General features: G+C 39.5%; 56 protein-coding genes and 1 pseudogene (1 of these 57 running past the window's edge). 25 read left to right on the top strand and 32 right to left on the bottom strand.

What is annotated here, in order from left to right:
• A protein-coding gene (locus I6F43_RS19165; RefSeq protein ID WP_010555140.1) for a LytR/AlgR family response regulator transcription factor crosses the window boundary here: on the top strand, positions 1–795 show its 3' portion. It extends 48 nt beyond the left edge of the window; the window shows 795 of its 843 coding nt (coding positions 49–843); its start codon lies off the left edge, out of view; its stop codon occupies positions 793–795.
• A 27-nt stretch (positions 796–822) separates the two neighbouring features.
• Here the strand turns inward: I6F43_RS19165 and glmU are convergent, their stop codons facing one another.
• From glmU to rpmH, 22 genes are all read right to left on the bottom strand, one after another.
• Positions 823–2,181: a bifunctional UDP-N-acetylglucosamine diphosphorylase/glucosamine-1-phosphate N-acetyltransferase GlmU gene (gene glmU / locus I6F43_RS19160; RefSeq protein ID WP_101163105.1), complete on the bottom strand. Its 1,359-nt coding sequence runs from the start codon at positions 2,179–2,181 to the stop codon at positions 823–825.
• Positions 2,182–2,424: 243 nt separating this feature from the next.
• Complete coding sequence (locus I6F43_RS19155) at positions 2,425–4,527, bottom strand: winged helix-turn-helix domain-containing protein (protein WP_165726814.1); 2,103 nt, start codon at positions 4,525–4,527, stop codon at positions 2,425–2,427.
• A gap of 164 nt (positions 4,528–4,691) precedes the next feature.
• Entirely contained in the window at positions 4,692–5,114 is a 423-nt protein-coding gene (locus tag I6F43_RS19150) for a F0F1 ATP synthase subunit epsilon (protein ID WP_007377666.1), read from the bottom strand.
• A 13-nt stretch (positions 5,115–5,127) separates the two neighbouring features.
• Entirely contained in the window at positions 5,128–6,513 is a 1,386-nt protein-coding gene (atpD, locus tag I6F43_RS19145) for a F0F1 ATP synthase subunit beta (RefSeq protein ID WP_007585971.1), read from the bottom strand.
• A 33-nt stretch (positions 6,514–6,546) separates the two neighbouring features.
• On the bottom strand, positions 6,547–7,407 hold the full coding sequence (gene atpG / locus I6F43_RS19140; RefSeq protein ID WP_007585974.1) for a F0F1 ATP synthase subunit gamma: 861 nt from the start codon (positions 7,405–7,407) through the stop codon (positions 6,547–6,549).
• A 60-nt stretch (positions 7,408–7,467) separates the two neighbouring features.
• The gene (atpA, locus tag I6F43_RS19135; RefSeq protein WP_007585976.1) at positions 7,468–9,009 is read right to left on the bottom strand and encodes a F0F1 ATP synthase subunit alpha; all 1,542 of its coding nucleotides are present in this window, start codon (positions 9,007–9,009) and stop codon (positions 7,468–7,470) included.
• Between the two features lie 14 nt (positions 9,010–9,023).
• The gene (gene atpH / locus I6F43_RS19130) at positions 9,024–9,557 is read right to left on the bottom strand and encodes a F0F1 ATP synthase subunit delta (RefSeq protein WP_007585978.1); all 534 of its coding nucleotides are present in this window, start codon (positions 9,555–9,557) and stop codon (positions 9,024–9,026) included.
• Positions 9,558–9,573: 16 nt separating this feature from the next.
• Positions 9,574–10,044, bottom strand: coding sequence for a F0F1 ATP synthase subunit B (atpF, locus tag I6F43_RS19125; RefSeq protein ID WP_004335264.1), 471 nt, complete (start codon positions 10,042–10,044; stop codon positions 9,574–9,576).
• Positions 10,045–10,085: 41 nt separating this feature from the next.
• A complete protein-coding gene (gene atpE, locus I6F43_RS19120) occupies positions 10,086–10,328 on the bottom strand; it encodes a F0F1 ATP synthase subunit C (RefSeq protein WP_007585980.1) in 243 nt (80 codons plus the stop codon).
• A gap of 61 nt (positions 10,329–10,389) precedes the next feature.
• Positions 10,390–11,247 (bottom strand): F0F1 ATP synthase subunit A, encoded by an 858-nt coding sequence (atpB, locus tag I6F43_RS19115; RefSeq protein WP_010555143.1) that lies wholly within the window; start codon positions 11,245–11,247, stop codon positions 10,390–10,392.
• 15 nt (positions 11,248–11,262) lie between these two features.
• The gene (locus I6F43_RS19110; RefSeq protein WP_165722848.1) at positions 11,263–11,643 is read right to left on the bottom strand and encodes an ATP synthase subunit I; all 381 of its coding nucleotides are present in this window, start codon (positions 11,641–11,643) and stop codon (positions 11,263–11,265) included.
• 142 nt (positions 11,644–11,785) lie between these two features.
• Positions 11,786–12,709 (bottom strand): ParB/RepB/Spo0J family partition protein, encoded by a 924-nt coding sequence (locus I6F43_RS19105; RefSeq protein ID WP_024607965.1) that lies wholly within the window; start codon positions 12,707–12,709, stop codon positions 11,786–11,788.
• A 20-nt stretch (positions 12,710–12,729) separates the two neighbouring features.
• Positions 12,730–13,515, bottom strand: coding sequence for a ParA family protein (locus tag I6F43_RS19100; protein ID WP_004335235.1), 786 nt, complete (start codon positions 13,513–13,515; stop codon positions 12,730–12,732).
• A 14-nt stretch (positions 13,516–13,529) separates the two neighbouring features.
• Entirely contained in the window at positions 13,530–14,150 is a 621-nt protein-coding gene (gene rsmG / locus I6F43_RS19095; protein ID WP_007585988.1) for a 16S rRNA (guanine(527)-N(7))-methyltransferase RsmG, read from the bottom strand.
• A gap of 15 nt (positions 14,151–14,165) precedes the next feature.
• Positions 14,166–16,055, bottom strand: coding sequence for a tRNA uridine-5-carboxymethylaminomethyl(34) synthesis enzyme MnmG (gene mnmG / locus I6F43_RS19090; protein ID WP_197103602.1), 1,890 nt, complete (start codon positions 16,053–16,055; stop codon positions 14,166–14,168).
• Positions 16,056–16,483: 428 nt separating this feature from the next.
• Entirely contained in the window at positions 16,484–16,933 is a 450-nt protein-coding gene (gene mioC, locus I6F43_RS19085; protein ID WP_024591277.1) for an FMN-binding protein MioC, read from the bottom strand.
• Positions 16,934–17,623: 690 nt separating this feature from the next.
• Positions 17,624–17,794: a hypothetical protein gene (locus I6F43_RS19080; RefSeq protein ID WP_197103600.1), complete on the bottom strand. Its 171-nt coding sequence runs from the start codon at positions 17,792–17,794 to the stop codon at positions 17,624–17,626.
• Between the two features lie 245 nt (positions 17,795–18,039).
• Positions 18,040–19,404 carry a tRNA uridine-5-carboxymethylaminomethyl(34) synthesis GTPase MnmE gene (gene mnmE, locus I6F43_RS19075; RefSeq protein WP_007584209.1) on the bottom strand — a complete coding sequence of 455 codons (1,365 nt, stop codon included), beginning with the start codon at positions 19,402–19,404 and terminating at the stop codon, positions 18,040–18,042.
• A 135-nt stretch (positions 19,405–19,539) separates the two neighbouring features.
• The gene (gene yidC, locus I6F43_RS19070) at positions 19,540–21,177 is read right to left on the bottom strand and encodes a membrane protein insertase YidC (RefSeq protein WP_024592270.1); all 1,638 of its coding nucleotides are present in this window, start codon (positions 21,175–21,177) and stop codon (positions 19,540–19,542) included.
• Between the two features lie 8 nt (positions 21,178–21,185).
• Positions 21,186–21,461, bottom strand: coding sequence for a membrane protein insertion efficiency factor YidD (gene yidD, locus I6F43_RS19065; protein WP_008138026.1), 276 nt, complete (start codon positions 21,459–21,461; stop codon positions 21,186–21,188).
• A gap of 129 nt (positions 21,462–21,590) precedes the next feature.
• A complete protein-coding gene (rnpA, locus tag I6F43_RS19060; protein ID WP_007584204.1) occupies positions 21,591–22,013 on the bottom strand; it encodes a ribonuclease P protein component in 423 nt (140 codons plus the stop codon).
• A gap of 7 nt (positions 22,014–22,020) precedes the next feature.
• Positions 22,021–22,155 carry a 50S ribosomal protein L34 gene (gene rpmH, locus I6F43_RS19055; protein ID WP_004335215.1) on the bottom strand — a complete coding sequence of 45 codons (135 nt, stop codon included), beginning with the start codon at positions 22,153–22,155 and terminating at the stop codon, positions 22,021–22,023.
• A 518-nt stretch (positions 22,156–22,673) separates the two neighbouring features.
• On the opposite strand from rpmH, the gene dnaA reads away from it, so the two are divergent.
• The 8 genes from dnaA to I6F43_RS19015 all read left to right on the top strand — a co-directional run bounded on the left by dnaA (position 22,674) and on the right by I6F43_RS19015 (position 34,052).
• Complete coding sequence (gene dnaA / locus I6F43_RS19050) at positions 22,674–24,062, top strand: chromosomal replication initiator protein DnaA (protein WP_010555148.1); 1,389 nt, start codon at positions 22,674–22,676, stop codon at positions 24,060–24,062.
• A 13-nt stretch (positions 24,063–24,075) separates the two neighbouring features.
• Positions 24,076–25,179: a DNA polymerase III subunit beta gene (gene dnaN, locus I6F43_RS19045; RefSeq protein ID WP_010555149.1), complete on the top strand. Its 1,104-nt coding sequence runs from the start codon at positions 24,076–24,078 to the stop codon at positions 25,177–25,179.
• A gap of 15 nt (positions 25,180–25,194) precedes the next feature.
• Positions 25,195–26,289, top strand: coding sequence for a DNA replication/repair protein RecF (recF, locus tag I6F43_RS19040; RefSeq protein WP_008138030.1), 1,095 nt, complete (start codon positions 25,195–25,197; stop codon positions 26,287–26,289).
• Between the two features lie 12 nt (positions 26,290–26,301).
• Positions 26,302–28,728 carry a DNA topoisomerase (ATP-hydrolyzing) subunit B gene (gene gyrB, locus I6F43_RS19035; RefSeq protein ID WP_008172005.1) on the top strand — a complete coding sequence of 809 codons (2,427 nt, stop codon included), beginning with the start codon at positions 26,302–26,304 and terminating at the stop codon, positions 28,726–28,728.
• Positions 28,729–28,870: 142 nt separating this feature from the next.
• A complete protein-coding gene (gene glyQ / locus I6F43_RS19030; RefSeq protein WP_007584197.1) occupies positions 28,871–29,773 on the top strand; it encodes a glycine--tRNA ligase subunit alpha in 903 nt (300 codons plus the stop codon).
• A gap of 2 nt (positions 29,774–29,775) precedes the next feature.
• On the top strand, positions 29,776–31,845 hold the full coding sequence (glyS, locus tag I6F43_RS19025; protein ID WP_197103598.1) for a glycine--tRNA ligase subunit beta: 2,070 nt from the start codon (positions 29,776–29,778) through the stop codon (positions 31,843–31,845).
• A gap of 74 nt (positions 31,846–31,919) precedes the next feature.
• The gene (locus I6F43_RS19020; protein ID WP_197103596.1) at positions 31,920–32,369 is read left to right on the top strand and encodes a hypothetical protein; all 450 of its coding nucleotides are present in this window, start codon (positions 31,920–31,922) and stop codon (positions 32,367–32,369) included.
• A 57-nt stretch (positions 32,370–32,426) separates the two neighbouring features.
• Positions 32,427–34,052 carry a KAP family P-loop NTPase fold protein gene (locus tag I6F43_RS19015; protein ID WP_024599955.1) on the top strand — a complete coding sequence of 542 codons (1,626 nt, stop codon included), beginning with the start codon at positions 32,427–32,429 and terminating at the stop codon, positions 34,050–34,052.
• Positions 34,053–34,056: 4 nt separating this feature from the next.
• Here the strand turns inward: I6F43_RS19015 and tusA are convergent, their stop codons facing one another.
• From tusA to fadB, 3 genes are all read right to left on the bottom strand, one after another.
• Positions 34,057–34,296 carry a sulfurtransferase TusA gene (tusA, locus tag I6F43_RS19010; RefSeq protein ID WP_007377644.1) on the bottom strand — a complete coding sequence of 80 codons (240 nt, stop codon included), beginning with the start codon at positions 34,294–34,296 and terminating at the stop codon, positions 34,057–34,059.
• Between the two features lie 316 nt (positions 34,297–34,612).
• Complete coding sequence (fadA, locus tag I6F43_RS19005; RefSeq protein ID WP_007584192.1) at positions 34,613–35,782, bottom strand: acetyl-CoA C-acyltransferase FadA; 1,170 nt, start codon at positions 35,780–35,782, stop codon at positions 34,613–34,615.
• 4 nt (positions 35,783–35,786) lie between these two features.
• On the bottom strand, positions 35,787–37,946 hold the full coding sequence (gene fadB, locus I6F43_RS19000; RefSeq protein ID WP_165722844.1) for a fatty acid oxidation complex subunit alpha FadB: 2,160 nt from the start codon (positions 37,944–37,946) through the stop codon (positions 35,787–35,789).
• Between the two features lie 192 nt (positions 37,947–38,138).
• On the opposite strand from fadB, the gene I6F43_RS18995 reads away from it, so the two are divergent.
• From I6F43_RS18995 to I6F43_RS18960, 8 genes are all read left to right on the top strand, one after another.
• Positions 38,139–40,025, top strand: coding sequence for a transglycosylase SLT domain-containing protein (locus I6F43_RS18995; protein ID WP_007584188.1), 1,887 nt, complete (start codon positions 38,139–38,141; stop codon positions 40,023–40,025).
• A 149-nt stretch (positions 40,026–40,174) separates the two neighbouring features.
• Positions 40,175–41,497 (top strand): Xaa-Pro dipeptidase, encoded by a 1,323-nt coding sequence (pepQ, locus tag I6F43_RS18990; protein ID WP_197103594.1) that lies wholly within the window; start codon positions 40,175–40,177, stop codon positions 41,495–41,497.
• A gap of 88 nt (positions 41,498–41,585) precedes the next feature.
• Positions 41,586–42,200: a YigZ family protein gene (locus I6F43_RS18985; protein ID WP_008171987.1), complete on the top strand. Its 615-nt coding sequence runs from the start codon at positions 41,586–41,588 to the stop codon at positions 42,198–42,200.
• A gap of 96 nt (positions 42,201–42,296) precedes the next feature.
• Complete coding sequence (locus I6F43_RS18980) at positions 42,297–43,748, top strand: TrkH family potassium uptake protein (RefSeq protein WP_007584186.1); 1,452 nt, start codon at positions 42,297–42,299, stop codon at positions 43,746–43,748.
• A gap of 44 nt (positions 43,749–43,792) precedes the next feature.
• On the top strand, positions 43,793–44,452 hold the full coding sequence (locus I6F43_RS18975; protein ID WP_165729282.1) for a flagellar brake domain-containing protein: 660 nt from the start codon (positions 43,793–43,795) through the stop codon (positions 44,450–44,452).
• Positions 44,453–44,917: 465 nt separating this feature from the next.
• The gene (locus I6F43_RS18970; RefSeq protein ID WP_004335175.1) at positions 44,918–45,130 is read left to right on the top strand and encodes an EF-hand domain-containing protein; all 213 of its coding nucleotides are present in this window, start codon (positions 44,918–44,920) and stop codon (positions 45,128–45,130) included.
• A 139-nt stretch (positions 45,131–45,269) separates the two neighbouring features.
• A complete protein-coding gene (locus I6F43_RS18965) occupies positions 45,270–45,482 on the top strand; it encodes a calmodulin (RefSeq protein WP_004335174.1) in 213 nt (70 codons plus the stop codon).
• Between the two features lie 77 nt (positions 45,483–45,559).
• Positions 45,560–45,775: an EF-hand domain-containing protein gene (locus I6F43_RS18960; protein WP_007584177.1), complete on the top strand. Its 216-nt coding sequence runs from the start codon at positions 45,560–45,562 to the stop codon at positions 45,773–45,775.
• 81 nt (positions 45,776–45,856) lie between these two features.
• Here I6F43_RS18960 and trkA read toward each other — a convergent pair whose 3' ends face one another.
• The 4 genes from trkA to def form a co-directional block, all read right to left on the bottom strand.
• Positions 45,857–47,233, bottom strand: a complete 1,377-nt coding sequence (trkA, locus tag I6F43_RS18955) for a Trk system potassium transporter TrkA (RefSeq protein ID WP_004335170.1) — start codon at positions 47,231–47,233, stop codon at positions 45,857–45,859.
• 86 nt (positions 47,234–47,319) lie between these two features.
• Positions 47,320–48,615, bottom strand: a complete 1,296-nt coding sequence (gene rsmB, locus I6F43_RS18950) for a 16S rRNA (cytosine(967)-C(5))-methyltransferase RsmB (RefSeq protein ID WP_165726806.1) — start codon at positions 48,613–48,615, stop codon at positions 47,320–47,322.
• Entirely contained in the window at positions 48,608–49,561 is a 954-nt protein-coding gene (gene fmt / locus I6F43_RS18945; protein ID WP_197103592.1) for a methionyl-tRNA formyltransferase, read from the bottom strand. The genes rsmB and fmt overlap by 8 nt, the downstream gene beginning before the upstream one ends.
• A gap of 24 nt (positions 49,562–49,585) precedes the next feature.
• A complete protein-coding gene (def, locus tag I6F43_RS18940) occupies positions 49,586–50,089 on the bottom strand; it encodes a peptide deformylase (protein WP_007584168.1) in 504 nt (167 codons plus the stop codon).
• Positions 50,090–50,207: 118 nt separating this feature from the next.
• Here def and I6F43_RS18935 point away from each other — a divergent pair, with 118 nt between their 5' ends.
• The 6 genes from I6F43_RS18935 to hemF all read left to right on the top strand — a co-directional run bounded on the left by I6F43_RS18935 (position 50,208) and on the right by hemF (position 55,155).
• Positions 50,208–51,326, top strand: a complete 1,119-nt coding sequence (locus tag I6F43_RS18935; RefSeq protein WP_197103590.1) for a LysM peptidoglycan-binding domain-containing protein — start codon at positions 50,208–50,210, stop codon at positions 51,324–51,326.
• A gap of 31 nt (positions 51,327–51,357) precedes the next feature.
• The gene (gene dprA / locus I6F43_RS18930; protein WP_024591289.1) at positions 51,358–52,449 is read left to right on the top strand and encodes a DNA-processing protein DprA; all 1,092 of its coding nucleotides are present in this window, start codon (positions 51,358–51,360) and stop codon (positions 52,447–52,449) included.
• Position 52,450: 1 nt separating this feature from the next.
• Positions 52,451–52,924, top strand: coding sequence for a DUF494 family protein (locus I6F43_RS18925; RefSeq protein WP_010555161.1), 474 nt, complete (start codon positions 52,451–52,453; stop codon positions 52,922–52,924).
• 114 nt (positions 52,925–53,038) lie between these two features.
• The gene (locus I6F43_RS18920) at positions 53,039–53,614 is read left to right on the top strand and encodes a DNA topoisomerase family protein (protein ID WP_101216780.1); all 576 of its coding nucleotides are present in this window, start codon (positions 53,039–53,041) and stop codon (positions 53,612–53,614) included.
• A 25-nt stretch (positions 53,615–53,639) separates the two neighbouring features.
• Entirely contained in the window at positions 53,640–54,203 is a 564-nt protein-coding gene (locus I6F43_RS18915) for an L-threonylcarbamoyladenylate synthase (RefSeq protein ID WP_197103588.1), read from the top strand.
• 1 nt (position 54,204) lies between these two features.
• Positions 54,205–55,155: an oxygen-dependent coproporphyrinogen oxidase gene (gene hemF / locus I6F43_RS18910; RefSeq protein WP_197103586.1), complete on the top strand. Its 951-nt coding sequence runs from the start codon at positions 54,205–54,207 to the stop codon at positions 55,153–55,155.
• 63 nt (positions 55,156–55,218) lie between these two features.
• On the opposite strand, the gene I6F43_RS18905 is transcribed toward hemF, so the two are convergent.
• Complete coding sequence (locus I6F43_RS18905) at positions 55,219–55,656, bottom strand: group II truncated hemoglobin (RefSeq protein WP_024609094.1); 438 nt, start codon at positions 55,654–55,656, stop codon at positions 55,219–55,221.
• Between the two features lie 53 nt (positions 55,657–55,709).
• Here I6F43_RS18905 and aroE point away from each other — a divergent pair, with 53 nt between their 5' ends.
• Positions 55,710–56,534, top strand: a complete 825-nt coding sequence (aroE, locus tag I6F43_RS18900; RefSeq protein ID WP_197103584.1) for a shikimate dehydrogenase — start codon at positions 55,710–55,712, stop codon at positions 56,532–56,534.
• The gene (locus I6F43_RS18895) at positions 56,531–56,785 is read left to right on the top strand and encodes a DUF1488 family protein (RefSeq protein ID WP_007377622.1); all 255 of its coding nucleotides are present in this window, start codon (positions 56,531–56,533) and stop codon (positions 56,783–56,785) included. The genes aroE and I6F43_RS18895 overlap by 4 nt, the downstream gene beginning before the upstream one ends.
• On the opposite strand, the gene I6F43_RS18890 is transcribed toward I6F43_RS18895, so the two are convergent.
• Positions 56,777–57,322, bottom strand: a complete 546-nt coding sequence (locus I6F43_RS18890) for a gamma carbonic anhydrase family protein (protein WP_007377621.1) — start codon at positions 57,320–57,322, stop codon at positions 56,777–56,779. The genes I6F43_RS18895 and I6F43_RS18890 overlap by 9 nt on opposite strands.
• 140 nt (positions 57,323–57,462) lie before the next feature.
• A pseudogene (locus I6F43_RS20195) lies at positions 57,463–57,671 on the bottom strand (hypothetical protein); the annotation flags it as partial.

Below are 57,671 nucleotides of genomic sequence, written 5' to 3'. Positions count from 1 at the left end.
TTACTGTGTGCTTACGTATTAATTAATAATACAGTAAACGCTACAACCCAAATAATGGAAGCCCAAAGAGAAGGGGCTTTAACTTTTTTAATGTGGGAGCCATTTGTTTGGGAGTATTCAAGTGCCTTGAGTACTTTGCTTATATTCCCTATTTTAATTTGGTTTTTAAGACACTTATCTTTTAATTGGCAAAATATTACAGCCTCATTAGGTATGTACTTTGGTGCCTCTATTATATTTAGCGTGTTACACGTTGGTATTATGGTAGGGGTTCGTAAATTCATATATTTGTTGAATGATGGGTCTTACAACTTTGGACTTAGCTGGTTTGAGCTTATTTATGAATACCAGAAAGACGCTATAAGTTTTGTGTTTTTCATCGTACTTATCAAAGTATATCAATATGTGGTGCAGCAGTTACTAGGTGAAGCCTCTTCAATTGAAGAAAGTGAGCAGCAAACAACATCGACCATAAACCGCCTATTAGTTAAAAAGCTCGGAAAAGAATTCATTATAAAAATAGAGGATGTTGATTGGCTTGAATCATCGGGTAATTATGTAAACCTATATATAGGCTCACGTATATATCCGTTAAGGGCAACGCTTACAGCATTAAGTAAACAACTTGAAGTGCAGGGGTTTTGTAGAATTCACCGCAGCCATGGCGTAAAACTCGATAAAGTGGAGTCCATTACACCACTACCCAGTGGCGACAGTGAAATAAAACTAACAACAGGTAAAGTACTTAACTTGTCTAGACGCTATAAAGAGCAATTTAAACTTCAGCTAAAATAAAAAAGGCTACCTAAGTAGCCTCTATTGTTATTTTTTAACTGGGCGTTTCCAACCCGTTAAATTACGCTGTTTAGAGCGTGCAATTGCTAATTGGTCATCTTCAACGGTACTGGTGATCACAGAGCCTGCACCAATTGTTGCAGTTGCACCTATATTTACTGGAGCAACGAGTGATGAATTAGAACCAATAAAGGCATTATCGCCAATAATAGTTTTTGCTTTGTTAACACCATCGTAGTTACAGGTAATAGTGCCAGCGCCAATATTCACTTTTTCGCCAATTTCAGCATCACCTAAATAACTTAAGTGGTTGGCTTTAGAGCCTTTACCTAGTCGGGTTTTTTTCATCTCAACAAAGTTACCAATGTGTGAGTCTTCTTCCATTACAGCGCCTGGGCGAAGGCGAGCATAAGGACCAAGCGTACACTTATCTGCAACTGTGGCATCTTCAATCAGTGTATTAGCTTTAATAATAACGTTATCACCAATACTACAATTTTTAAGGACACAGTTAGGACCTATTTGTACATTATTACCAAGCGTGACGGTGCCTTCAAAAATAACGTTTACGTCGATAAGTACATCTTCACCGGTGGTAACTGTTCCTCGCACATCAATACGCGCAGGGTCAGCAAGTGTTGCGCCATTTAACATTAACTCTTCTGCTTGCCATGCTTGGTAAGCGCGCTCTAAGCCTGCAAGTTGTACGCGGTTATTTGCGCCCTCAACTTCCATTGCATGGTCTGGCTGAGCTGAAGTGATTTCTACGCCTTCACTGTGAGCCATTGCAACGATATCTGTTAAGTAGTACTCGCCTTGTGCATTATTGTTAGATAAGTTACCTAACCATGTTTTTAATAGCTTACCGTTAACAGCCATAATGCCTGTATTTACTTCGTTAATAAGTAACTGCTCTGGGCTTGAATCTTTTTGCTCAACAATACCAACTAACTTACCACCGGCACGAAGCATTCGACCATAGCCATTTGGGTTTACCAAATTTACCGTTAATACAGCTAAACCATTTTTAGGTGTTGCGGCTAATAAACGCTCTAGTGTTGATTGCTTTGTTAGTGGTACATCACCGTATAAAATTAATACCGTGTCTTCATCATTAACATGAGAGTTGGCTTGCGCTACTGCGTGGCCAGTACCAAGTTGTTCAGCTTGAAGTACCCAATTTACATTGTTATCGGCAAGTTGTTGTTGTAATAGTTCGCCGCCGTGTCCGTAAACTAGGTTTGTAGTCGTTGCACCTAATGCCATCGCATTATCAATAACGTGCTGCACCATTGGTTTACCTGCAACTTTGTGCAAAACTTTAGGTAAAGCAGAGCGCATACGAGTACCTTTACCCGCAGCAAGAATAATAGTTGTTAGAGCCATTAAAACAATTTCCTTTTTTCGTTGTTTTAGCTAAATAAGTCTTATGTTCGATCAGAAGATTACGTAAATCACTTCTTGTGCAAATACTCAGTAGGTTAGTTTATTAGTACTGAATCTTGACTGAAAAAACACACTTAATTGGATGACGTTATTGTAGCGAGGATTGGTGAAGGATATAAGTGAAAATTATCGTTATAGTGCTTTCATTCTTATTAAATTAAAAAGTAAAAAACTCAATAAAGCTTACTTAGGCACTTCTATAGCTTTTACTAGCTTATTATTGTTAATAGTAATAGTGGTAAAGGCTAGAGTACCAAGCTCTTTTGCATAGCTTAGCTGTGTTATCAAACCAACCTTTAATGTGTAAATAAGCTCAGCATTCGCTTTAAAGCCTAAATTCAAATCATATAAATAGATATTAGAGCCATCAGAATGAAAAAGTTTATTATCATTAAGTGCAAATGAATGCTTGTATAGAACAGAGTTTAATTCAAATTCATGGGTTATCAAATTATTCCAACTATCAAAAATCTGTAACTTATTTTGCGCAGAAAGGAATATAAACTTTGAGGTTGAAAGTTGCTCAAACCAAACTGGATTGCTAATTGGTAGCAACATACTTTTTTTGGTAGCCCTATCATATAGGTAAGCCGTGTTACTGGTAGCTGTATCACCCCGCAAAATGTAGCCTATATTTTTGTTATTCAAATACTCTACATTTACAATATTACCATCAACTGTAATAGTATCTTTTAAACTTAACTCAGCAGTGTCGCGGATATCAATTACATTGCTCTTTAATGCTAATAGCTCTTCCCCATCACTTGAAACTTTCATTATTGAAAAATCAATAATGTTTGATTTAATACTCACAGTACCCGTAGCAGTATCTAAAACAGCTAACCTTTTTATTTGTGCATCATTAAGTAAATAATAAATATATCCATTATTAGTGTTCTGAGCGTTGAATGTATTTATATTTTCCGGTGCAATATCTTCTAAATTAAGGGCATCTAAACTGAGTTGATAAATGTGGCGGGTGTACGGGTATTGTGTCGCTAGCATTTCACTTGGGCTCAAAGGTAACGTAGTTGAATAACCTGAAACTCCCTGCATAGATACTTTTTGAAGTAATTTTTGACTAACGAGGGAGTACTGATAAAGAATATTATCAACATTATCGTACCAAAGTAATGAGTTCGATTTTTGATCGTAGTTTAATGACCAGATACGATTTTTGGTCGTATAAAGGTGAGTTTGAGCTCCGCCTTCAGTATCTGCAATGTACAATTCACTAAAACCAAATTGATGGCGCTCGAAAACCACCTTATTTTTATCTTCTATATGAGCCAGAAATTTATCACCGTAAGAATTTAAATTGGGAGAGCTTATTTGATACTCTTCACCCGTTATGAGGTTACGATTCATCAATACAGCAAGCTCATCCCGATTACGGTAACCAAGTTTGGAATATACAAAATTCGTATTATTAACCCCTTCACCAAAAAAAGGTAAATTATTACAATCAAACAAATGCTTTGCTTCACCTATAAAATTACTATCAATAATAAACACTTGGCAGTCTTTCTTGCCACTATTCTGTCTATAAATAATATCACTATTATTATATGACCAACCAACTGGAGTTAATTCATATCCTATTTTAAATAATACCTTTTCTCTGCCTGTAATAAGATCTTTATTGATTAAATAAGACTCTAGCCCTTCATTTTTTGAAACAATAAACGCTAAGTTCTTTTCATTAGGTGAAAGTACAAGAAAACTATGGGTTCCATCTTTCATTGATAAAACCTCTTCTTGGTAGTCTTTGTAAGTTGTTTTTACTTCACGATTTTTGACTGGCCAAATAAAAGAAATTAACAGGATACTAACTAATAAAAGTAGTAGTAACGCCCTTAAGCGAGTTTTATTTATTACAGGTTTTGCTTTTTTTATTACATCTGGTTTATTAAGGTTATCTATGGGGAGGTTTTGGTATTCGCTTTCAATAAATTCAACGCTAGGAACAAAACTATATCCTTTACGATAATGGGTTTTTACTACTAGCTCGCTTTGTTGCGGCGATTTTAATATTTTGCGAAGTTCTGAAATAGCTCGATTAATGGCGTTATCGTCAACATAAGTCTGACACCAAACATCTTCAATTAGATTTTCGCGGGTAATAATCATGTTTTGATTTAAGATAAGGTAACTTAAAATTTTGTACAGTAGTGGCTCTAACTCTTTTTCTACAGTGCCATCACTAATTATTTGCCGCTTTATATTTAAACACCAAGCACCAAATTTGACTTCTACTACTGAATCAGAAAACTCTGCTTGTTTCATTTTTTCACTTACTTTATATCCTTATAGCAGTCTATTCGTTGCTTGATTTTCACAATAAACCACCACACTCCATTAACTGAAGGTTAACAGTTTAGTGTTTCAGTGTCATCTCTTCAGGCACAAAAAAGCCCACTTAAAGTGGGCTTTTTACAAACCGGATAGGCTTACTTGTGACGTAATTGCTGAATTACGCGTAACTGAGCAACTGCTTCTGCCAGTCGCGTAGCCGCTTGCTGATAATCAAACTCAACAGCTGACGAATTCGCCATATGTTCTTCAGCTTCACGTTTAGCTTTTTGTACAGAATCTTCATCTAAATCTTCACCACGAACCGCAGTATCTGCAAGAATCGTGATGTGATTTGGTTGAACTTCTAATGTACCGCCAGCAACATATATCACATCTTCGTGACCAAATTGCTTAACTAAACGTACCATACCAGGTTTAAGGGCAGTTAGTAGTGGAGCATGGCCTAGGTTTACACCCAGCTCGCCTTCACTACCAGATACTTGAATCGATTCAACAAGACCAGAGAACAAACTCTGCTCAGCGCTTACTACGTCAAGATGTACAGTCATAGCTGTCATACTACCCTCCTAGTTACATGCCTTTGGCTTTTTCTTGAGCTTCTTCGATAGAGCCAACCATGTAGAACGCTTGCTCTGGCATATCATCAAATTCACCGTTTAAGATGCCTTTAAAGCCAGAAATTGTATCTTTTAGTGATACGTACTTACCAGACGCGCCTGTAAACACCTCTGCCACGAAGAATGGCTGAGATAGGAAACGTTGGATTTTACGTGCACGAGATACAAGTTGCTTATCTTCGTCAGAAAGCTCGTCCATACCTAGGATTGCAATGATGTCTTTAAGTTCTTTATAACGCTGAAGAACTGTTTGAACGCCACGTGCTGTATCGTAGTGCTCTTGACCAATTACTTGTGGGTCAAGTTGACGTGAAGATGAATCAAGTGGGTCTACCGCTGGGTAGATACCAAGTGACGCGATATCACGTGAAAGTACTACTGTTGCGTCTAAGTGAGCAAAGGTAGTTGCTGGAGATGGATCCGTTAAATCATCCGCAGGTACGTATACCGCTTGGATTGATGTAATTGAACCCGTCTTAGTAGAAGCGATACGCTCTTGAAGCACACCCATTTCTTCAGCAAGTGTAGGCTGGTAACCTACCGCTGATGGCATACGACCAAGTAGTGCAGATACTTCTGTACCAGCAAGAGTATAACGGTAGATGTTATCTACGAAGAAAAGTACATCGCGACCTTCATCACGGAACTTTTCAGCCATAGTAAGACCAGTTAACGCTACGCGTAAACGGTTACCAGGAGGCTCGTTCATCTGACCGTATACAAGCGATACTTTATCAAGTACGTTTGAATCGTTCATCTCATGGTAGAAATCGTTACCCTCACGTGTACGCTCACCAACACCTGCGAATACTGAGTAGCCGCTGTGCTCGATTGCGATGTTACGGATAAGTTCCATCATGTTTACAGTTTTACCAACACCGGCACCACCGAATAAACCAACTTTACCACCTTTAGCAAACGGACATACAAGGTCGATAACCTTGATACCAGTTTCTAAAAGTTCAACTGAACTTGATTGCTCTTCGTATGAAGGCGCTGCACGGTGAATAGACATACGGTCTTCTTCGCCGATTGGACCCGCTTCATCGATTGGCTCACCAAGTACGTTCATGATACGACCAAGTGTTGCTTTACCAACTGGAACTTGAATCGATTCACCTGTATTCATAACTAAAGCACTACGACGTAAACCATCAGTAGTACCCATAGCGATAGTACGCACTACACCGCCACCTAGCTGTTGTTGAACTTCTAGAGTCAAACCAGCTAAATCGCCATCTGTTACTCTTAGTGCGTGGTATACCGCTGGCACGCTATCTTGTGGAAATTCAATATCCACAACGGCGCCGATAATTTGGACGACCTTACCTAAACTCATGTCTATTCCTCTCGTTAATCTTTACCCGAAGCATTAAACTGCTGCTGAGCCAGAACAAATCTCACTAATTTCTTGTGTGATTGCTGCTTGGCGAGCCTTGTTATAAACAAGCTGTAGCTCGTCCATAAGGTCACCTGCGTTATCAGTTGCAGCTTTCATTGCAACCATACGAGCAGCCTGTTCAGAGGCAGCATTTTCTACCACACCTTGGTATGCTTGAGACTCAATAAAGCGTACTAACAAAGACTCTAAAATAGCCTCTGGATTTGGCTCGTATAAGTAATCCCATGTGTGAGCAGATACTTCTTCTTCAGCTTTTGGCAAAGGGAGTAACTGATCTATAATTGGCTCTTGCCTCATGGTATTAACGAATTTGTTATATACCAAGAATAAACGGTCTATTTTGCCTTCAGAAAATGCATCAAGCATAACTTTTACAGGACCAATAACGTCTTGTACTGAAGGTTTATCTCCTAGGCCCGCTTTTTTAGCGAGTAGTTGACCACCAAAACGTTGAAAGAAGCCAGCTGCTTTACTACCTAAAGTAGCAAATTCAGCATCAACACCTTTTTCTTTCCACGCTTTAACATCAAGTGCAACTTTCTTAAACTCGTTTGAGTTTAGACCGCCACACAGACCACGGTCTGTAGAGATAACAATATAACCAACTCGTTTCACTTCACGATCTTTTAAGAACGGGTGAGTAAAATCAAGATTTGCTTGAGCAACACGACCAATTACTTCACGTAATTTGTCAGCGTATGGACGGCTTGAAGCAACGCGTTCTTGCGCCCTTTTCATTTTAGACGCAGCAACCATTTCCATTGCGCTAGTGATCTTTTGAGTATTTTTAATACTCCCGATCTTGCTTTTAATCTCTTTTCCGCTGGCCATGACTCTCTCTCCGAATCAAGGTGTGCTTTAGTTTCCTAAAGCGCACCATTAATAACTAAATTACCAAGTTTGCGTAGACTTGAACTTCGTTAGAAGTTCTTTAAGCTGCGCTTCGATCTCGGCATTCAAGTTACCAGTTTCATTGATTTGAGCCACAAGCTCTGCGTATGTGCTATTTGCATACGAAAGTAAAGCTGCTTCAAAGTCACCGATTTTCGCGATTTCGATGTCTTGAAGGAAGCCTTTTTCAGCAGCAAATAACGACAAAGACATATCAGCAACAGACATTGGCGCGTACTGTTTCTGCTTCATTAGCTCTGTTACACGCTCACCATGCTCAAGTTGAGCACGAGTTGCATCATCAAGGTCAGACGCGAACTGCGAAAACGCAGCTAATTCACGGTACTGAGCTAGGGCTAGACGGATACCGCCACCTAGTTTCTTAACGATTTTAGTTTGTGCAGCACCACCAACACGCGATACCGAGATACCAGCATTTACTGCCGGACGGATACCTGAGTTGAATAAGTCAGTTTCTAAGAAGATCTGACCATCAGTGATAGAGATAACGTTAGTCGGTACGAACGCAGAAACGTCGCCGCCTTGAGTTTCAATGATTGGCAATGCCGTCAATGAACCAGTTTTACCTTTCACTTCACCATTAGTGAACTTTTCAACGTAATCTGCGTTTACACGCGATGCACGCTCTAAAAGACGAGAGTGAAGGTAGAATACGTCACCTGGGTATGCTTCACGGCCTGGTGGACGCTTAAGTAGTAATGAAATTTGACGGTAAGCAACTGCTTGCTTAGACAAATCATCATATACGATTAATGCGTTTTCACCACGGTCACGGAAGTATTCACCCATAGTACAGCCCGCGAACGGTGCTAAGTACTGAAGTGCCGCAGATTCAGAAGCAGATGCAACAACTACGATAGTATTTGCTAGTGCACCATGCTCTTCTAATTTACGAACTACGTTTGCAATAGTAGATGCTTTTTGACCAATCGCAACGTACACACACTTAACGCCTGTGTCTTTTTGATTGATGATTGCATCGATTGCTAGTGCAGTTTTACCTGTTTGGCGATCCCCAATGATAAGTTCACGTTGACCACGACCAACTGGAATCATCGCATCGATAGATTTATAACCAGTTTGAACTGGCTCATCTACAGATTTACGCTCGATTACACCTGGTGCAATTTTTTCTACAGGTTCAAACCCGTCGTTATCTAGAGCGCCTTTACCATCGATTGGAGCACCTAGTGTGTTTACAACACGACCAAGTAAACCAGGACCAACAGGAACTTCTAAAATACGACCAGTTGTATATACTTTTACGCCTTCAGTAAGGTCAGCGTAAGGACCCATTACTACTGCACCAATTGAGTCGCGCTCAAGGTTTAGTGCGATAGCATAACGGCTGCCAGGAAGCTCAATCATTTCACCTTGCATACAGTCAGCAAGACCGTGGATGCGGATGATACCGTCAGTAACAGATACAATAGTACCTTCGTTACGAGCTTCACTTACAACTTCGAACTTCTCAATACGTTGTTTGATCAGATCTGAAATTTCAGTGGAATTAAGTTGCATGCTCTTTTTCCCAATTACGATTGTAGTGTTGTAGCTAAGCGGTTTAATTTACCGCGAATAGTACCGTCGATTACAGTGTCGCCAGACCTAATAATAAGTCCACCAACCACTGACGCGTCTTCACTACAATTCAGCTTAACTTTGCGTGCGAAACGTTTTTCAAGTGCCGCTACCAATGACTCTTGTTGCGCAGCAACAAGAGGAGTTGCAGAAATCACATCTACTTCGATTTCTTTATCGTATTCTGCTTTAAATTCAGCAAATAACTGTGCAACTTCAGGTAGAGCTGTCAAACGTCCATTTTCAGCCATCACCTTAACTAGGTTCTGACCTTGTTCGTTGAGCTGCTCAGCACAAAGTTGAATAAATAATTCAGCTTGTGCAGTAGCTGTAGGCATACTCGCTAAAACAGACGATGCTTGCTCATTGCTGGCTACATGGCCTGCAAAGAACAACATATCATTCCAGCTTTCTAGAGTGCCTTTCTCAACGGCAAGTTCAAAAGCCGCTTTAGCGTATGGGCGAGCGATAGTAGTCAAATTAGACATGCTCATACCCTCCTAATTACAGCTCAGCGACAAGTTTTTCAACGATGTCACTATGTGCGGCTTGATTAATTTCACGCTCTAAAATACGTTCTGCGCCAATCACTGCCAGAGTTGCTACTTGCTTACGTAGTTCTTCTGTTATGCGATTGCGTTCAGACTCAACTTCAGAGTGCCCTTGAGCAATGATACTTTCACGCTCTTGTTGACCACGAAGTGTTTCTTCGTCAACAATTAGCACTGCACGCTTTTTAGCTTGATCAATGATATCAGCCGCTTGAGCTTTTGCATCTTTAAGCTGTTCAGCAGCTTTCTTTTGCGCAAGTTCTAAGTCTTTTTCGGCTCTATCAGAGGCAGCTAAACCATCTTCGATTTTTTTCTGGCGAGCTTCAATTGCACCGTTTAGTGGTGGCCATACGTATTTCATACAAAATAATACGAACACCGTAAACGCAATCAATTCACCGATAAGAGTGGCGTTTAAATTCACAACCGCTCCTCCTTAAATAGTAAGCTGTTCAAAGAATAAAATTAAAGTACGAACAACAATACCATAGCGATACCAACACCAATCATTGCTACAGCATCGATTAGACCAGCAAGAATAAACATCTTAACTTGTAGCGAAGGTGCAAGCTCAGGTTGACGCGCACATGCTTCAAGGAATTTACCGCCCATGTTACCAAAACCGATTGCTGTGCCGATTGCACCAAAACCGATTAGTAAAGCTACTGCGATGTATTTTAAGCCTGTTAATAATTCTAAAGCTTCCATTTATTTCTCCAAAGTTTCAATTGTAAAGTTAAAAGTAAAAGTAAAATTGTAAATCTAAAAATTAGTGATTATCTGAACTTGCCATGCTTAGGTATACAATCGTAAGCATCATGAATAAGAATGCTTGTAATGTAATAACTAGAATATGGAATACAGCCCAAACAAAGTGCAACGGTAGTTGCATAAAACCGATAGCGCCGATCAAGATGAAAATCAACTCACCAGCATATAAGTTACCAAACAAACGTAGTGCTAATGAAAACGGTTTAGAAACGAGTGCAATCAGTTCAAGTAATAAGTTAAATGGTATCAAAATAATTTGAACAAACATGTTATTTGAGCTGAACGGATGAAGCGTTAACTCTTTAATAAACCCGCCAATACCTTTTATTTTGATTGAAAAGCCAACCATTAGTATAAATACACCCAGCGCTAGCGCTGAAGTCATATTAATATCGGTAGTAGGTACAATTTTCATGTACACATCGTGTGAATCCATACCAAATGCAGTCTCACCAACGAAACCTGCAAGTGCTGGAATGAAATCAACTGGTATTAAATCCATTAAGTTCATTAAGAACACCCAAACGAAAATCGTTAAGGCTAATGGTGCAATAAGCTTGCTTTTACCATGGAAAGTATCGCGTACGTTGTCGCCAACAAATTCTACGATTATTTCAATAAAACACTGAAATTTCCCAGGTACACCTAGTGTTGATTTTTTAGCGGCACTACGAAAGATCCATAAAAATATAAGACCTAAACCGATAGACCATGCAAGGGTATCTATATGCCATGTCCAGAATCCACTGTCCGTACATGCTTTATTGAAGGCGAGACCTGTATCGGTCGAACACATCTTAGCATTGGTCAAATGGTGCTGGATATGGCCAGATAGAGTAACTTCTTCTGCTGCCATGTTATATCCCAAAAGTTAATGTTTAAAAAAAACGGGTGCGAACAATCCAGTAAAGAGCGCCAGTATATAAGTACTAAAAAAGGGTAATAAAATTACCGGAAAATGCTTCAGTACTAGCGCAAACAATACAATTGTTAGCATAAACTTTAATCCGTTGCCGCGTTTCAACGAGGCATACGCTTGATTTGCTCGACTTGCACCCATATATCTGAATGCATAAAGTGCAAATACAAAGTGCGGAAGTACTGCTACAGCTCCACCAGCGAGTGATGAAAGCGAGGCATTGACTCCCGAACTAAAAAAAACAATTACAGCAGCAACTAATGCTACAACACCCTGAAGGCAAATTAACTTTAATACGGCAAGTCGATATGGACTCGCTAACTTATCAGTCACGTTTAGTTAACCTTTATTGCGTTCTAATTGTTAGGGTGTGAAAACTGGCGAAATTATACTTAATCCTGCCAGTTTTGCAACTTGAGTAGATGCTTTGTAACACGAAATAGCTACAAATGTCCCTTTTTAGACATGTAGAAAACTAATGGTGGGTATTGTCGTGATTGATACGATTTAAAATGCCGTCAAGTTCATCTAGGTTAGTATACGAAATAACCAGTTTACCTTTGCCTTTTTTATTGTAGTTAATCTCTACTTTAGCACCTAGATTTTCAGCGAGTTGCTGTTCTAACTGCTTAACATCTGGATCTTTTTCGGTTATTTCTTTAGCAGGTAAAGGTTCTAAAATTGAGCGTACGAGCTTTTCAGTTTCTCGAACTGTTAATGCTTTAGCTACAGCTAAACGAGCAGCATCTGACTGCGCTTCACCTTCAAGGGCTAACAGGCAACGAGCATGGCCCATTTCAATATCGCCATGTTCTAACAGAATTTTTACATCACTATTTAAGTTATTTAAACGCAATAAGTTAGTTACAGTCGTACGTGATTTACCCACCGCATCTGCTACTTGCTGATGTGTTAATTCAAATTCTATTAGTAAACGATTAAGTGCAACTGCTTCTTCCATGGCATTTAAATCTTCACGCTGAATATTTTCTATCAGTGCAATCGCAACGGCAGCTTCATCAGGTACATCTTTAATAATACAAGGCACTGTTTCAAGCTTAGCTATTTGCGCTGCGCGCCAACGACGCTCACCAGCAATAATTTCAAAGCTATTGTGTGCAATAGGGCGCACAACAATAGGTTGAATAATACCTTGTGAGCGAATAGAACTAGCAAGCTCTTCTAGCGCCTCTTCAGACATGTCTTTACGAGGTTGGTATTTACCAGAGTGTAAAAACTCTATTGGGAGTTTTTGTAATTCACTATTATTAGCCGCGGCATTTTGCACAGCCTCAGAAACGTTTGATGTGTCTTGTTCCTTGCTTGGGCTTGGTGCAGGCTTTGACGAACTTAAAAGTGCATCGAGTCCTCGGCCTAAACCTCGTTTTTTAGCAGACATGTTATTTTTTTACCTCAAAGTTAGGCGACAACGGACGCTGTTTTTTCTTTTCTGCGTAACATTTCACCAGCGAGTGCTAAATATGCTTTAGCGCCACTTGATGCCCGGTCATAGTACATAGCAGGAGTACCAAAACTAGGTGCTTCAGCTAAACGAACATTACGCGGGATCACCGTACGGTATACTTTATCGCCAAAATGTTGTTTTAATTGTTCTGATACATCATTTGCCAAACGGTTACGCGGGTCGTACATAGTACGAAGTATGCCTTCAATTTGTAAGCTAGGATTCACTAACTTAGCAAGCTGCGTAATCGTATCCATTAATGCGGTTAACCCTTCAAGTGCATAATACTCACACTGCATTGGCACTAAAATAGAATCAGCTGCGGCCATTGCATTAACAGTTAACATATTTAGAGAGGGTGGACAGTCGATAAAAATAAATTCGTACTGGTCCTGAATTTTTTCAAGTGCATTACGTAAACGCACTTCACGGGCAAATAATTCCATCAATTTAACTTCTGCAGCGGTTACATCACCGTTTGCAGCAATCATGTGGTATTCGCCAGACGTTTCTTTAATGATAACGTCTTCTATAGGTTTATCTTCAATAAGTAGGTCGTAAATAGTTGGCACGTCGCCATACTTATCTACGCCACTACCCATAGTCGCATTACCTTGCGGATCGAGATCAATTAACAGCACTTTACGTTTCGTTGCAGCCATAGACGCAGCGAGGTTTACAGCGGTTGTAGTTTTACCCACTCCACCTTTTTGATTTGCTAATGCGATGACTTTTGCCACGGTGTCTCTGATCCCTAGTCTTTAGAAAGAATAATTAAATGTCGTTGTGCATCTAAATTAGGTACTTCTAATGCAATTTTTTGCTCAAACTTAACGCCTGCAGGTAGTGACTCTAGCTCTTCGCTAGGGAACACGCCTTTAAGTGCTATAAATTTACCCGAATGATCGATTAAGTGCGAACACCAGTCAACCATATCTTGTAATGAAGCAAAAGCACGACTTAGTACGCCGTCTAATTTAACACTTGGTTGATATTCTTCAACTCTTGACTGAACCGGGGTTACATTATCAAGACCAAGCTCATGTTTAACATGCATTAAAAATCGTACACGTTTACCTAAGCTATCTAATAACACAAAATGTGTATTAGGTAATGCAATTGCTAATACGATACCCGGTAATCCAGGACCCGTTCCAACATCAATATAATGATGTCCGGGTAAGTGAGGCGCAACAACTAAGCTATCCATAATATGCTTAATCATCATTTCTTCAGGTAAGCGTACTGAGGTTAAGTTATAAGCCTTATTCCACTTATTCAATAACTCGACGTAACGAACTAGCTGTTGCTGTTGTTTTTCTGTTAGCGCAATATCAGTTTGCGCTAACAATGTAGTTAATTGTTGCTGTAACACTATGTACCCTTACCGTTACGCGGATTTGCGTAATAAGCCTTGCTTCTTCAGATACACTAATAATAGCGAAATCGCCGCTGGGGTGATACCAGAAATACGCGATGCTTGACCAATAGTGTCAGGACGCGACTCAATAAGCTTGGCAACTACCTCATTTGACAAACCAGATACGGTTTTATAATCAAACTCTTTTGGTAAAATTGTTTGCTCATGACGAAGCTGTTTGTTGATCTCATCTTGTTGACGCGCAATATAACCTGCGTACTTAGTATGGATCTCAACTTGTTCAAGTGCCGCTTTGTTTGTAAATTCAGATCCTAATCCTTCTATAGCCATAAGATCGTTATAACGAATCTCTGGGCGACGAAGTAATTCTTCTAAACTTGCTTCACGTGTAAGCGGTGTTTTCAGTAATGCATTTACTTGATCTACAACGACGTGATCTTTATGAATCCACGTATCTTTAATGCGTTGCTTCTCTTTTTCGATTACTTCCATTTTTTCGTTAAATGCCTGCCAGCGTTCGTCATTAACTAAACCTAGTTCACGGCCTTTTTCAGTTAAACGAATATCAGCATTATCTTCACGAAGTAATAAACGGTATTCGGCACGACTGGTAAACATGCGGTATGGTTCTTTTGTACCCAGTGTTGCTAAGTCGTCGATTAATACACCAACGTAAGCTTCATCACGACGTGGTGTCCAAGAATCTTTGCCTTGTACTTTTAGTGCAGCATTCATACCTGCAATTAAGCCTTGTGCACCCGCTTCTTCATAGCCGGTAGTACCGTTAATTTGACCCGCAAAAAATAAACCTTCAATAAATTTAGTTTCTAAAGATTGTTTTAAATCACGTGGATCAAAGTAATCATATTCAATTGCGTAACCAGGTCGACAAATATGTGCATTTTCAAAACCTGTAATCGATTGCACAATTTCAAGTTGTACATCAAACGGTAAACTAGTCGAAATACCATTTGGGTATAATTCGTATGATGTTAAACCTTCAGGCTCAACAAATATTTGATGTTTATCTTTATCTGCAAAACGAACAATTTTATCTTCAATTGAAGGGCAGTATCGTGGACCAATACCTTCAATAACACCTGAGTACATAGGTGAGCGATGTAAGTTTTTACGAATAACATCATGTGTTTTTTCGTTTGTGTAAGTTATGTAACACGGTATCTGTTGTGGGTGATCTGATTGTTTACCCATAAACGAAAACACAGGAGTTGGTGTATCACCTGGCTGTGCTTCCATTTTTGTAAAATCAACAGTACGTGCATCAATACGTGGAGGTGTACCTGTTTTTAAACGATCAACTCTAAATGGATGTTCACGTAAGCGATCAGCTAAAGCGATTGAAGGAGGATCGCCTGCACGACCGCCTTTATAATTTTCTAAACCAATATGAATTAAGCCGCCTAAAAAAGTACCCACGGTTAAAACAACACTTGGTGCACTAAAACGTAAACCCATTTGAGTTACTACGCCAGTAACACGATCGTTTTCAACAATAAGATCATCACATGATTGTTGAAAAATCTTAAGGTTATCTTGGTTTTGTAATGTTGTTTGAATAGCCGCTTTGTACAAAGCACGATCTGCTTGTGCTCGAGTAGCACGAACAGCAGGTCCTTTTGAAGAATTTAGTGTACGAAATTGGATCCCGCCTTTATCAATGGCCTGTGCCATTGCACCACCAAGCGCGTCGATTTCTTTTACCAAATGACCTTTGCCAATCCCACCAATTGCTGGATTGCAAGACATTTGACCAAGGGTATCCATATTGTGAGTCAGTAGCAGGGTATTCATCCCCATACGGGCAGCTGCTAATGCGGCTTCAGTGCCAGCATGTCCACCACCTACTACGATAACGTCAAAATTTTCGTGAAAAATCATTAATGGGATCCTACTTAAATCAAACCGGTAAACTTCAAAAGGGAGCGTATTCTACCTAGAAATTGGCAGAAGATAAATGATTAAACAAAGGGCAAGATCTAAGTATGTGATCTCTAATAATATAAAGGATCTTTTAAAGAGATCTTTTATTACTATTACTACTACTGATCGACTTTTCTGTTGATAAGGTTTAGATCTTCATTTAAAACATGAAATTAGATCAGATCTAAAGGTGTTAATATGATCGGATCATCCAGCAAATAAGCTCTGATCAAAAAGGCACTTTATGCACAGGGTTGAATCAGTTGGATCTTATCCAATGGATAAGCATGCTTTAAAACGCAGTTTATTCAATCTTTATCCACAAAACCTATTAAATTATTAGTAAATTGTGGGTAACTTTATATATAACTTTTTACTTGATCTATCTATTTTATGCCTGTTTGAGCTATCCAAGAGTCTAACCATGTTAATGCAGTGTCTTCTGGTAGTGCTTCATCGAGAATATTAAGCTCTAAACGTTCTGCTACTTTTATAGCGCCTTTTTGAGTTAATAAGGCATCTATATTACGTCCTGCTAGGTTATAAGTGTCATAACTAGTGTCGCCTAAAGCGATTACTGAATATTTTAATTCAGATAAATCATCTGCTTGAGTTACATCTTCAACAAAACTAATAAGATTTTCAGGGTAATCACCTGCACCATAAGTTGATGTGCAGATTAACCAAATGGTATTTTGCTGATCAATATCGCTAAATTCAGGTTGATCATGTAGTTGCGTAGTAATACCAAGGTTATTAAGCGCGTCGCTTAATTGCTCTGCAACATACTCGGCTGATCCCATTTGGCTGCCGACAATAAGATTTACTGAACTCATGAATATTAGTGATCACATTGGTTTTAATTGCCGCCTATGATAACTGAGTGAGGATAACAGTAAAGTTAAGAGTGCTTTTTTGTATAACTATTTTTGCGGTAATTTTACACTCATTCAAAATTTTGTCTTTAAGTTGTTGATAATATAGTGTTTAACAAATTATCTTTAAATGTAATCTTCTGATCAAGTTGTTGATAACAGTGGGGAAAGCTCTGCTTAAACTGTTTTTTTAGGTTGTTTTATATTCGCTAAGTTATTGATATTACTTGTCAGTAAAGAATTAAATTGTAAATATCTCAATTAAAAATACATGTTGATCATAATGTGGATATAAAGCCTGTTGATAACCTTAAATTTGGATCGAAAATAATTTTTAAAAATGATCTAATAAAGCAGATCTAATGAAATTAATTAAAAATAAGTTCATAAATAGATAAATTACAATTGATCATGAGGTTTTTGCAGCTGATTTACCTAGTTTTGGTATTTATTTGAGCTGAAAATTAGGTATTGTGGATAAGTGATCTCGGTATTTTTAATTTTATGCGAATTTAGAGCTGCTATTTTTATTAATTTTGCTGGTGGAGTAAGCAGATCAAAAGTTTTGAATACTTAGCAGTTGAGTTATTTTATTTAAAAATCACAGTGATCATCAAATTATATGTTGTCAAAAGTAAGCTTTTTAGAGTACTAATCAGTGTTTTTTAGCTCTTTAATTGAGCGAATAGCATCATCTTTTGCGTGTATGAGGTGTGTTTTAGTGCATTTTTGTGAGCTAAAGTAAGTATAAGGAAGCCATTTATAACTACTTTTTGTATGACATATAACGCTATTAAAGCGTGCGGTTGTTTGAAAAGGCATCGGTTTTAGCCTTAATAATAGGTGTAATTTGTGCTATTAATTCCCCCAATAAGCACTCTCAGTATTGCCTACTCTATATAATCTGACCTCTCTTAGCACGTAACAAAGGTAGTTTTGGATATGATTTTATTGGCAGTAATTTGCAGGCATCAGGTGTATAAATACATATTTTACAGCAGAATATTTTACATAAAAAAAGAGCACTTAAGTGCTCTTATAATAAAAATATATTTGTAATAGGGTGTTTATTTACCAATACAAAACGAGCTAAATATTTTGCCAAGTAAGTCGTCTGAGGTAAATTCACCGGTTATTTCATTCAAATACTGCTGTGTTAAACGCAGTTCTTCAGCGAGTATTTCACCAGCAATGTGCATTTCTAACTGTGTTTTACCCGTTTCTAAATGATACGCAGCACTTTCTAGTGCATCCAAATGACGACGGCGCGCCATAAAGCCACCTTCTGTTGCACCTTGAAAGCCTATACAAGCTTTTAAATGCTCGCGAACAAGTTCAATACCGTCAGCATTTTTAGCACTTAAGCTGATAACCGGGTATTGTTGCTCTTGCTCCATTCCGACTATGTCGCCCGATAAATCAGCTTTATTTCTGATGACCGTAACCCCCATACCTTCTGGTAATTTTGCCATAAATTCAGGCCAAATTTTGTGCGGGTCAGTATCTATAGTATCAGTGCCATCAAGCATAAATAAAACGCGGTCGGCTTGGTTTATTTCATCCCATGCACGCTCAATACCTATTTGTTCTACTCTGTCTGGGCTTTCACGAAGGCCTGCGGTATCTATAATATGCAGTGGCATACCATCTATATGTATATGCTCTCGTAGTACATCGCGAGTGGTACCGGCTATTTCTGTTACGATTGCGGCTTCACGACCGGCTAGAGCGTTAAGCAGGCTTGATTTACCCGCATTAGGGCGACCTGCAATAACAACACGCATACCTTCGCGCATGATACTGCCTTGCTTGGCTTGGTTGGTTACAGTGTTAAGCTGAGTAATAATCGCGTCTAAGTCGCCTGACACTTTACCATCTGATAGAAAATCAATTTCTTCATCAGGAAAATCTATTGCCGCTTCTACATACATGCGTAAGTGAATTACTTTTTCTACGAGTGTTTCTATGTGCTTAGAAAACTCACCTTGGAGAGACTGTAGGGCGCTTTTAGCGGCTTGCTCGCTCGTAGCATTAATTAAGTCGGCGATGGCTTCTGCTTGTGTTAAATCAAGCTTGTCATTCATAAATGCGCGCTCAGAAAACTCACCAGGCTTTGCTAAACGAACGCCCTCTATTTTACTAATTTCTTTAAGTAACATATCCAGTACTACAGGACCGCCGTGGCCTTGTAATTCAAGTACGTCTTCACCAGTAAATGAGTTAGGACCTGCAAAGTAAATGGCAATACCTTGATCAAGTTGCTCGCCAGCAAGGCTTTTAAATGGCACATAATCGGCGTAGCGAACTTTAGGTATTTTACCTACTACTTTTTCGGCGACACTTTTAGCAAGGCTACCTGAAACGCGAATAATACCAACACCACCACGTCCAGGTGCTGTTGCTTGTGCTGCAATTGTATCTTGATTGATCATGCTATTAATTTGCCAACGATGAGTAACTTTATGCCCGTATTGTAACCTATCGATTTATTTGTAGCGAATAGCTGTGGTGAAAAACAGGCAATAAAAAAGGCGACCGAAGTCGCCTTTATATAAGTAGGAGCTTAGTTAGCCTCTTACTTTAATTCCTTTCTTTTCCATGCCACGGTAGATGATTAACATCTGGACAATAGAAATAAGGTTAGACACTAACCAGTAAAGAACTAAACCAGATGGGAACCATAAGAAGAATACAGAGAAGATAACCGGCATAAAGGTCATCATTTTTTGCTGCATTGGATCAGTAACCGTCATAGGTTGTAGCTTTTGCGTTACAAACATACTCGCACCAAATAATATTGGCAAGACGTAGTACGGGTCTTTCGCAGAAAGGTCAGTTAACCAAAAAATGAATTCAGCATGGCGAAGTTCAGTAGACTCTAAGAATACGTAGAACAAGGCTAAGAAAATTGGCATTTGTAGCAAAATAGGGAAACAGCCACCCATTGGGTTAACTTTTTCTTTTTTGTACATTTCCATAGTTGCTTGGCCGAACTTTTGACGGTCATCACCAAACTTTTCTTTAAGGGCTGCCATTTTAGGCTGTAGGGCACGCATTTTTGCCATTGAAGTGTATTGCGCTTTAGTAAGTGGGTACATTAACGATTTAACGATAATAGTGATGGCAATAATTGCTACACCCCAGTTACCTAAAATGCTGTGTAGCCATTTTAGCAATACAAATAAAGGTTGCGAGATAAAAAATAACCAACCGTAATCTACGGTTAGGTCTAGGTCTGGGTGAATCGCTTCAAGAATATCTGACTCTTTCGGGCCCATATAATAAGTAGCAGTTAATGTTTGCTCACTACCAGCTTGAATATTTACAGCGGGATCTTTAGCACCAATAATAGCGGCATTACTTTTTGTAATTAAGCTATAAAGTGTATTTGATTGATCCTGCATTGGAACCCAAGCACTTACAAAGTAATGTTGAATAAAGGCAACGTAACCACCTTGTGTGCTTTTATTTAGGTTTTTATCAGCCATATCTGAAAAACTATACTTTTCGTATTTTTCTTCATCAGTACCGTATGCAGCACCTAAATAGTTTTGATCAACCATGCTACCTTTTTCTTGTACGGTACGCTTAATTTGCGTGTATAGCTGTACTTGAAGAGGTGCGCTGGTAGTGTTGTTAATTTTGTATTCTAAGCCTACGTCATACTGACCTTTTTTGAATACATACGTTTTAGTAAAACTAACACCATTACTATCAGTAAACTGAAGTGGAACGCGAAGCTCATCACCCGTTAAGGTATATGACTTTTGTTCGGTATTGTAAGTAGGGCGACCGTTAGCTGATGCGTCAGGGCCATTTAAGCCAATTAAGCCACTTTGTGAAAAGTATTGTTTGCCACCATCAAGCTGACCAAGAAGCATATAAGGCGTTTCACTGCCTTTTGTCTCTTCGTATTGAAGAAGGTCTGTTTCAACAATGTCACCGCCTTTGGTGTCAATTTTAACTTTAAAAACGTCAGTTGTAATTTCAATAACTGAACGCTTAGCTAAAGTTGCTGAAGCAGGTAACTCTGAATCTGACGATGAAGGAATATAATCATCCGACTCTGGTGAATTTGCTTGTAGTGTTTGTGTTGTGGCACTTGGATCGACTTTAGGCTTGTTGTAATCATTATCCCATTCTTGGAACAATAAAAACGACACTAGCATTAGGCCAATTAATAAAAACGTGCGTTGCGATTCCATAACAGCTCTTATTTCTCGTGTTGGTGGTTAATATGGGTTAATTTTTCAGGAACGGGGTCGTCTCCGCCTGAATGTAAAGGATGGCATTTTAATATGCGTTTTAAAGCTAACCAACTACCTTTTACCGATCCATGCAATTTAATTGCTTGAATAGCATAACTAGAACAGGTTGGATTAAAACGACAATGCGGACCTAACAGCGGGCTAATCCACTTTTGATAACCGCGGATAAATAACACTAAACAAAAAGTTGGTAAAGCAACAAGTGGTTTAAGTAACCTCATGATGTTTATGCCCCTACTTAAGTTTAGTGAGATAGATATCATGTATTTAAAGACTCAATTAGAAAATTTAAATGCATGATTAAAAGGTGAGCTAAAGATACATTAATTAACCCTGCAATTCTATTGCAATTAGGTTTGTTTGTTAGATTTAGCTGATTTGTTTGGGCGTTTCTTAAAAGGTGGCGGTTTAGGTGCACCTGGTTTACAGCGTTCGTTAATTTTTCGCCATAATTTAGTAAGTTGTTTGGTTATTTCTTCATTAGACTGCTCATCAATACCATTTTTAACCATAAGCACAATATCAATATTATCGATGCTGTGTTGATTTAAACGAAAACTTTCGCGAGCGAGACGTTTAATACGGTTTCGTTGGCATGCCTTTTTTACACGTTTTTTAGCAACAGTAAGACCTAACCGAGGTTTTTCTTGGTCATTTGGTTTAGCTAATAGAGTAAAGAAAGGAGTTGCAGCCCGAGCGGGTTCATTAAATATGCGAGAGTAATGCGAGGGAGTTAACAGACGTAACTCCCTGCCAAAGCTAAAGTCTTCCACTTATAAATTAAGCAGAAAGAACTTTGCGGCCTTTAGCGCGGCGACGTGCTAATACTTTACGGCCATTTACAGTTGCCATGCGAGCACGGAAGCCGTGTGCACGTTTGCGTTTTAAAACGCTAGGTTGAAAAGTTCTTTTCATAACAATCTCATCCGATCGGTTAAAGTTAAAACATCCTATACAGGTCGCGATCCTGGCATAGGTGCCATTGCGAGCGCGAGATATTATAGAGTAAGTAATGTAAAGTCAATCATAATTACGCTAAGGGTATATAACCCACCTACTACTATATAAGAGATCATATAAGGCGATCTGTTAGGATCATCATAAATAAGAAGTTTTCCACAGCCCCTGTATAAAAAGTGAATAAAAGCGGGGGAAAAGTAAATTGGATCGTAAATTTGGTTCGCGATCTTGGTGTTATTTTGTTATGATCTCCTCATCGGATCTAAAATAAAAACTGTTTTAAATCAGCTTGTTAATGATTTTATACATCGATATCAACAATTTTATAAAAATCAATCTTTTACTTGTGGATAAAGTGTCTTCATAATACGCGGTCTTGGGTCGCTTATTGGACCATTTGAACGCAATAAATGTATGATTTATAATCATTAATGATGTGCGGGAATAAAAATTATATCTCTGGGAGTTTAACTGTGTATCTGTCGGTTTGGCAAAGTTGTTTATATGTATTGCAAGATGAGCTGCCTTCGCAGCAATTCAGTATGTGGGTAAGACCGCTACAAGCAGAAAGTACCGAAGATACCTTGACGATTTATGCACCTAATCGCTTTGTGCTTGATTGGGTGAGAGAAAAGTACCTAAATAGAATTAACGAATTACTAGTAGAGATTTGTGGTGTTGAAGCACCAAAACTACGTTTTGATGTAGGTAGTAAACCTTTATTAAATGCACAAGCTGCACCGGTTATAGAAACTCAATCGGCACCAAGTGCACACGCTTCAGCAAAACAACAGCCTCGCGAGCAAAAGCCAGTTGTTGAACCTGCACCTAAGTCAGGTTACAAATCTAACATTAAAGAAAACTATACTTTTGATAGCTTTGTTGAAGGTAAATCAAACCAACTAGCAAAAGCTGCGGCCACACAGGTTGCCGACAATCCTGGCTCTGCTTTTAACCCTGTATTTATATACGGTGGCACTGGTTTAGGTAAAACTCACTTATTACATGCAGTAGGTAATGGCATTATGGCAAATAAGCCAGATGCTAAAATTGTTTACATGCATTCAGAACGCTTTGTTCAAGACATGGTAAAGGCACTTCAAAATAATGCGATAGAAGAATTTAAGCGTTATTACCGTAGTGTTGATGCATTAATGATTGATGATATTCAATTTTTTGCTAACAAAGAGCGTTCACAAGAAGAATTTTTTCATACCTTTAATGCATTGCTTGAAGGCAACCAACAAATTATTTTAACCTCTGACCGTTACCCTAAAGAGATTGAAGGCGTTGAAGACAGGCTAAAATCACGTTTTGGTTGGGGATTAACAATTGCGATTGAGCCACCAGAGCTTGAAACACGCGTTGCTATTTTAATGAAAAAAGCCCAGCAAAGTAAGATTAACTTACCACACGAAGTTGCTTTTTTTATTGCCAAAAAATTACGTTCAAATGTTCGTGAACTAGAGGGTGCACTTAACCGTGTAATCGCTAATGCGAACTTTACCGGTCGTCCTATTTCAATCGATTTTGTAAAAGAAGCGCTACGCGATTTACTTGCCTTGCAAGATAAACTGGTTACCATAGACAATATTCAGCGCACTGTTGCTGAGTACTATCGAATTCGTATATCAGACCTGTTATCTAAGCGCCGCAGCCGCTCTATAGCGAGGCCGCGCCAAGTAGCTATGGCATTGTCTAAAGAATTAACTAATCACAGCTTACCTGAGATTGGTGACGCATTTGGTGGACGCGATCATACGACCGTATTACATGCATGTCGTAAGATAAAATCACTACGTGACGAAAGCCACGAGATTAAAGAAGATTACCAAAACTTAATAAGAACATTGTCATCTTAGGGCTGACTTTATTATGCAAATAACAATATCAAGACAACAATTTTTAAAGCCATTGGTGCAAGTGTCGGGCGCAATAGAGCGCAAACACACGTTGCCAATTTTATCTAACGTTTTGTTAGTGGTAGAAAACGGACAACTTTCAATGACGGGTACTGACCTTGAAATTGAATTAGTTTCTGGCGTATTTGTAGGTGATGATATTGCCGATACAAAACTAACGTTACCCGCTAAAAAGTTACTCGATATTTGTAAAAGTCTACCAGATGGTTCAGACATTACTTTAAGCTTGCAAGAGCATCAATTACTTTTAACCAGTGGTAAAAGCCGTTTTTCATTAACGACTTTATCGGCTGATGATTTTCCTAATTTAGAAGAGTGGGACGGAGAGGTTGAATTTCAACTAACTCGTTTAGAGCTTCGTAAGTTACTCGAAAGCACGCATTTTTCGATGGCAAATCAAGACGTACGTTATTACTTAAATGGTATGTCGTTTGAAGTAGATAATACCGATATAAAAACAGTAGCAACAGATGGTCACCGTTTAGCTATAGCGCAAAAGCAATTAACGCAATCGCTTAATACACAACGTCAATTAATTATACCTCGCAAAGGTGTGCAAGAAATTATGCGCCTTATGGTAGCTGACGATGAATTGGTAACAATTCAGTTTGGTGCTAACCATATCCGTATTATTGATATTGAGTTTACATTTACAAGTAAACTGGTTGATGGGCGTTTTCCAGATTACCGTCGTGTATTACCACGTGGTGGCGACAAAGTAATTACAGCTAACCGAGAATGGTTACGTAATGCGTTCCAACGAGTGTCTATTTTATCTAATGAAAAGTTTCGTGGCGTACGCTTAAACTTATCAAATGGTTTATTAAAAATTACGGCCAACAACCCAGAGCAAGAACAAGCTGAAGAAGTTGTTGAAGTAAGTTACGAAGGTGCCGACCTAGAAATAGGGTTTAACGTGTCTTACGTATTAGACGTACTAAACACATTAAAAACAGAAGACGTACTATTTACATTAGCCGACTCAAACAGCAGTGCATTAATTGAAGGTGCAGGCGATGAAGAAGCAATGTACGTTGTTATGCCTATGCGTTTATAAGACTATAAATACATAATGAGCTTAAGTCATTTGAGCCTCAAATATTTTCGTAATATTGAGGCGCTGACGCTAGAACCAGTTAACGGCGTTAATATAATATATGGTGAAAATGGCAGCGGAAAAACCAGCCTTTTAGAGGCTATCTATTACCTTTCTCACGGCAAATCTTTTCGTACTCCAAAACACAAAAGTATTATCGCGCATCAGCAAGAGCAGTTTGTAATTCACGGGCGCAAAACAATACACGACTTATCTATTCCAATTGGTATTAGTAAAACCCAAACGGGTGAAACTAATTTAAAAATTCAAGGTAAGGCGAGCCGTAAAATATCCGAACTAGCTCAACTCATGCCAGTGCAAATTATTACACCAGAGAGTTATTCTTTATTTTTTGGTGGGCCTAAAGAGCGCAGAAAGTTTTTAGATTTAGGTTTGTTCCACGTGGAACATGAGTTCTTTTTTTTATGGCAATCGTTCAATAAAGTACTTAAACAACGTAATGCATTGTTAAAAACTAAGCCCAAGAATTATTTTGACCAAATTAAGTTTTGGGACAAAGAATTTGTTAGACTGGCTGAAGAAATAAATAAATTAAGATTGGCGTATATAAGTAGGTTTAAGCAGCAGTTTTTTGATAAAATGTGTGCAGAATTAACGCTTGTACGTGATTTAGAAATGACCTTTAACGCAGGCTGGAAAGAGACCGAATCTCTTGCAGATGCGTTAGAGCAAAACTTTGAGCGAGATGCTCGCCAAGGATTTACAAGTAAAGGCCCTCATAAGGCCGATTTTAGTTTTAGTGTCGCTGGCAACAGTGTGGAGAATACATTCTCACGCGGTCAATTGAAGTTACTATTATATGCGTTAAAAGTTACGCAAAATAGCTTAATTGAGTCAGAGACAGATAAGCAATCTATATTGCTAATAGATGATCTACCTTCAGAGTTAGGCGAAGATACAAAAGAGAAAGTGGGACAATTACTTGCTCACTGCAGTTCTCAAATTTTTATCTCTTCAATTTTGTCTGAAAGTATTTCTGCTGTGGTGGAACCCATGCAACGAGAACTACAAATGTTCCACGTGAAACATGGCAACCTAATAACAAGATAAGTGGGATTAACCATGTCTGAGAATTATGACTCGTCGAGTATTAAAGTACTTAAAGGATTAGACGCAGTAAGAAAGCGTCCTGGAATGTATATTGGGGACACCGATGATGGCACAGGCTTACACCACATGGTGTTTGAGGTCGTTGATAACTCGATCGATGAAGCCTTAGCAGGTCATTGTGATGATATTTATGTAACGATTCACTTAGACGGTTCTGTCTCAGTACGAGATAACGGTCGTGGTATTCCAACTTCTATCCATGAAGAAGAAGGCGTATCAGCAGCCGAAGTTATTATGACGGTACTTCATGCCGGTGGTAAGTTTGATGATAACTCTTATAAAGTATCTGGTGGCTTACACGGTGTTGGTGTTTCTGTTGTAAATGCACTTTCAGAAAAGCTAAAACTTACAGTTCGCCGTGAAGGTAAACTTCATGAGCAGTTTTACACTATGGGTGTTCCAGATGCACCTTTAGCTGTTATTGGTGAATCAGACACGACTGGTACAGAACTGCGTTTTTGGCCAAGTGGTGAAACATTCACAAACTTAGATTTTCATTACGAAATTTTAGCTAAGCGTTTACGCGAGCTTTCATTCCTAAATTCAGGTGTGAGCATCATTTTAAATGATGAACGTGAAGAAAATAAATCTGACCACTTTAAATACGAAGGCGGTATTCAAGCTTTCGTTGAATACTTAAACCGTAATAAAACACCTATACATAAAGGTGTATTCCATTTTACTCACGAACGTGAAGAAGATGGTATTAGCGTTGAAGTATCAATGCAGTGGAATGATGCATACCAAGAAAACATTTACTGTTTCACAAATAATATTCCACAACGTGATGGTGGTACTCACTTAGCCGGTTTTAGATCAGCGCTAACACGTACACTTAATAACTACATGGAAAAAGAAGGCTTTAACAAAAAAGCTAAAACAACCAGCAATGCTACCGGTGATGATGCCCGTGAAGGCTTAACGGCTGTTGTTAGTGTTAAAGTTCCTGATCCTAAGTTCTCATCGCAAACTAAAGACAAGCTCGTTTCAAGTGAAGTTAAGTCTGCAGTTGAACAAGCAATGGCTGAAAAATTCACTGAGTTTTTATTAGAAAACCCAACTGATGCCAAAATTGTTGTAGGTAAGATTATTGATGCCTCACGTGCTCGTGAAGCGGCGCGTAAAGCCCGTGAAATGACACGTCGTAAAGGTGCAATGGACTTAGCAGGCTTACCTGGTAAGCTAGCTGATTGCCAAGAAAAAGATCCTGCCCAATCTGAACTATATATAGTGGAAGGGGACTCTGCTGGCGGATCAGCCAAGCAGGGACGTAACCGTAAAAACCAAGCTATTCTTCCGCTTAAAGGTAAAATCTTAAACGTAGAAAAAGCACGTTTTGATAAAATGTTATCTTCGCAAGAAGTAGCAACACTAATTACTGCATTAGGGTGTGGTATTGGTCGTGACGAATATAACCCTGAGAAATTACGTTACCATCGCATTATAATCATGACCGATGCGGACGTGGATGGTTCTCACATTCGTACGTTACTATTAACATTCTTCTATCGCCAAATGCCTGAAATTGTAGAACGCGGCTATATTTACATTGCTCAACCACCACTTTATAAAGTGAAAAAAGGTAAGCAAGAGCGTTATATTAAAGATGACCCTGCATTAGTTGAATACCTAACATCGCTTGCTCTTAATGGTGCAGCGTTGTATGCAAGTACAGATGCACCAGCTCTTGAAGGTGAGGCACTAGAAGAAATCGTTCACGATTATCAAAACACAGTTAAAGTAATTGAGCGTTTAAAGCGTAAATACCCTAACACGGTAATGGAACGCTTAATTTATCAAACAGAATTGAAAACTGATGACCTTTCAGATGAAGCTAAAGTAATTGCTTGGACTAAAGTGTTGGTTGACGACCTGATTGCACGTGATGAAGATGCGACTATTTTCCATGCTGGTACAGAGCATGATGCTGAGCGTAATATGTATTACCCGGTTGTGAATATTCGTCAGCACGGTGTAGATAAAGCACACGTACTTCATTATGACTTTATTGCGTCACGTGACTACCAACGCATTGCTGTGACTGGTACTAACATCGCAAACATCCTTAGCGAAGGTGCATATATTCAACGTGGTGAGAAAACAAAACCTGTTGATAACTTTGTGGATGCTTTGGAATGGTTGATCACAGAATCGAAGCGCGGGATCTATATTCAACGCTATAAAGGACTGGGCGAAATGAACCCAAGCCAGCTTTGGGAGACCACAATGGATCCTAGTGCTCGCCGTATGTTACAAGTAACGATCGAAGATGCTGTTGGCGCGGATCAATTATTTGCGACCTTAATGGGTGACCAAGTAGAGCCTCGTCGTGAGTTTATTGAAAAGAACGCACTACGTGTAGTTAACTTAGACGTGTAAAAAATATTGCTCACATAGAAAAAGGAGCCTAATGGCTCCTTTTTTATTTTCTTCAATTACACAAACTGCTTAAAACCTGAGTGTACACACGGTATACTAAGGGTAATTTTCACGCTACTTCTTAGATAGTAAAAAGCCAAATATGCAAAAATATGACGTAAAAACCTTTCAAGGTTTGATCCTGGCTTTACAGGATTATTGGGCGCAGCAAGGCTGTGTCATTATTCAACCACTTGATATGGAAGTGGGCGCAGGGACATTTCACCCGCAAACTTTTTTAAAGTCTATTGGTCCAGAGCCAATGGCGAGTGCATACGTGCAACCGTGTCGTCGTCCTACCGATGGTCGCTACGGTGAAAATCCAAATCGCTTACAACACTACTACCAATTTCAGGTAGTTTTAAAGCCATCGCCAGATAACATCCAAGAGCTTTATTTAGGCTCTTTAGCGGCTATGGGTATCGATACACTAACTCACGAAGTTCGCTTTGTAGAAGACAACTGGGAATCACCTACGTTAGGTGCGTGGGGCCTAGGTTGGGAAATTTGGTTAAACGGCATGGAAGTAACGCAGTTTACCTACTTCCAACAAGTTGGTGGTATTGAGTGTTCACCAGTAACGGGTGAGATCACTTACGGCCTAGAGCGTTTAGCAATGTACATTCAAGGCGTAGATAGTATTTACGACTTAGTATGGGCAGACGGTCCACTAGGGCGCGTAACCTACGGCGACGTGTTCCATCAAAATGAAGTAGAGCAGTCTACTTACAATTTTGAACACGCAAATGTAGAAGACTTATTTGCTCAGTTTGATAAATGTGAAGCAGAGAGCCAAAAGTTAATTGAAGCAAACTTACCACTACCGGCTTACGAGCAAGTAATGAAAGCATCGCACGCATTTAACTTACTAGACGCACGCCACGCAATTTCGGTAACCGAACGTCAACGTTATATTTTACGAGTACGTGCGTTATCAAAAGCGTGTGCACAAAGTTACTATGACAAACGCGAAGCGCTTGGTTTCCCGCTGTGTAAGGATAAGTAAGTATGTCAGCACAAAATTTATTAGTAGAAATTGGCACAGAAGAGTTGCCACCAAAAGCACTGCGTAAATTAGCAGAAGCCTTTGCTGCAAACTTAACTGCAGAGCTTGAAACACTAGAGTTAGCACATCAAGGCGTAAGCTGGTATGCATCGCCTCGTCGTTTAGGTTTACAAGTAAAAGCGCTTGAAGCTAAGCAACAAGACAAAGAAGTTGAAAAACGCGGTCCAGCAACTAAAGCCGCATTTGACGGTGACGGTAACCCAACAAAAGCAGCAATGGGTTGGGCACGTGGTTGTGGTATTGAAGTAAAAGACGCACAAACACTCGAAACAGACAAAGGCGCATGGTTATTGCACATTGCTAAAGTAGCAGGGCAAGAAACTAAAACGCTAATGACTGGTGCAATTACTAAAGCGTTGGCTAAATTACCAATTCCTAAACCAATGCGTTGGGGCGCGAATAAAACACAATTTATTCGTCCTGTGCATACGGTAACTATTTTGTTTGGTGATGAGCTACTTGAAGGCGAAATTCTTGGTAAGAAAATAACTAACCAGCTTCAGGGTCATCGTTTTCATCACCCAGAAAAAATTAGCATAAACCATGCGGACGACGTTTTTGACGTACTTAAATCTGCTTACGTTATTGCTGATTACGAACAACGTAAAGCACAAATTCGTACGCAAATAGAAGAGGCTGCAAAAGCAGTTAATGCTGTTGTTGCAATGGATGAAGATTTACTAGAAGAAGTAACATCACTTGTAGAGTGGCCAGTTACTTTAACGGCAACATTTGAAGAAGCATTTTTAGATGTACCAGCCGAAGCGTTAATTTACACCATGAAAGACGATCAAAAATACTTTCCGTTATTAGATCAAAACGGCAAACTTTTAAATAAATTTTTGTTTGTATCTAACATCGAGAGTAAAGATCCAAGTGTGGTTATTTCTGGTAACGAAAAAGTAGTGCGCCCGCGTTTAGCCGATGCACAGTTCTTCTTTGAAACAGATAAAAAGAAAACTCTAGAAAGCCGATTAGAATCGCTTGATAGCGTATTGTTCCAAAAGCAACTTGGTACGCTTAAAGATAAGTCTGAGCGCATTAGTGAGCTTGCAGGTTATATTGCTGAGCAATTAGGTGCTGATAAAGTACTAGCACAGCGTGCAGGCTTATTAAGTAAAACTGACCTAATGACTGAAATGGTAATGGAATTTACCGACGTGCAAGGTGTAATGGGAATGCATTACGCTCGCCACGATGGTGAAGCCGAAGATGTAGCCGTAGCGCAAAACGAGCAGTACATGCCACGCTTTGCAGGCGACAACTTACCTACAAACTTAATTAGCTGCGCAGTAGCGATTGCTGATAAGTTTGACACGCTGGTGGGTATTTTTGGTATAGGCCAAGCACCTAAGGGTGACAAAGACCCATTTGCTCTTCGTCGTGCTGCTATTGGTGCACTTCGCATTATGGTAGAAAAAGAGCTACCACTTGATATTTTAGACCTAGTAGCTAAATCGCAAACATTGTTTGGCGACAAGTTAACTAACTTAAATGTATCAACTGACGTATTTGAATTTATGCTAGGACGCTTCCGTGCTTGGTATCAAGACGAAGGTATTGAAGTAGACGTAATTCAAGCTGTGCTTGCACGTCGTCCGACTAAACCTGTTGATTTTGATCGCCGTGTTAAAGCCGTAAGCCACTTCCGTACATTAGACGCAGCAGAAGCGCTTGCAGCAGCTAATAAGCGTGTAGGTAACATTCTGGCTAAAAACGACATTACCAGCCAAGGTAGTGTTGATGAGAGCTTATTAAGCGACGACGCTGAAAAAGTATTGGCATCACAAGTAGCAAAATTTGCCACTGACCTTGCACCACTTTACGCAGATGGAAACTACCAAGAAGCATTAAGCCAATTGGCCGGTATTCGACAAAGTGTTGATAACTTTTTTGACAACGTAATGGTTATGGCCGACGATGAAGCAGTTAAGCAAAATCGTCTTGCGCTGCTAAGCCAGTTAAGCGGATTGTTTTTAGGTATTGCAGATATTTCTGTTTTACAAAAATAACACCGATTAACAATTTTAAAAGCCAGCGTTTTGCTGGCTTTTTAGTTTTCACTGTATGCAAAGGATACTCATTGATGATCTCCATGAAAAGAATTTTAACGTTAGCGCTTGCCAGTTTACTTACTGCCTGTACAAGCCAAATTTCGATTAACGATGTATTACCTCAGCAAGAGCTTGACCGCACAATTTACTTACGTGGCGACTTTACACTATGGGATGCAGAACCCCAGTATCAGTTTGCGCCAGTTGGCCCTGCGCTTTATCAAGCAGAAGTTAAATTTTCGACGCCTGGTAAAGTGTACGAATTTAAAATAGCTGATGCCGATTTTAGTGAAGGCTACAACTGTGGTTACAGCGACTCACAACCAGCAGGGCAAAGCCTAACACTCGGCCAACCAGCTATCGCAGACTGTAATACTATTTATAACTACTTTAGTTTCACACCAGCAATAAAAGGCACATACATAGTAAGTATTGATTACAGTGACTACGACAAGCCACAAGTGACGATAACGAAGAAGTGATAGCTGTATTTTTAAAGCTGCCCGAGTGAATTAATGGATTTGTGACAAGGACGTTGTATGAAAACTAAAGAATGGAACGAAGAAATAAAAATTGATGATATTACTTATCCTGCTGATCAACTAAATAGAAAGCAAGATGCAGAACTGCTTACTAAGATCCTTGTTCGTCGCTCAAATGCGAATAGGGAGAAGCCCAATAAATCCTCTTATGTAATTAACGTAAATGCGGAATGGGGGGCAGGTAAAACTTATTTCGTAAAACGTTGGGCTGAAAACTTAAAGCATGAACATCCGGTTGTTTACATAGATGCTTGGTCGAATGATTTTATGGATTCACCTATTATTACAGTGCTTGCTGAAATACAAGAGCAACTTTTAGAAACAATCAACAAAAGTCATTTAACTCAAGCCAAAAGAAAAAGCTTTAAAAATATAGGTATATCTGTCTTACCAAAAATTTTAGCAGCATTGGTTAAGCGATATGGTGGCTTTGATATTGAAGACCTATTTGTAGACGAAAACTCTGACACAGATGGTACTTCTTCATCAACACAAAATAATAAACCATTAGATTTGTCAGCAGCTATGGAAGCAATGACAACACAAGCATTTAAAGAACATAGTGACTATAAGAAGGGGGTAAATGAGCTAAAGCGCACCATTAAGGAGTTAGTAAAATACTCGATTGAAAAGCCAAAAGGAGACTTACAAGCAATAGCTCGAAGTTATCCTGCGTTTATTTTTATAGATGAGTTAGATCGGTGCCGACCAACGTTCGCTGTAGAGATGCTAGAAGCAATAAAGCATATTTTTGATATAGAAGGTTTGGTAATTATCGTTTCAACACATACTGAAGAGCTACAGCATACTATCAAGGCTTTATATGGAAGTAACTTTAATGCAGATAATTATTTAAGACGCTTTTTCGATACAAAATATCATCTTGACGTGAATGTTTCAGCTTCTCTACTTGAGGCTAATTGTGACTTCTCAATTTTGCATAGCGATAAATTGAAAGAGCGTAGTATTTTGCTTTTTCCATTTCTTACTACAAATGATGAAGAGCTTAAAAAGCAAATCTCATTACTAGTTGTAAAAATTGCTCATTGGAAAAAGCTAGCACCAAGGTCTGCAATACAATTGGCTGATAGATTACTAACATCTATTGAGTTAATAGAGAGAGAGAAAACCGTAGACATTGTAATTTTATCAGTACTGATATGTTTATACATGTTTGATAAACCAGAGTTTGATTATTTTCATCAATTCTTTAGTGATTACCATTTTGTGTTTGATTTGAACGACGCTAATTCAAAAGTTTCAGATGAAAGTCTCAACCTCCCTGAAACATTAGAAAAGATGCTTTCAATGGCTCAACAACCCGATAGTTATAAGCAGATATTAAATTTAAAAAGTTATGAACATCAGAATCTAATACAACAACATCTTAGCTTTTCAGAGATAAATATTTTGTCATATTTTGAATACTTTAGAAAAGTATTGGGTAGAGCAAACAGTATCAAGACTGATGGTTATATGAATATGTTTGGTTATGATGGAAGGCATAAAATTACTGAGTCTCAATTACTGCAAGCACATATGACTTTCTTTGGTGTTAACAAATTAACTTTTAAAAACTATTTGGATTTAATTAGTTTAACCAATAAATTTTCTAATAGCTGATAGCTCACAACCCTTTCTTAACCACATATCTATACGGTGCTTCTTCTGCATCTTTAGCCACCAGCGTGTGATCCATAAACGTACAAAAACTCGGAATATCTCGAGTCGTTGACGGATCGTCTGCGGTTATTAATAACGTTTCACCATCACTCATTTTACGAATAGCAGCACGTACCATCATTACTGGCTCTGGGCAGCGAAGGCCTATGGCATCTAATTGGTGATCGGGATTATCAAAGCTCATAATAAATTGGCCTGTTTAATTAAAGTGGTTGCTGTGTACACGAGTGCTTAGGTATAGCAATTAATAAGTTTGGGAGTTTAACGCAATTTTAAGTGTAATTTAACTATTTTACTTATCTTAATATGCCCATATTATTTGAAACTTTATTGCTGCAAAAGACTTTATTTAATAATACGCCCGATCACATAATTACGCTGTTACATGCTTGTTTGATAAAGGGTCGTTTTCACTTAATTAAAGCTAATAAAAAAGGCGAACTGAATAAAATCAGTCCGCCTTTTTAATCACCAAGATGGTTTTACATGTTTAAAACTAATTAGTCTTGAACACGTTCAAATACAGTGGCAATGCCTTGGCCTAAACCAATACACATAGTTGCTAAACCGTATCGTACATTTTTGTCTTCCATTAAGTGAATAAGCGATGTGCTAATACGCGAACCCGAACAACCCAGAGGGTGACCAAGTGCGATTGCGCCGCCATTTAAATTCACTTTTTCGTCAACAACATCCATTAACCCTAAATCTTTCATTACAGGTAATGATTGTGCTGCAAAGGCTTCGTTAAGTTCTACTACGCCTAGGTCATCAATTGTAATACCGGCTTGAGCAAGTGCTTTTTTACTTGCTGGTACTGGGCCGTAACCCATAATTGATGGATCGCAACCAGCGACTGCCATTGCTTTAATGCGCGCACGAATTGGTAAGCCAAGTTCTTTTGCTTTTTCTTCGCTCATTACTAACATTGCAGATGCGCCGTCAGAAAGTGCAGAAGACGTACCGGCTGTTACCGTGCCCGATGCAGGATTAAATACAGGGCGAAGCTTTGATAGGCCTTCTACTGTTGTTTCTGGGCGAATTACTTCGTCGTCTTCAACTAATATAAGAGAACCATCTGCTGCGTGACCTTCCATTGCTAAAATTTCGCGACGAAAACGGCCTTCAACAGTTGCCGCTTGTGCACGTTGATGTGAGCGGTAAGCAAATTCATCTTGTTGCTCACGGCTAATGCCATGAAGCGTTGCAAGGTATTCTGCTGTTAAACCCATTGAGCCCGATGCTTGTGCAATCGTTGTTGCAAGGCCTGGGTGAAAGTCGTTGCCGTGAGTCATAGGTACGTGACCCATGTGCTCAACACCACCAATTAGGTAAGTGTCGCCAGCGCCTGTCATTATTGCGCGTGCTGCGTCATGCAATGCTTGCATTGACGATCCACATAAACGGTTAACCGTTACAGCTGGTACGCTGTGTGGAATACCTGCAAGTAATGCTGCGTTACGTGCTACGTTAAAACCTTGCTCTAATGTTTGCTGTACACAACCCCAATAAATATCGTCAATTGATGCTGGATCAACTGCTGGGTTGCGATCAAGTAAGCCTTTCATTAAATGTGCGCTTAAGTCTTCAGCACGTTTATGTTTGAATACACCACTTTTAGAGCGACCCATTGGTGTGCGGATACAATCTACAATTACTGGATTATTCATGATATTAACCTTCCACCTTATAGAAAACACGACCTTCTTCGGCCCACTTGCGAGTTTGCTCAGATACTTGGTAAATCGCACCTAGGTGAGCGTATTTGTCTGCTGCTGCAACAAAGTTAGCCAAACCAGTTTGATCTAAGTAACGGAACGCGCCGCCTCTAAATGGAGGGAAACCAACACCGTAAACTAATGCCATATCTGCTTCTTGCGCAGAGGCAACAATGCCTTCTTGCAAACACAGTAGCACTTCGTTGATCATTGGAATCATACAACGGTCGATGATTTCTTGTTTATCAAATTCTTTTGGTGCGTCTGTAATTGGGCTTAGTAGCTCAACTGCTGTCTCGTCATGAGACTTTTTAAGACGACCGCGACGATCTGTTTCGTATTTGTAAAAACCGGCTTTGTTCTTTTGACCAAAACGTTTTTCGTTGGCAAAAATAGTCACAGGGTCTTTATCAGCACGCGCCATACGTTCAGGGAAACCGTCGGCCATTACGCCAGTACAATGGAACGCTGTATCAATACCTACAACATCAAGTAGGTAAGCCGGACCCATAGGCCAGCCAAATACGTTTTCCATTACTTTATCTACTTTTGCAAAGTTAGCGCCTTCAACCACTAATTTGCTAAAACCTGCAAAGTAAGGGAATAAAACACGGTTTACAAAGAAGCCTGGGCAATCATTAACAACAATTGGCGATTTACCTAATTTAAGCGCGTAATCGACTACTGCATTAATTGTTTTATCTGACGTTTTAGCACCACGGATAATTTCTACTAATGGCATTTTGGGCACTGGATTGAAAAAGTGCATACCACAGAAGTTTTCTGGTTTATCGAGTGCTTCTGCTAATAAATCAATACAAATAGTTGATGTGTTTGAAGTAAGTACCGTACCTTCTGGCATGGTCTTTTCAAGATCAGCGAGTACTGCTTGCTTAACTTTAGGGTTTTCTACAACGGCTTCAACAATAATGTTGGCACTTTGTAGGTCTGACGCGTTAAGTGTTGGCTTAATTTTGCTAAGTGTTGCCAACATTTTTTCCATTGGCATGTGGCCACGCTTAACTTTTGCGCCTAATAACTTAGACGCTTCACCCATACCTAAATCAAGCGCATCTTGTTGGATGTCTTTCATTATAATAGGAGTGCCTTTATAAGCAGACTGGTATGCAATACCGCCACCCATAATACCAGCACCTAATACAGCGGCTTGTTTAATTTCTACATCGCTTTGTTTAGCAAATTTACGTGCTTTACCTTTAATGTATTGGTCAGCTAGGAATATACCTGTCTGTGCAGCTGCTTCAGGTGTACGTGCTAATTTAGCAAAGTTAGCGTTTTCGATTGCCATTGCTTCATCGCGAGTACAGTTTGCCGCTGCTTTAATAGTACGTACAGCCATAACCGGTGCAGGATAGTGGCCTTTGGTTTTACCCATTACCATACCTTCTGCCATAGCAAAGCTCATGCCTTGCTCAACACGGTTTAATTTAAGTGGCTGTAGTTTTACGTTACGTTTTGCTTGCCAATCTAGCTTGCCAGCAATCGCCAGCTCAAGTGTTGATACACTTGACTCTAAAAGTTTGTCAGCACTAACTACCGCGTCAAACGCACCTACTTTAAGGGCATCTGCTGCGCGGTTTTCTGCGCCTGAGGTAATCCACATCATCGCGTTATCGGCGCCAATGATACGTGGTAAGCGCACTGTGCCACCAAAACCAGGCATTATGCCAAGTTTAACTTCTGGTAGGCCCATTTTAGCTGTTTCGCTTGCCACACGATAATCGGTAGCAAGTGCCCACTCACAACCACCGCCAAGTGCCATACCGTTTATAGCGCTTAGAGTTGGGAATGGTAAATCTTCGATTGCATCAAAAACGTCGGTTGCGTTTTTGATCCACACTACTAATTCTTCTTCAGGTTTAGTAAATGTAGGTAAAAATTCGAAGATATCGGCACCAATAATAAAGTGGTCTTTATCACTGGTAAAAATCATGCCTTTGATATCAGTATTGGCAGCTAATTCTTTTAATGCTGCTGCGCAATCTGAAAGAGTTTTTTGAGATAATGTGTTTACAGAACCTGCAACACAAAACTTAAACTCGGCGATGTTTTCCTTTAGGAAGCTAACTTCAAAGGAATCGCTTTTATATAACATTATTATTCTCCCTAGTTGACGAACTAAGACTGGTACGATGAGTTTGCATTTCAATCAGTGTGCTTGCTTTAAATTAAAAATGCAACGAAAAATTTAACTCGGTTACAATCGACTGGTTAAAATATAGCTGGTTTGGTGCTAAGGTGGTTGAAAAGTTTTTATTCACTACTTTAATTTTTATTAAAGGACATTATGAAAAAATATTTACTAAGTGTTGCGGCAGCTGCATTCATTTTCCCTCTTCACTCTGCCGAGGCAAGTATCGATAACGATGCCTTTTTAGATGCCGAAAAAAAAGTAAGGTATGGAAGTTACCAAGACTTTAAACAAGCGGTTAGTAACCTAAATCATCCGTTAAAACCGTATGTTGAAAAAACATATTGGCAACGTCACCCGAGTATTAAGCATCAGGCAGAGATAGAAGACTATTTAAATATATATCAGCATACACCGCTTGAGTGGCCGGTGCGCAAAGCGTGGTTGGAGTATTTAAAAGAGAACAATGAAAAAGCGGCGTATATACGCAACTACCGTGAAACTTCTAATACTGGGCTTACCTGTACTTATTTAGATTTTCAGCTCGACTTGGGCGCGCCTGAAAAGGCGATTCTAAATCAGGTGACCGACTTATGGGCCGTTGGTAAATCGCAACCTAATGGCTGTGATAGTTTGTTTTCTACGTGGCGTAAAAAAGGCTACATGAAAGAAGAAACGGTTTGGAAGCGTGTAACACTTGCTGCACAAGGCGGGACGCAAAGCTTATTACCTTACTTAAAAACTTTATTGCCAAGTAAGGATCGTTACTTAGCTGACTTATATTTAAAAGTGCGAAAAGATCCAAGCACGGCAGCTGGATTATATCGATATAAAAACAAGTCGGCTAAAGAAGGCCAAATAGCAATTTATGGTGTTAAGCGTTTGGTTTGGCGCGATAAAGAGCTTGCTTTAAAAGCATGGGAAAAACTAGAAAAAATATTTAAGTATAGTGATGAAGATAAAGCTGACGTGTATTACACCTTTGCGTTGTCACTTGCTTCAAGCGGGCATAAGCAAGCGAGCTTTTGGCTAAATAAAGTGCCGAAAGAGCGATTAGACAGCAAGCTTATTCAATGGCAACTGGGCAATATGCTCAAAACCCAAGATTGGGAAGGGATTGCTGCGTTTTTTACAGGAAAAGAGGATTTAAGCCTTGGCCAGCAATATTGGTTAGCTTATAGCTATGCTAAACGTGGCGAGCAACAAAAAGCAGACGATATTTGGAAAAAAGTAGCGGCTAATCGTGATTATTACGGCTTTTTAGCAGCAGCACGTTTAGGTTTGCCCGTTGATTTAAATAATCAACCTTTAGCAGTCGATAAGGTGCTTGTAGATAAAGTAAGTAATGCACCTGGCTTTAAGCGTGCAAAAGCACTTTATGATATTGAGCGCTTTACGTCGGCGCGCCGTGAGTGGAATTATTTAACGGATACGTCTAGCGATGAAGAAAAGCTAGCAGCATCACAACTATCTACCGATTTAGGTTGGCACGACAGTACTATTTTTACTTTAGCAAAAATTAAAGCGTGGGATAACGTAGAGCAACGTTTTCCGTTTGCGTTTCAAGATGTTTTTGAGCGCTACAGTAAACGTAGCAAGATAGATGTTGCCTGGAGTATTGCTATCGCAAGGCGCGAAAGCTCTTTTGCGCCAGATGCACGCTCGCATGCTAATGCACGTGGTTTAATGCAGTTATTACCTAGTACTGCTGAGTATGTAAATAAAGGCAGTGTGACAAGTAGTCGTTTATATCAACCTAAAACAAATATTAGGTTGGGTACGAGTTACTTACAGTACTTAAAAAAGAAAAACCATGGCAATGAGGTGCTGGCAACAGCTTCTTATAATGCGGGTTATCACCGTATAAAGCGTTGGTTACCTGATGACGCTATTCCGGCTGAGTTATGGGTAGAGCTTATTCCGTATCGCGAAACCCGCGATTACGTAAAAAATGTATTTGCGTACAGGCAGGTTTACCATACAAGAATGGGCCGAGAAGGTAATGTATTAGCGCCGCTACTCGAAATGAAAATGGGCGGTTGAATATATGATACCAATCGACCAATAACTTAACACGATAGGTATAGGTATTAATAAGGGGGATGTTTACATGTTAAATATCCCCCTTTTTTGAGCGCTTAGTGTTTAAGTGGTAGACTCAGAGCAAGTTAAATTTAACAGATGGATTAACAATGGATAAATTAGCCGTTTTATACGCCGAACATATTGCAACACTGCAACAGCGTACTCGTACAATTTGTAATAGCGAAGGGTTAGAAGGATTAGTAATTCATTCAGGCCAAGCTAAGCGCCAGTTTTTAGATGATATGTATTATCCATTTAAAGTTAATCCACAGTTTAAAGCGTGGTTACCGGTTATTGATAATCCTCATTGCTGGATTGTGGTAAATGGCAGCGACAAACCAAAACTCATATTTTATCGCCCGGTAGATTTTTGGCATAAAGTACCAGACGAGCCTCGTGACTTTTGGGCTGAGTACTTTGATATAGAGCTATTACTTCAGCCTGATCAAGTTGAAAAGTTATTACCATACGACAAAGCTAAATACGCTTACATGGGCGAATACATTGAAGTAGCGCAAGCACTTGGTTTTAGTATTATGAACCCTGAGCCTGTACTTAACTATTTTCATTACCACCGCGCTTATAAAACGCAGTACGAACTTGAATGTTTACGCAACGCTAACCGCATTGCAGTAGATGGGCATAAAGCTGCTCGCGACACATTCTTCAATGGTGGTAGCGAGTTCGACATTCAGCAAGCGTACTTAATGGCAACACGTCAAAGCGAAAATGAAATGCCATATGGCAATATTGTTGCGCTTAACGAAAACTGCGCTATTTTGCACTACACGCACTTTGATCCACAAGCGCCACACACTCATAACTCATTTTTAATTGATGCTGGTGCAAACTTTAATGGTTATGCTGCTGATATTACTCGTACGTATGATTTTAAAAAGCAGGGTGAGTTTGCTGAGCTTGTACAAGCGATGACAGTTCAACAAATCGAGTTAGGTAAAGGTTTAAAGCCGGGTATGCTTTATGGTGATTTACATGTTGAGTGCCATAACCGTATTGCACAAATACTCAGTGACTTTAAAATTGTTAACCTACCCGCTGAGGAAATTGTTGAGCGTAAAATTACCTCTACTTTCTTCCCACATGGGCTAGGGCATCATCTTGGTTTACAAGTACACGATATGGGCGGTTTTATGAGTGACGAAAAGGGCACACATCAACCATCGCCTGAAGGGCATCCGTTCTTGCGTTGTACTCGCCTGATCGAAAAAAACCAAGTGTTTACTATTGAGCCAGGTTTATACTTTATTGATTCACTGCTAGGTGATTTAGCGCAAACCGATAATAAACAATTTATTAATTGGGAAAAGGTTGAGTCATTTAAACCATTTGGCGGTATTCGTATTGAAGATAACATTATTGTTCACGAAGATAGCTTAGAGAATATGACACGAGATTTAGCGCTCGATTAATTCTAGTTAACACTAATTAGTTTATACACGTTAAAATACGTACATTATTTAAAGGGGCCTTTTGGCCCCCTTTTTACAAGTTTAAAATATGTCTGAATATAAATATCCCGCTACTGACGTTTTTCATCAAGAAGAAATTAAAAAAAGTACGTTTATAGTTCACATTGCACATACCCCCGATTTAAATTCAGCTAAAGCATTTATTAAAAGCATTGAAGAAAAGTATAGCGATGCGCGTCATAACTGCTGGGCACATGTGGCAGGCAACCCCGGTGGCAGCCATGTTTATGGTTTTTCGGACGATGGTGAACCAAATGGCACTGCAGGAAAACCTATGTTAAATGTGCTGGTGGGTTCTGGCCTTGGCGAAATCACAGCTGTAGTCACACGTTACTTTGGCGGCATAAAATTAGGCACGGGCGGGTTAGTACGTGCTTATGGTGGCTCATTAAATAATGCATTAGTAAAATTGCAAACGGTACTTAAAGTTCCCAGTGTTGAAATTACTGGGAGTAGTGAGTACAGCATGCAAGGTGCGATTGAGCAGTTATTAAAAACAAAGTATCAAGTGCTTAATATTGATAAGCAATTTACTGCTAATATTGAATGGGTGATTACAATAGATAGCCGCGAAGCTCAGCAAGCAATCAAAGATATTTTTGATTTAAGTCACGGCGCAGTTGAGTTAACTATTAAAGAGTAATAACCTACACAAATTGCATGTAATGCATACTGACCCTATTTAATTTGGTTGATACTACTCAGCCTGAATTTACTAATAATAAAAGCGACAAGCTAAATGCAATTTCGTACCATCATAAAAATTCTTGGCCAACTTGTTGCGCTGTTTAGTATTACCATGGTGCCTCCGGCACTGGTGTCTTTAATATATAAAGACGGTGGTGGTGTTCCTTTTGTTTTAGCATTTATCTTTAGTGTTGTTATTGGCATGATGGCTTATTACCCAAACCGCCATGAAAACGGTGACTTAAAAGCACGTGAAGGCTTTTTAATTGTTGTTTTGTTTTGGCTGGTACTTGGGGCGTTTGCGTCCTTGCCGCTTATATTTTTACAAGAACCTAATTTATCGCTCGCCGATGCGGTGTTTGAAGCATTCTCTGGCTTAACAACCACCGGCGCTACAGTACTTACCGGTATTGAGTACTTACCTAAGTCGGTGTTGTTTTATCGCCAGCAACTCCAGTGGTTTGGCGGTATGGGTATAATCGTACTCGCTGTCGCTATACTCCCCATGCTAGGTGTTGGTGGTATGCAGTTATATCGCGCTGAAATACCTGGGCCTGTAAAAGATTCCAAAATGACCCCGCGAATTGCCGATACAGCAAAGCACCTTTGGTATATTTATGTGTCACTGACTATTGCTTGTATGCTGGCTTATTGGGCAGCCGGGATGGAGTGGTTTGATGCGATATGTCATGCATTCTCAACGGTCGCGATAGGTGGTTTTTCTACTTACGATGCTTCTATGGGCCACTTTGACAGCCCTGTAATTAACTTTATTTGTGTGTTCTTTTTAATTATTGCCGCTGTTAACTTCTCCCTGCATTACGCCGCAGTGGCCAGTCGTAACATACAAGTTTATATTCGAGACCCTGAGTTTAAGGTGTTTTTGTGTATTCAATTAGCGCTGGTGGTTATTTGTTTTACCGTACTTTCCTCTAATGAAATATTTGCTAATGGCGATGAAACCCTCGATCAGGCATTATTTCAAGCTGTTTCTATGAGTACAACAGCAGGCTTTGCTACTGATAACTTTTCAACATGGCCTTTGTTTTTACCTATTTTACTTATATTTTCGAGCTTTATTGGTGGTTGTGCAGGCTCTACCGGTGGTGGTATGAAAGTAGTGCGCGTGTTCTTACTTTACTTGCAGGGTGTGCGTGAGCTTAATCGTTTGGTGCACCCACGGGCTATATATTCAATCAAGCTGGGTCGAAAGGCGTTGCCAGACAAAGTAGTAGAAGCCGTGTGGGGATTTTTCTCTGCATATGCGTTGGTGTTTATTATTATTATGTTAGCGCTTATGGGCACGGGTATGGATAACATAACTGCGTTCTCAGCCACTGCGGCTTGTTTAAATAACTTAGGGCCTGGTTTAGGAGATGTAGCATCGCATTATGGCGCTATAACCGATGGTGCTAAATGGTTGCTTACCATTGCAATGGTGTTTGGTCGTTTAGAAATATTTACTTTATTAGTGTTATTTACGCCTACTTTTTGGCGTGGATAAACGAGCGGCTTAAGTTTTAAATTACGAACTATTGGGAAAGGGATATGCCAACAAATTTAGAAAAGCTAAAGCATATAAGTGTAGGCAGCTTAGTCGACCTAGAAATATTAACACCTACAAGCAGTAAGCGTGTTAAAACTGAATTAGTTGGTTTACTCGATAAACAGTTTATTATTTTAAATTATCCCAATGCAAAGCGTTTACCTGTGGCGAGTGACTATTTACGTGATGGCGTAATGGTTGTTGTAAGAGCGCTTATTGAAGGTAGTGGTGGGCAAGTTATTGCGTTTCGCCAGCAAATTATGTCGGTAGCCTCTCATCCCGCTAAACTCGTGTTTATAAACTTTCCAAAGCAAGTGCAGTTATTTGCGCTACGCTCACAAACACGCATACCTACCTTATTACCTGCAAAGCTAAAGCTAAGTGACGATAGGGTACTTGAAGGCCTTATTAAAGACATTTCACTCACTGGTGTAATGTTTGATATTAGAGGCGATCAGCAAGTTGAAAGTATTAAAGATATGCAATGCACTGTCGTACTTAATAGCAGTGATAAAGATTTTGAAGGTGAAATTTGCAGTGTTAAAGAGCATGCCGCAGGCGTGCACTGTGGAATTAAGCTACTAGCAAGCGAGGATGAAATGAAAGCCTTTATGAAAGAGCATTTTATAGACCCTTCTGCGCTTGAGCCTACCGTTGAATAAATAGGTTTTCGCTTATTTGCAACAAAAAGGCATTTTATGTCAGTATTTATAAAATGTTTTTTCTCTCTTTCATAATTAAAATTATTATTTAAATAAAACAATTGATTACGTATTGTTTTTTACAGCTTGTTTTTTGTTATTAAAGCTACCTCGTTAAAATTTATCTCAATTATTATTTTAAATCCCTCCTTTTAAAACCGTACATTTAAAAATGTATCTTTTTATATAAACATAACTATATGTTTTTAATGACTTTAATATCATCTCTTTAAAACGTGTTGCTAAAGGGCAACAATAACTATTCTAAAAACGCCTTCTTGTTGTACGTTTTATATTTAACTTATTGAAAATTAATAGCTTTTAAATGTTGGCATCTAAGTTGTAATAGCCTAAGTGTACTGAACGAAATCGTGATTTAAAGTGAAATACTTAATCGCACACACATAAATTTGAAGGATACATATTATGAAAAGCATTAATAAAACTTTAGCACTTATCGCTATTGCATCTTCTTCAGCCGCTTTTGCTGCAACAGATTTTGACACACTGGATGTAGACGGCAGTGGCACAATTAGCCAAGCAGAAGCATCAGTTGATGCAAAGCTAATGAGCATGTTTTCTGAGCTTGATACTGACCAAAATGGTGAGTTATCAAAAGAAGAATTTTCAGAAGCTTAATTAAAAAGTATTTATCCTGAGTTGCCAAAGACACCTAAGTAGGCAAGGGAGCTTACGAAAGAGGATAACAAGGAAGTGAAAAATTACGTTTTGAGTTAAACGAAGCAATTTTTTTGATAGAACATTGAAGGATTAAGTTATGAAACATTTAAATAAAGCATTAGCACTTATAGTACTAGCATCTTCTTCCGCTGCATTTGCAGCATCAGATTTTGACAGCCTTGATATCGATGGTAGCGGCACAATTAGCCCAAGCGAAGCGGCAGTCGATACAGATTTAATGGCTGAATTTATTGAGCTAGATACCGACGGTAGCGGCGAGCTTTCTAAAGAAGAATTCGCTAATTACTAATTAATCTTTTCAGATTAAACATTTTTCACAGTCAGGGATCTTTGAAAAGGACTTCCCATATTACTAGGAATATTATTATGAAAACATTAAATACAACACTTGCAGTTATCGTTTTAGCATCTTCATCAGCAGCATATGCCGCAGTAGATTTTGCCTCTTTTGATGCAGATGGTAACGGTGCTATTACAATGGAAGAAGCAAAGGTTAACCCTCAGCTTGTAAAGATTTTTGATGATTTGGATACTGATGGTAATGGTGAAATCTCTAAAGAAGAGTTTTCAAAAGTACAGTAATCAATATTTAAGCATACTCCATTAAAGCCGCCTTAGTCAGCGGCTTTTTTGTGTATTAAATTAACTAATTAGAGTAACTAGTTAAAGGAATATAGCACTTACTTGGAATAGTTTTTCTACAACGGTAATGTGTTTTTTGTCGATTAAAAACATGATGACATGATCGCCCGACATAATAATTGTATCATCGTGAGCTATCAACACATCGTCATTACGTACTATTGCCCCAATGGTTGTACCTGCAGGAAGTTTTATGTCGGCAATCGCGCGCCCAACAACTTTAGATGTGTTTTCATCACCATGAGCAACCGCTTCAATGGCTTCTGCTGCGCCTTTACGCAGTGAATACACGTTAACAATATCACCACGGCGTACGTGCGTTAATAACGCTGATATAGTTGCTTGTTGTGGCGATATGGCAATATCTATTTCGCCGCCTTGTACCAAATCAACGTAAGCTCCACGTTGAATAAGTACCATGGTTTTTTGTGCGCCCATACGTTTTGCAAGCATGGCCGACATAATGTTTGCTTCATCGTCGTTGGTTACGGCAATAAATACATCGACTTGTTCAATATGCTCTTCTGAGAGCAGTTCTTGATCAGATGCGTCACCACAAAAAACGACCGTGTTATCGAGCATTTCTGAGAGTTGCTCGGCACGTTCTTTACTGCGTTCAATTAGTTTAACGGTGTGGTTTTTTTCAAGTGAGCGGGCAAGACCTGCCCCAATGTTACCGCCACCAGCTATCATAATTTTTTTGTACGAACGCTCAAGTTTTTGTAGCTCGTTCATTACTGCGCGTATATGTTTTGTAGCGGCAATAAAGAATACTTCGTCATCGGCTTCAATAACGGTGGTACCCAATGGTTTTATTGCTTTACCTTGACGATAAATAGCGGCAACACGAGTTTCTACATTAGGAATATGTTCTTTAAGTGCAGATAACGCATAACCTACTAATAAACCCCCATAGTAAGCTTTTACGGCTACTAACGAGAGCATGCCATCAGCAAACTGCAATACTTGCAGAGCACCAGGGTAGTCAATTAGACGGCGAATATACTTAGTGACCAGTGCTTCGGGAGCAATGTAATGATCGATTGGTAAATCATCGTTTTGAAATAGTTTTTCGCGGTATTTTAAATATTGCTCTGAGCGAATGCGGGCAATTTTAGTGGGCGTTTTAAAAATACTGTACGCCACTTGGCATGCAACCATGTTCACTTCATCTGAACTGGTTACCGCTATAATCATATCGGCATCTTCAGCGCCTGCACGGCGTAATACATCAGGGTGCGCGCTGTGGCCCATAACCCCTTGTAAGTCGTACTTATCTTGAAGTTCACGTAATCGGTTACCGTCTATATCAACAACGGTAATTTCGTTTTGTTCGCCAACTAAGTTTTCAGCAAGCGTAGCACCAACTTGCCCGGCACCGAGTATAATTATTTTCATTATTTACCCGTGGTATTGATCATAATTTAATTAAAAAAATAGCCATTTAATGTTTCATAAATGGCTAACTATTTAGTGTACGGCTATTAGGCTTTTTTAACTAGCTTAGCGTAATAAAATCCATCACTTTCACCGGGCAGTAACTGCAAACCTGGCGTTGTTACGGTATCATTTTCGTGTAGAGGTATATGTTCTACATCATCGTTATTAGCTAAAAACTTAGCAACTTGCTGTTGGTTTTCTTGTGGAAGAACCGAACACGTAGCATATACCAATGTGCCACCTGGTTTTAACAGTGGCCAAATGCTATCAAGAATATCGTTTTGTAACTTAGCTAAGTCTTCGATATCTGATGCGCGACGTAACCATTTTATATCAGGGTGACGGCGAATTACGCCAGTGGCTGAACAAGGCACATCAAGCAAAATACGATCAAATAATTTTTCGTCCCACCAAGTATGTGGTTGTGAGGCATCGCCACATTGTAGGTCTGCACCTAAGCCAATACGAGTTAAGTTTTGCTTAACGCGTTCAAGGCGAGTTGAGTCGCTATCAAGTGCAAGTACATCAGCATCAGCAAGCTCTAATATATGACACGTTTTTCCGCCAGGTGCTGCACAGGCATCTAAAATATAGTCATCTGCTTTAGGTTCTAAAAAGCGGGCTGCCAACTGTGCTGCAGCATCTTGTACTGAACATGCACCTGTATCAAACTCAGGCAACGAAAATACATCACGTGGTTTGGCAAGCTTAATCCCATCAATAAAGTCAGGGTTTAAGGTGTGTTCAATATCGTTAGCGCTAAGCATTTCGCTGTACTCTTGCGTGCTAAATTGTGCTTGATTTACACGAAGCCACATTGGTGCTTGTTGCTGGTTTTCTTCAAGTAGTGCTTCCCAGCTATCTGGGTAGGCTGTTTGCACCTGTTTAATAAACCAATTTGGATGGTTGTATAAACATACCGGAATAAGCTTCGCTTTTTCTTCAAGCTCTGCTTGTTGGCGCTGAAAACTACGTAAAATGGCGTTTATCAGCCCTTTTAATCCTAAAGCGCGCAGTTGAGCCAGTGCGTTTACAGTTTCTGAAATTGCAGCATGTGGTGGTACGCGCATATGCTGCAGTTGATAAATACCTACGTATAATAAAAACTGAAATATTCTACGTTTACCTTTTAATGGCTGCTCTACTAAGTGTTGGCAGTAATTTTCAAGGCTAGGTAAGTAGCGTAAAACGCCATAACAAATTTGCTGTAGCAACGCTTTATCTTTAGGCGGCAAGCCTTGGCTTGCAAATGGAAGTTCTTGATTAAGCGATGCGCCTTTATCAACTACGTTATATAAAGTTTCAGCGGCCAGCGCTCGTACGTTTGGAACATTACTCATTGTTTTCGCCTAATATTGTGCCAGGGGTAACCCAGTCACTACGACCATTTAAAAAGTCGTTAATTGCCATTGGTTTTTTACCTTGCGGCTGTAATTGCGTAATACATAAAGCGTGTTCGCCACACGCCACTACTACGCCATTTTTGTCGCTTGATAAAATTTGCCCAGGATCACCTGATTGCAGCACAACCTGCGCTTGATAAATCTTTACTGTTTGCCCACCCATTTGGGTAAAGCACACTGGCCATGGATTAAAAGAGCGAATGTTTCGCTCAATTTGCAGTGCACTCATTGACCAATCGATATTAGCTTCCTCTTTAGAAAGCTTTTTAGCGTAGTTAGCAAGTTCATCATTTTGAGGTTCAGGGGTGATCTCGCCATTAGCTAATTTATTAATGGTTTCAATTAACGCGTCTGGACCTAGCTCAGCAAGCTTTGTATATAAACTAGCGCTAGTTTCTGTCGTGCTAATAGGGCAGCGACTTATATGTAACATATCGCCGGTATCTAGCCCTTCATCCATTTGCATTATTGTTACGCCGGTTTGCTCATCACCTGCCCAAATTGAGCGTTGAATAGGTGCAGCGCCGCGCCAGCGCGGTAATATAGAGCCATGCACATTTAAACAACCCAAACGTGGGGCTTCTAATATAGCTTTAGGTAAAATTAAGCCATACGCTACAACAATCATAATGTCGGCATTTAAGCTTGTTAGCTCTGCTAGTGCTTCATCATTTTTTAATGACTGTGGCTGAAAAACCGGTAAGTTGTGCTCAAGCGCTAGCGCTTTCACTTCACTGGCTTTTAATTTTTTACCACGACCTGCAGGGCGATCTGGCTGGCTATATACACCCACTATTTGGTGTTCGCTTTGTATCAGCGCTTGTAAATGACGTGCTGCAAAGTCCGGCGTACCGGCAAATATAATGCGTAATGGTTGAGTCACTGAGTTTTCCTAAGGTACTTATTACTAATCTGCAAATTTAGCTTCTTTTTCAAGCTTTTTACGAATACGTTGGCGCTTTAATGGAGATAAGTAGTCAATGAACAGCTTACCTTGAAGGTGATCTAGTTCGTGTTGAATACAAATAGCCAGTAATTCATCTGCATCTAGTACAAACTCTTCACCGTTTTCGTTAAGTGCAGCGACTGTTACTGTTTCAGCGCGGTCTACTTTTGCATACGAGTTAGGTACTGATAAACAGCCTTCTTCGCTAACGGTAGAGCCGTCTTTTTTAATGATTTGTGGATTAATTAATACCAGTGGCTCGTCGCGCTCTTCTGATACATCAATAACAACGATTCGTTGATGAATATCTACTTGCGTGGCCGCAAGTCCAATGCCATTTTCATCGTACATTGTCTCTAGCATGTCTTTTACAATTTGGCGTACTGTGTCGTCAACTTGTGCAACATCTTTTGCTATAGTACGTAAACGTTCATCTGGAAATCTTAAAACTTCTAACCTAGCCATAGTTACCTTTTTCACTTGTGCTTAATTTAGGGTATTGTATGCTCTTATTTTAGCCATTCGCGTTCACCTTTAACAGGTTTTGGGCAATAATAATGAAAAAACAATACAAGGAAGCTCAATGAAATCTCCATTACTTGCAATCATGCTTACGTTAAGTGCTGCGTTTCCCGTAGTTGCTGACGTGCTTAAAATAAAAAAAGATGCACCAAAACAGTATGTTGTAAAAAAAGGCGATACACTTTGGGATATTTCTGGCATCTATTTAGATGAGCCTTGGCTATGGCCTGAACTTTGGCAAATGAATCCACAAATTGACAACCCGCACCTAATTTACCCCGGTGATGCATTAGCGCTGATATACGATGCAGATGGAAACCCACGTTTAGTGATTAATAAAGGATATAGAAAGCTATCTCCTCAGGGTCGTATTACACCAAAAGGGCGTAATGCTATTACTACTTTGCCGCTTGAAATGATCAAACCTTATATCAGTTACGAGCAAGCAATGAACAGTGACGATATTAAAGGCAAACCTTATATTTTAGGTGCTAACGAAAATACTAAAACACAAACGTTAGGCCATATTTTATATGTTAAAGGCGACTTACAAGTACATAAAGCATATGCCATTTACCATAAAGGTGACCCTTACACCGATTTAACCGGTGAAGTGTTAGCAACGCGTGCATCTTACGTTGGTATCGCACGTGCGTTTAGAGCGGGTGATGAACACAATGGTGTGCCTTCGTCATTACGTGTTGAATCTGTTAAACGAGAAATTCAGCAAGGCGATTTTTTAATGCCGGCAATGGAAGGTCAAATGCTTCCTGCGTACTTTAATATTCACCGTCCTTCTGAGCCCGTAACAGGGAATATTATTGCTTCCCCACGACAAGTTAGAGAATTCAGCACAATGGATGTTGTAGTGCTAAACTTAGGCAGTGAACAAAACATAGAAGCGGGTCATGTATTAGATCTAGAACGTCAATCGCCAACGGTTATTGATGGTCCTCGTGGCCCTCGTTATCCAGAAGATTCTAGTAAATACGAGAAGCTTTTATCTGATGTGAGCCAATTATTTGGTGGTGAGTCTGACGAAGAGAGCACAACGTGGACTATGCCTAAAGAAAAAGTTGGCGAGCTAATTGTCTTTAAAGTGTATGACAAAATAAGTTATGCATTAATAACTAAAAACCAGCACCCAATTCGCATTGGAGATATTGCAGTTATTCATTAAGAAGTAGCGAGTCGGTGCTCTAGGAGAGAGCATGGATCAGTCATCTGGCAAGCTAGCCCACTGGCTTGCCTTTTATATGTGTAAAGGGTTGGGTATCAAAACCCTTTTAGCACTATCTACAAACTATTCCCTTGGGTCGTTATTCGACTTATCTCATGACAAGCTTTTACAGCTTGGATTAACCGCTAATCAAGCGAGTAATTTACTCAACACCAATTGGCAACAAGTCAGCCATTATGAGCAACTAATTGCGCAGCAGGGCATTACCGTTGTCTGTATTTTTGATGCGCTTTATCCAGAAGATCTCCGACAGATTGCCAGTGCACCTTTATTACTATTTTGTAGGGGAGATGTCTCGTTATTATCTACTCCACAAATTGCAATTGTAGGGAGTCGTAATGCCACACCTACCGGGCTTGAAATAGCATCAGAATTTGCATACGAGTTAACTTTAGCGGGTATTACAGTTACCTCAGGTATGGCACGGGGAATAGATGGAGCAGCACATAAGGGCTCTCTTGCTGGTACGGGTAAAACCATAGCGGTGCTTGGTACTGGGGTTGATATTTACTATCCTAAACGCCATAAACTATTAACAGACCAAGTTTTAGAAAGCGGTCTGTTGGTGAGTGAGTTTTTACCAGGGGCAGCTGCTCATGCGCATAACTTTCCGCGCCGAAATCGTATTATTTCCGGGTTATCGTTGGGAGTGCTTATTGTTGAGGCTGAAATTAAAAGTGGTTCGTTAATTACAGTACGCTACGCGCTTGAACAAAATAAAGAGGTATTTGCAGTACCGGGTTCTATTAAAAATCCGTTAGCGCAGGCAAGTCACTTTTTAATAAAGCAAGGTGCTAAGCTGGTAGAAAACGTGGCTGACATTCTTGATGAGGTGAGTTTTACTTACGACAATAATGTATGTAACAAAGAGCAGCCTATTCAGGCAAATTCTCAATGCGAGGTTTTAAATAGTATTGGCTTTGAAGTCACCAGCGTAGACGACATTGTGCGTCGTGCGCAGTGGCCAATAGACAAAGTGCTCGCTAGGTTGCTCGATTTAGAATTAGACGATCAGATTGAGCGAGTGTTAGATGGTTATATTAAGTTGAGCGCAGGAAGGTAATATGTTTGATATTCTTTTATATCTTTTTGAAAATTACATTCATAGCGAAGCGGATATATTTGCAGAGCAAAATGAATTAACCGATGAGCTATTGCGCGCGGGCTTTAATAAGCCTGAGATATTTAAAGCACTCGATTGGTTAGAGCAACTCGCCGATTTACAACACAGTGACGAGTCTCCTTATCTTATTACTAACCCTAAAGATGCTGTGCGTATATTTACCGATAGTGAATGCCAAAGGCTCAGTGCTGAGTGTCGTGGCTTTTTAATGTTTATTGAGCAAATAGGCGTAATTAACAATGTAACTCGTGAGATGGTAATGGACTGTTTAGCCTCACTAGATAAACCAACCATAAGCCTAGAAGATTTAAAATGGATTGTACTTATGATTTTGTTTAATGTTCCTGGCTCTGAAGAGGCATATGAGCAAATGGAAGATTTGATTTTTGATGAACCCAGCGAACTTCTTCATTAGAGATAATTATCTTAATTGTACTCAAATTACTTAAACGGATAAGCACGGCATTGCTTGTATCTTTAAGTGGTTTGGGTATATTAGGCGAAAATTCACCAACCTATTAGGATCACCATGAGTAAAATCGACCATTCGCTTTTCTCGGCGAACAAGCACGCCCTCGAAAAAGAATACGAGATATGCCCACAGTGTGGTTCAGAGTTAGTGATCCGCAATAGTAAATCAGGCCCTTTTTTAGGATGCGCAAGTTATCCCAAATGCGACTTTATTAGGCCGTTGGCACATCACGATAGTAATGAAATTAAAGTTCTTGAAGATTCAGCATGCCCGCAGTGCAGCAAACCGCTGGTGGTTAAAAATGGCCGCTACGGTATGTTTATTGGGTGTACGGGATATCCGCAGTGCCATTACATTGCTAACGAAAATGAAGAAAAACAAAGCGAAGACACTTTGCCAAGTTGCCCTAAATGCAAAAAAGGTCATTTAGTCGCGCGCAGTAATAAATTTGGTAAAGTATTTTATTCTTGTGATTGCTATCCAAGTTGTAAATACACACTTAATAATAAACCGGTTGAACACCCGTGTCCTGAATGTAACTGGCCTATCGTCATAGAGAGAAATATGGCAAACGGCACATTATTGCAATGCCCACAAAAAAGCTGCATGCATAAGCTCACCCCAACTGAATAACGTTTAATTATATCTGGAGACTACTTTGTCAGACCTTTCAAATACGCCCACTGCAATAACATGCTTAACGCAAGGCGAAGTTATTTTATACCCAACAGAAGCTGTATATGGTTTAGGTTGTGATCCAGATAATCAACAAGCCGTTGAGGCACTATTAGCTATTAAGCAGCGCCCGGTTGAAAAAGGACTTATTTTAATTGCTGATAACTACGGACAATTATTAAAATACGTAGATGATGCAAAAATACCAATGGATAAACGAGCTGATATTTTTTCGAGTTGGCCTGCTGCAATTACATGGGTTATGCCTGCATCTAAAAATACGCCTAAATGGCTCACAGGGCAGTTTGATACCATTGCGGTGAGAGTAACAAACCATCCTACAGTAAAACGTTTGTGCCAAGAGTTTGGTAAGCCACTAGTATCAACTAGTGCAAACTTAACCGGTCAAGAAACGGTAATTAGTATTGAGCAAGCTAAAGAGCAATTTGCAGAACAAGTTGGCTTTTACGTTGATGAGGCGTTAGGTGGTAATACTCAACCAAGCACAATAAAAGATGCCATGACTGGAAAAATATTTAGAGGTTAATATGCAAAGCGAATTATTAGATCAAGTAAAAGCATACTTTATGGCTTTGCAAGACACTATTTGCAAAGGTTTGGAGGCTGCAGATGGCAGTGCTAAATTTATAGAGGATAACTGGCAGCGAGCAGAAGGCGGTGGTGGTCGTACACGTGTAACCACAAATGGCGCTGTAATAGAGCAAGGCGGAGTTAATTACTCTCATGTATTTGGCGCTTCAATGCCAGGCTCGGCAACGGCACATAGACCAGAGCTTGCAGGGCGCAGCTTTCACGCATGTGGTGTGTCGTTAGTTATTCACCCTAAAAACCCTCATGTACCAACAAGTCATGCCAATGTGCGCTTTTTTATAGCCGAAAAAGAAGGCGAAGAGCCAATATGGTGGTTTGGTGGCGGATTTGATCTCACTCCTTTTTATCCAGTATTAGAAGACGTACAGCATTGGCATCAAGTTGCTCACGACATTTGTGCGCCATTTGGTAGTGAAGTTTATCCAAAATATAAAACATGGTGCGACGAGTACTTTTATTTAAAGCACAGAGATGAGACTCGCGGAGTAGGCGGTTTGTTTTTTGACGATTTAAACGAACTTGGTTTTGAGCAAAGCTTTGCGTTTATGCAATCGGTGGGTAATGGCTTTTTAGATGCTTATTTACCTATTATTGAACGTCGTAAAAATGACGAATACACAGAGCAACAACGTGATTTTCAGCTTTATCGTCGCGGACGTTATGTCGAGTTTAATTTAGTATGGGATAGAGGCACTTTATTTGGATTACAAAGTGGCGGGCGCACTGAGTCTATATTAATGTCTATGCCACCACTTGCACGCTGGGAATATAACTATAAACCAGAGCCAAGTAGCCCAGAAGCTAACCTATATCAGTATTACTTACTCCCGCAAGAGTGGCTAACTAGTCAACCAAGTGAGTTGATAGCCAGAGAATGGCAATTATAACAATTACACAGTAATCAAAAAGGCGCTAATTAGCGCCTTTTTACATTGTAGCTAAATACAAATTTAATGCTGATTGATCATATGCGTTGCTAGTTGAGAGAATGATTGCTTTAAGCCTTCACGTAACAACGGATTGTCTATTTCTATATCCAGCGTTTTATTCATGCAGTGCATCCACTGATCGCGCAATGCTTTATCTACAGTAAAAGGCATATGCCTTTTACGTAGCATTGGCTGGCCATGTTTTTCAGTAAATAGGTTTGGCCCGCCTAACCAACCAGATAAAAATTCAAAAAATACTTGGCGAATTCGATCTAATGGCAGAGGATGCATATCATATAACGGTTTAGCGTATTCATCTGACTCCATTATGTCGTAGAATCGATTGGAGATAGCACGCGCCCCTTTCTCTCCACCTATTATTTCATACGGTGTTTTTTCAGGAGTAGGAGCCTGTTGCTCGGGAGCTGGCTTAGATTTAGAAAAAAGTCGTTTAATCATATTACTTATCATCGTTAATAGGCAGTATATAGCTGCAAAGAGGTTGCTTTAAAATGGACAAATATGCGGTTTTTGGAAATCCAATTAAACATTCAAAATCCCCCGCGATACATAAACAATTTGCTGTATCACTGGGTGAGCAAATCGACTATCGCGCAATATTAGCACCTATCGATAACTTTGAAAAAACAGTATTGTCTTTTTTTGAGCAAGGTGGTGTTGGTGCTAACGTTACGATGCCATTTAAAGAGCAAGCCTATGCAATGGCTGATGAGCTTACGCCATTAGCTAAAATTGTAGGGGCTGTTAATACATTAAAAAAACGAGATGATGACACATTACTCGGTGATAACACCGATGGTGTGGGCTTTGTAAATGATTTACTTGCTAATAAAGTAGCCATAACTGATAAACGTATTTTAATTATAGGTGCGGGCGGTGCTGCTCGAGGGGTTATTTTACCTTTGTTAGAGCATAACCCTCAGGAAATAATAATAGTTAATCGCACAGCACAAAAAGCCAAAGAACTCGCAGAGCTGTTTACTCAATATGGACCAGTATCTGGCTTTGGCTTTGATGATTTACCAGTAAGCGATTACTCACTAATTATAAACTCTACCTCTAGCAGTATGAATAACGAACTTCCAGCTCTTGATGAAAAACACATAACTAACTGTGAAGTCGCTTATGACATGTTTTATTCACTGCAAAATACCATTTTTATGAATTGGATTGCACAGCATAATATTAACGCTAAGCTTTTAGATGGCAGCGGTATGTTAGTTGGTCAAGCTGCTCAAGCATATTATGTATGGCGTAATAAAATGCCAGAAATACTTCCCGTAGTGGATGCGCTCAAACAAGGAACGCTTAAATGAATCAGGCAATACAGTTTATAGATAGGCTCGAATTTAGAGAGCCCGATCATCAGCTAGTTTTTTTTGCACAAGTTAGTGGCATGCTGGTGGAATGCATAATAGAAGTAAATACACTTAAATTAACAGACGAAAGTCACGCAACAGAATATTTTGAACAGTATCGTTTTGATTATGAAGAACGTGCCGAGGAGCTTATCGAAGAAGAAAGCTATAACTCGGCAGGCCAAATTGAAGTAAGTTTATTAACTTAAGTTAGCTATTTCAGCTAAGTATTCATCTTTAAGTGACACATAGTTATCGGCAGATATTTTTAAAAAGGCAAGTTCTTGCTCTGTAAGAGGGCGGGCTTGCTTAGCCGGACTTCCTACATATAAGTAACCAGACTCTAAACGTTTGTTTGGTGGTACTAAAGAGCCGCCACCTATAATTACATCGTCTTCAACAACCACGTTATCCATAATAATAGCGCCCATACCTACTAGTATACGGTTTCCTAGTACACATCCGTGCAGCATTACCTTATGACCAACAGTTACATCGTCACCTATAATAAGTGGATAACCATCAGGGTTGCTTTTAGTTGCACGAGATAAATGCAATACACTGCCATCTTGTATATTGGAGCGCTTACCAATACGTATATAGTTAACATCACCACGTGCAGCTACTAACGGCCAAACACTACTATTATCACCTAAAGTAATATCACCAACCAAAACTGAAGACTCATCAATATAAACAGACGAATTAAACGAAGGTGTTATACCTTTATAAGAACGGATTGCCATATTTAGTACCTTTTAGATAATAGTTATTAGCTTTGAGTGTATCAGCAAGGTGATTTTTGTACCATACAGTGCACTGTTTGGTTACAAAACTATCAGTTTCAGGGGGTTTAGTTCAGATACTGACCGAACAGCATCTTTTTTTACTTTTTCTTTAAAAAAGTGCTTGCGTAAAAATCTGTTCTCCCTATAATGCGACCCCACTGAGACGGGAAACGCTGAAGCATAGCAAGGCACGAACTACTCAGAGAGTTAAATAAAACTTCGGTTTTAAATCTTCCAAAAGAAAGTTTAAAACTAAGTGTTGACTCAAAAAATAAAGGGTGTATTATTCGCATCCCTTGAGACGCTA

It is taken from the genome of Pseudoalteromonas sp. NZS71_1, assembly GCF_015864305.1.
GTDB lineage: Bacteria > Pseudomonadota > Gammaproteobacteria > Enterobacterales > Alteromonadaceae > Pseudoalteromonas > Pseudoalteromonas arctica.
The sequence above is the reverse complement of the archived record's forward strand: the minus strand, read 5'-3'. Positions and strand labels throughout refer to the sequence as shown.

Excerpts from the sequence above, each read along its gene's own strand:
- recF (WP_008138030.1), top strand. The coding sequence starts at position 25,195 with ATGAGCTTAAGTCATTTGAGCCTCAAATATTTTCGTAATATTGAGGCG.
- I6F43_RS18890 (WP_007377621.1), bottom strand. The coding sequence starts at position 57,322 with ATGGCAATCCGTTCTTATAAAGGTATAACACCTTCGTTTAATTCGTCT.
- I6F43_RS18960 (WP_007584177.1), top strand. The coding sequence starts at position 45,560 with ATGAAAACATTAAATACAACACTTGCAGTTATCGTTTTAGCATCTTCA.
- I6F43_RS18965 (WP_004335174.1), top strand. The coding sequence starts at position 45,270 with ATGAAACATTTAAATAAAGCATTAGCACTTATAGTACTAGCATCTTCT.
- fadB (WP_165722844.1), bottom strand. The coding sequence starts at position 37,946 with ATGTTATATAAAAGCGATTCCTTTGAAGTTAGCTTCCTAAAGGAAAAC.
- I6F43_RS18895 (WP_007377622.1), top strand. The coding sequence starts at position 56,531 with ATGAATCAGGCAATACAGTTTATAGATAGGCTCGAATTTAGAGAGCCC.
- I6F43_RS18935 (WP_197103590.1), top strand. The coding sequence starts at position 50,208 with ATGAAATCTCCATTACTTGCAATCATGCTTACGTTAAGTGCTGCGTTT.
- dprA (WP_024591289.1), top strand. The coding sequence starts at position 51,358 with ATGGATCAGTCATCTGGCAAGCTAGCCCACTGGCTTGCCTTTTATATG.
- trkA (WP_004335170.1), bottom strand. The coding sequence starts at position 47,233 with ATGAAAATAATTATACTCGGTGCCGGGCAAGTTGGTGCTACGCTTGCT.
- glyQ (WP_007584197.1), top strand. The coding sequence starts at position 28,871 with ATGCAAAAATATGACGTAAAAACCTTTCAAGGTTTGATCCTGGCTTTA.
- I6F43_RS18985 (WP_008171987.1), top strand. The coding sequence starts at position 41,586 with ATGTCTGAATATAAATATCCCGCTACTGACGTTTTTCATCAAGAAGAA.
- atpA (WP_007585976.1), bottom strand. The coding sequence starts at position 9,009 with ATGCAACTTAATTCCACTGAAATTTCAGATCTGATCAAACAACGTATT.
- I6F43_RS18925 (WP_010555161.1), top strand. The coding sequence starts at position 52,451 with ATGTTTGATATTCTTTTATATCTTTTTGAAAATTACATTCATAGCGAA.
- atpG (WP_007585974.1), bottom strand. The coding sequence starts at position 7,407 with ATGGCCAGCGGAAAAGAGATTAAAAGCAAGATCGGGAGTATTAAAAAT.
- I6F43_RS18975 (WP_165729282.1), top strand. The coding sequence starts at position 43,793 with ATGCCAACAAATTTAGAAAAGCTAAAGCATATAAGTGTAGGCAGCTTA.
- tusA (WP_007377644.1), bottom strand. The coding sequence starts at position 34,296 with ATGAGCTTTGATAATCCCGATCACCAATTAGATGCCATAGGCCTTCGC.
- I6F43_RS19105 (WP_024607965.1), bottom strand. The coding sequence starts at position 12,709 with ATGTCTGCTAAAAAACGAGGTTTAGGCCGAGGACTCGATGCACTTTTA.
- I6F43_RS18970 (WP_004335175.1), top strand. The coding sequence starts at position 44,918 with ATGAAAAGCATTAATAAAACTTTAGCACTTATCGCTATTGCATCTTCT.
- I6F43_RS19015 (WP_024599955.1), top strand. The coding sequence starts at position 32,427 with ATGAAAACTAAAGAATGGAACGAAGAAATAAAAATTGATGATATTACT.
- hemF (WP_197103586.1), top strand. The coding sequence starts at position 54,205 with ATGCAAAGCGAATTATTAGATCAAGTAAAAGCATACTTTATGGCTTTG.
- atpD (WP_007585971.1), bottom strand. The coding sequence starts at position 6,513 with ATGAGTTTAGGTAAGGTCGTCCAAATTATCGGCGCCGTTGTGGATATT.
- glmU (WP_101163105.1), bottom strand. The coding sequence starts at position 2,181 with ATGGCTCTAACAACTATTATTCTTGCTGCGGGTAAAGGTACTCGTATG.
- mioC (WP_024591277.1), bottom strand. The coding sequence starts at position 16,933 with ATGAGTTCAGTAAATCTTATTGTCGGCAGCCAAATGGGATCAGCCGAG.
- I6F43_RS19020 (WP_197103596.1), top strand. The coding sequence starts at position 31,920 with ATGATCTCCATGAAAAGAATTTTAACGTTAGCGCTTGCCAGTTTACTT.
- I6F43_RS18995 (WP_007584188.1), top strand. The coding sequence starts at position 38,139 with ATGAAAAAATATTTACTAAGTGTTGCGGCAGCTGCATTCATTTTCCCT.
- atpB (WP_010555143.1), bottom strand. The coding sequence starts at position 11,247 with ATGGCAGCAGAAGAAGTTACTCTATCTGGCCATATCCAGCACCATTTG.
- I6F43_RS19080 (WP_197103600.1), bottom strand. The coding sequence starts at position 17,794 with ATGCCTTTTCAAACAACCGCACGCTTTAATAGCGTTATATGTCATACA.
- I6F43_RS19150 (WP_007377666.1), bottom strand. The coding sequence starts at position 5,114 with ATGACAGCTATGACTGTACATCTTGACGTAGTAAGCGCTGAGCAGAGT.
- I6F43_RS18920 (WP_101216780.1), top strand. The coding sequence starts at position 53,039 with ATGAGTAAAATCGACCATTCGCTTTTCTCGGCGAACAAGCACGCCCTC.
- aroE (WP_197103584.1), top strand. The coding sequence starts at position 55,710 with ATGGACAAATATGCGGTTTTTGGAAATCCAATTAAACATTCAAAATCC.
- rsmB (WP_165726806.1), bottom strand. The coding sequence starts at position 48,615 with ATGAGTAATGTTCCAAACGTACGAGCGCTGGCCGCTGAAACTTTATAT.
- atpE (WP_007585980.1), bottom strand. The coding sequence starts at position 10,328 with ATGGAAGCTTTAGAATTATTAACAGGCTTAAAATACATCGCAGTAGCT.
- atpH (WP_007585978.1), bottom strand. The coding sequence starts at position 9,557 with ATGTCTAATTTGACTACTATCGCTCGCCCATACGCTAAAGCGGCTTTT.
- rpmH (WP_004335215.1), bottom strand. The coding sequence starts at position 22,155 with ATGAAAAGAACTTTTCAACCTAGCGTTTTAAAACGCAAACGTGCACAC.
- def (WP_007584168.1), bottom strand. The coding sequence starts at position 50,089 with ATGGCTAGGTTAGAAGTTTTAAGATTTCCAGATGAACGTTTACGTACT.
- yidC (WP_024592270.1), bottom strand. The coding sequence starts at position 21,177 with ATGGAATCGCAACGCACGTTTTTATTAATTGGCCTAATGCTAGTGTCG.
- I6F43_RS18980 (WP_007584186.1), top strand. The coding sequence starts at position 42,297 with ATGCAATTTCGTACCATCATAAAAATTCTTGGCCAACTTGTTGCGCTG.
- dnaN (WP_010555149.1), top strand. The coding sequence starts at position 24,076 with ATGCAAATAACAATATCAAGACAACAATTTTTAAAGCCATTGGTGCAA.
- I6F43_RS18905 (WP_024609094.1), bottom strand. The coding sequence starts at position 55,656 with ATGATTAAACGACTTTTTTCTAAATCTAAGCCAGCTCCCGAGCAACAG.
- mnmE (WP_007584209.1), bottom strand. The coding sequence starts at position 19,404 with ATGATCAATCAAGATACAATTGCAGCACAAGCAACAGCACCTGGACGT.
- glyS (WP_197103598.1), top strand. The coding sequence starts at position 29,776 with ATGTCAGCACAAAATTTATTAGTAGAAATTGGCACAGAAGAGTTGCCA.
- mnmG (WP_197103602.1), bottom strand. The coding sequence starts at position 16,055 with ATGATTTTTCACGAAAATTTTGACGTTATCGTAGTAGGTGGTGGACAT.
- yidD (WP_008138026.1), bottom strand. The coding sequence starts at position 21,461 with ATGAGGTTACTTAAACCACTTGTTGCTTTACCAACTTTTTGTTTAGTG.
- gyrB (WP_008172005.1), top strand. The coding sequence starts at position 26,302 with ATGTCTGAGAATTATGACTCGTCGAGTATTAAAGTACTTAAAGGATTA.
- I6F43_RS19155 (WP_165726814.1), bottom strand. The coding sequence starts at position 4,527 with ATGAAACAAGCAGAGTTTTCTGATTCAGTAGTAGAAGTCAAATTTGGT.
- fadA (WP_007584192.1), bottom strand. The coding sequence starts at position 35,782 with ATGAATAATCCAGTAATTGTAGATTGTATCCGCACACCAATGGGTCGC.
- pepQ (WP_197103594.1), top strand. The coding sequence starts at position 40,175 with ATGGATAAATTAGCCGTTTTATACGCCGAACATATTGCAACACTGCAA.